A 57,671-nucleotide genomic window follows, 5' to 3' on the forward strand; every position below is an offset into this window, starting at 1 on the left:
ACCGGCGGCGTTTGCGAAATGCTTGACCACCCGGATGAAACAGACGAAAACGGCGCATGGGTTTTTAACTCGAACGTGCGGTATTATAAATCATATAAACACTTTATTGGCCGCCAGGAACAAACACAGCGTACCATATTAGGTACCAATGTTATTAATCATGCTTTTACGCAGGATCTGGCGCTAACCCGTGTGTTTAACAGTCGGTGGTCATTCTCTTTTGATATGCCGGTTATATCAAATACCCGGTCATCCTTATATGAGCATGGCGGCAACGAAAGGCATACCACATCATCATTTGGTATTGGCGATATACGCTTAACAGGCTATGCCTGGCTATTGGATCCGCATAAATATAAGAAGGGAAATATTCAGTTTGGCTTAGGTGTAAAGCTGCCTACCGGCGATTATAAATACACCGATTATTTTTATAACACAGGCCCCAGCGGCACAAAACTATTAGGCCCGGTAGATCAGTCTATCCAATTGGGTGATGGCGGAACAGGTATTACCACTGAGATCAACGCTTATTACAATGTATCAAAAGCCTTTAATTTGTACGGTAATTTTTATTATCTGATCAGTCCGCGCGAACAAAACGGTGTTTCATCGGCACGTGGTGGTACGCCGAGTGCCGCTACTATAGCTAATGGCAGCGATGTAATGAGCGTTCCAGATCAAATGATGATAAGGGCCGGTGTAAGTTACTCAGTAAATAAATTTATATTCTCTGCAGGTTTGCGCGACGAATGTTTGCCCACTAAAGACCTTATTGGCGGCAGCAATGGTTTCAGGCGCCCCGGCGATATTATTTCGGCAGAACCGGGCATAATATATTCCTTTAAAAAAGTTAGCATAAATGCTTTTGTCCCTATTGCATTAATTCGTGACAGAATGCAAAGTGTACCGGATAAAATTAAGACAGATCTGACCGGTGTATACACTCAGGGTGATGCTGCATTTGCAGATTACGCTATAAATATTGGTATCAGCTTTAAATTATAATTACGATAGAAGAGCTTCTTAAAATATTGTGTTTAGCAATATGATCTTTAATTTGCCTAAATTGGATGTAGAATTGCTGAAATAGGATTAAAAGAGACGGATATAGGCGATATTTTTGTCAGTCACCATTAGGATGACCTAAAATAATTCTTTTGAAGTAGGTGCATGCTTAATACTAATAAAATTAGTAATTACCTTTATGGAGCAACGATTTAAGAGCTTATCATTATTTGAATTTCAGGCGCGATATCCCGATGATGATAGCTGTATAAAGTGTTTAGCTGAGTTGAAGTGGTCCGGTGTTTATAATTGTAAGAAGTGAGGCCACGGTCATTATTGTAAAGTAATAGCACCAAAGACCGGCAATACACGCGGTGCAGGTATATAAAGTCCGCTAAATCGGGAACATTGTTCCAGGGCTGTAAAACTTTGCTGAACTACACCGATGTATTATGATGTTAAAAGCATGGTTAAAAGGTGTCCATCATTCAGTCAAACACCTCCAATCCTATCTCGATGAATATACTTATCGCTTTAACAGGCATACAACGAAAGAGGGCATTTTGAAAACCTGATGACCAAAATGATCGAAAGCCTACCGTATACTTATAAGATGATTATTAACTAAATGCTTATTTCAAAATATATAACAAACACTATTCAATTTAAAACCAATAATATATATGGGAACTTCATACACCAAATTAACTGGAGTATTTGCCTTACTGTTTTTAACTGTTAATCTGGCTTCAGCACAGGCTCCGGTTTACAATGTGAAAAAATATGGTGCCAAAGGCGACGGCAAAAATTTAGATACCAAAGCCATTGATAAAACCATTGATGCGGCTGCTGCAGCAGGCGGGGGTACCGTATATTTCCCTGCCGGCGATTATCTGTCGGTAACCATACACCTGAAAAGCAACGTAGCGCTGTATATCGATCAGGGAGCTACCATTGTGGCGGCAACTAACGATGATAACATCAAATACGATATGCCTGAAAAAGGTGAAAATGAAATTTACCAGGATTACGGCCATAGTCATTTTCATAACAGCCTTATTGTAGGCGAAAACCTGCACGATATTTCTATCGTGGGGCCTGGAAAGATCTGGGGGAAAGGCTTGATAAAAGATGAAAGGAAAGCAGGACAAAACGAAGGCTACGGTAACAAAGCGCTGGCCCTTAAACTTTGTAAAAACGTCACTTTAAAAGACTTTACCATTTATCATGGTGGCTGGTTTTGCTTTTTGCTAACGGCGGTTGATAATACCACTATCGATAATATCAAGATGGATACCGGCCGGGATGGTATTGATTTAATATCGAGCAGAAACGTGCATATATCCAACACCACTATCAATGCCCCCGGCGATGATGCTTTGTGTTTAAAATGTGATTATTCTTTAAACTATCCGCGGGCTTTAGAGAATGTAACGATCACCAACTGCATGGTTTCAGGATACAATGAGGGAACTTTTTTAGATGGAACCTTTAAAAAAGACGGCCGAAATCACCCACAGGGCCGTATTAAATTTGGCACCGAGTCTAACGGCGGCTATAAAAACATTACCATAACCAACTGTATTTTTGACCATTGCAAAGGCCTGGCGCTTGAAACGGTTGACGGTGCCGCGTTAGAGGATATTACTATCAGCAATATCACTATGCGCGATATTAACAACTCGCCTATATTTGTAAGGTTAGGTGCCCGTATGCGCGCACCTAAAGATTTTCCATACAGCACCCTACGCAGGGTAATCATTAGCAATGTGGTGGCTTATGATGTTGATGGCACACAAGGGGCCGTCATCAGCGGGATACCGGGCCATGATATTGAGGACCTTACCTTAAATAACATTCGTATTTATTATAAAGGCGGTGGGACTAAAGAACAAATTACACGAGAAGTACCGGCCTTAATAAAAGGTTATCCTGAACCAGAGTCGTTTGGTATCACACCCGCTTACGGCTTTTTTATCAGAAATGTAAAAGATCTTAAAATGAGCGATGTGGAAGTAAGCTATATGAAAGAAGACCTTCGCCCTGGTTTCTATTTAGATAATGTTGATGGTGCTGATTTTCAGCACGTACGTGCGCAGAAGGCCGAAGGGGCATCAACGTTTATCTTAAACCAGGTTAAAAATTTTAGTGTGTATAACAGCAGTCAACTACCAAGCATCAAATTAGCTTCGGTAGATAAAAAAGAATTTTAAAGTTATTACATAAAAGGCTTTAATGGGTTCATTATAAATATTTTTGCAAGCTGCGTTTGACTTGCCTGAATTGGTTATAAAATGGCCAAAATTGGATTAAATATAGCGGGTCTTGATAATACCTTTGACAGAATTTTATTAGACTAACGTAATTTAAACCAATGTCCTATTATAAATCATTCCAAGAGTTAAAGCGATTAGCTGAAACCGAACTGTTTACTGCGCTGGTAGGCGATGTGTTAGATAAGATGGGCTATCTGCATCAATTTCTTCCAGCTTCGATCAAACCACTTGATCTTAGCATGGTGGTTTTTGGCAAAGCCATGCCTGTAGTAGAGGCAGACGTATTTGGCGAGCAACTATCCGTATCTGCCAACCCATTTTTAAATAAACCTTTTGGGCTTATGTTTGAAGCGCTGGATAGCCTGCTGGAAGATGAAGTATATATCTGCACAGGATCTTCCCTACGCTATGCACTATGGGGCGGATTAATGAGTACCAGGGCGATGAAATTAAAAGCATCAGGCGCCGTGTTACATGGTTACTCCAGAGATACCAATGAGGTGATAAGACTGGGGTTTCCCGCATTTAGCATGGGCACCTACGCGCAGGACCAAGGCCCAAGAGGGAAAGTTATTGACTACCGGGTGCCGATAGAAATAGAAAAAGTATTGATAAAACCTGGAGATATTGTTTACGGCGACCGCGATGGCGTTGTAATTATTCCGCAATTAATACAGGATGAGGTTTTTGAAAAAGCTCTTGAAAAAGCCCGAGGGGAGAAAGAGGTGCTGAAAGCGTTACAGGCAGGAATGAGTACTGTAGACGCATTTAAAAAGTTCGGAATAATGTAAATTTTTGAAAGATAGCTATGGATAAATTTAGTTTAAAAGGTAAAAGGGCGGTAATTACAGGCGGAGGGAGCGGTTTAGGTTTTGGAATTGCAAAGGCCTATATAGAAGCTGGTGCAACAGTAATTATTGTAGGGAAAAATCTTCAAAAATTAATTAATGCGAAAGAAGAACTAGGAGAAAGTTGCGAGTACATTCAATTTGATGTTACCAATTTAAGTAAGATTCCAGAACTTGTTAACAATATAGAAGTCAAAATAGGCCCAACGGATATCTTGGTAAATTGTGCTGGTACACACCTAAAAAAAAATGCATTAGATACGACAGATGCTGATTTCTTAGAAATATTAAACGTCCATTTACTAAGCGTTTTTGCGTTAACAAGAGAATTTGCAAAAAGGATGGCTGAGAGAAAAAAAGGCTGTGTTATCCTCATCAGTTCCATGAGTGCAGTTATGGGTATGAAACAAGTTGTTGCTTATTCTACCGGTAAAACGGCTATTGTAGGAATGATGCGAAGTATGGTGGCGGAGTTGGCGATTGATAATGTCAGAATAAATACCATTGCACCAGGTTGGATTGATACGCCTATGCTTCACAAAGCCATAGATCAGGATGAACCTCGTAAGCAAAAAATATTAAACAGGATACCCAATAACACCTTCGGTACACCAGAAGATATTGGTTATGCAGCCCTATACCTTGCCTCGGACGCAAGCAAATATGTTAATGGTGTTTTTCTGCCGGTAGATGGTGGTGCTGCCGAAGCATTTTAATGGTTTTTACAATATTTAAGATAAAATGATAGTGGGCCAATCCAAAGTAAGATGGACGATTGTAGTATTGCTGTTTTTTGCAACTACTATTAATTATATAGACCGCCAGGTTATAGGCCTTTTGAAGCCGTTCATAGAAAAAGATATCCATTTAGATGATGCCGATTATGGTTATATAGTAACTGCCTTCCAAATTGCCTACGCAATTGGACTACTACTTAGCGGCAAATTGCTTGATAAATTTGGTACGCGTTTAGGTTATGCTACAGCGGTTACAGTGTGGAGTTTTGGAGCATTAATACATGCTGCTGTAAGTACAGTTATGGGTTTTGGCTTTGCCCGCGCAATACTTGGAATTGGTGAAGCCGCTAATTTTCCTGCTGCTGTAAAAACCGTTGCCGAGTGGTTCCCCAAAAAGCAAAGGGCATTGGCTACCGGTATATTTAATTCGGGTTCAAACATTGGGGCTATAGTTGCACCTATAATTGTTGCCGAAATTACTATAAACTTAGGTTGGAAATGGGCATTCATTATCACCGGGCTATTGGGTTTTATATGGATAATTGTTTGGCTTTGTTTGTATCAACCTCCCGAAAAGCACAAAAGAGTATCTCCATCAGAATTAGCTTATATTTTATCAGATAATAATTTAGAGGATGTTAAATCTGTTAGCAATGTAACCTGGAAAAGTTTATTTAGCTATAAACAAACCTATGCCATATGCCTGTCGCGTTTTTTAACCGATTGGGTTTGGTGGTTCTTCCTGTTCTGGGCGCCCGACTTTTTACGCAAAACCCAAAATATCGATCTTAAACAATCCATTTTACCGCTTATCATTATTTATACAATGGCTAGTATTGGCGGCGTTTTTGGCGGCTTCCTATCATCCAATTTTATTAAAAAGGGCAGGTCGATAGACTTTTCCAGAAAGACCGCCATATTCATCTGCGCAATGTTGGTTCTGCCGCTGGTATTTGCTACACAAGTTCAAAATATTTGGCTGGTGGTTATAATTATAGGTATGGCAACAGCAGCACACCAAGGGTGGGCCTCAAACATTTTCACAGTTATATCAGATATTTATCCTAAACAGGCAGTAGGAACAATGGCGGGTCTATCGGGTTTTACCGGGGCAATAGGCGGGGCTTTAGCAGCGTCATTTGTTGGATTGATACTCAAATTTACGGGTAGCTACATGCCGATATTCTTAATTGCCAGCACCATGTATATATTGGCGTGGTTAATTCTAAAACTAATGATTCCGAAAATTAGCCCTATAAAATAGTTATGCAAAGTTTTATCCATTTACATGAGCGGGATAATGTGGTTATTGCCTTGAAAAATTTTAATGCTGGAGAAACTATCCTGTTAAATGGAGAATCGATACAATTGCCGTCGGCTATATTTTTTGGGCATAAAATAGCCGTCAAGGCAATTTCTGCAAATGAAAAGGTCTTAAAATACGGGCTTCCCATAGGGCGAGCAACGCAAGAAGTAAAGCCGGGCGAGCATGTTCATAGTCATAACCTAAAAACAGATTATAAAAGCATTAACGAATAAGTTTCTGTCACTAACCGTTAAAAGATGAAAGGATATTTAAGAAAAGACGGAAGAAAAGGAATACGCAATATTGTACTTGTGGCCTACCTGGTGGAATGCGCGCACCATGTTGCCAGGCAAATTGCAGCTTCTTTTCCGAACGATGTTCATTTAATAGGATTTAGCGGCTGTGCACCAAATGATTACGCTAACAGAATGATGCAGAAACTATGCACGCATCCCAATGTTGGAGGCGTGTTGCTAGTGTCTTTAGGTTGTGAAAATTTTGATAGAAACGGGTTAAATACAGTTATAACCGATAGTGGGCGCGATGTAGAACAATTGACCATACAAGAAAGCGGGGGCACACTTTCATCCATAGAAGCGGGAATAGCTGCCGTAAAAAAGATTATACTCGAATCAGAAAAATGTATCAAAGTGGATTTTGCTATTAATGATCTCATAGTTGGAACGGTTTGCGGTGGCTCCGACTCAGCCAGTGGATTTACAGCAAATCCTTCAATTGGAAATGCCTTTGATAAATTGATCCCATTAGGTGCTAAATGTATTTTTGAAGAACCCGGCGAACTTTTGGGTTGCGAGTATTTAATGGCAGAGCGCGCTGAAAATGAAGAGTTGGGGCGCGAGTTAATAGTATGTATCAGGAAAGCCGATGTGTATTATAAAAAAATGGGCCATGACAGTTTTTCGGCGGGGAATGCTACGGGCGGCTTAACAACAATCGAAGAAAAATCACTAGGTTCTTATTCTAAAAGTGGAAGTTTAACTATTAATGCTTTGATAAAACCCGGCGACACCCCTCAAAAACCTGGGTTATATTTTATGGATGTTGTCCCCGATGGTGAAGCACTATGGGGATTTCCTAATATTAACGATAACTCAGAAATTACCGAAATGATTGCCAGTGGCTGTCATATAATTTTATTCTCTACCGGGCGAGGTTCTGTCGTCGGATCTGCAATTGCGCCTGTCATCAAGGTTTGCTCAAATCCCATAACTTACCAAAATTTAGCTGGAGATATGGATGTTAACGCAGGGAAAATTATCGAATCTGGCGCTACATTAGATGAGATGGGCGATGAGATTATACAATTGATTCAACAGGTTATTAATGGAGAAAAGACCAAATCCGAAGAATTAGGTCATAGGGAATTTAGCTTGGGTTATAAATATTTCGAGTTCGGACCAAAGAATTGTGACTAATGTAGTGTTTGCCTTGCGATCGCAAAAAAAATCATAAAATCATTTCGCTTTCCATTTAACAGGCGACATTCCTTCTATGGAAGAAAACCACCTGCTTACATGACTTATATCGTTAAAACCAAGGCTAAAAGCAGCTTCCTTTACCGATAGTTTCTGATTCTTAAGTAAATCTTTAAATTTTTTAAGTTTAGCTAGTTGGATTTCATCATTAATTGAATGGCCTGTAATTTGTTTAAACCGGCTATATAGGGTCCTTCTGCTCACGTTGGTCGCCTTCACAACATCTTCTACCGTTATTGGATTATTGATATTGTCTCTAATGAATTGCATCGCCTTAATAACTTCAAAATCATTGGACGCAATAGTGTCTGTAGAACTACGAACAATTACCTCAACAGGCTCGGTAGGGATAATGGTTTCTGCTACTACTTCGCCATTCATTAAACGGTCTAATATTTCGCAGGCATTGTAAGCAGCTTTGGTATGATTTCTTGAAATACTGGATAAATTAGGAAAGGTTATATTACATAACAATTCATCGTTATCAACACCCAATATAGCTACTTCATGGGGTACTTTTAGTTCGCCCATAGAACATGCATTAATTAACATTTGCCCAAAATCATCGTTACAGGATAGTATGCCAATTGGTTTTGGGAGTGATTTTAACCACCTAATAAGATGGTCAAAATTGTGGCGAAGGCCTGCTTTAGTATTAGTGTTAAACATATACCTAATTACTTGTACGCCATTTTGTGATGCATGTTTTTCATAACTTGAAAATCTGCCATCAGACCATTCTATCTTATTAACGCCAAAAAACGCTAATTTTCTAAAGCCTAGGTTCAGGAAGTATTCAGCGGCCATCTTTCCATCGGCCTCATAGTTACCCTTTAAGCAAGGGGTGTTTTTTTGGTGCTCAACCCAACTGGCCTGAATGATTGGAATGTTTAATTTTTTAATTTCGTTTATTTTTTCACTATGCTCAATAATGCACCCATCTGGTTTTAGCAATTGAATGAGCTTAACAAGGTCCCTGCTTTCTGTAGTTTTCAAGTAATACGCTGGTTCGAAAATTATTTCCCATTTTGAAAAGCGATTGTTGTAATCATAAATTCCTTTCAATAAATCGCGCCCGTAACCTCTTCCTGACTCTAATTGCACAAATACCTTTTTCATATTAACATCTTTAATTATACCGGACACTTTTGGGTTGTTTAGTAAGCCTAAAGTAATGATTTAAATTACTTTATTAAAAGTATTTTGCACAAATTGGCGACAAAATGGCTTAAATAGGTTTATCTAAACTATGAGTATATCATAATTTTGATTATACTGCTTTTACACAGTAATACGGTATACCAATCGCCAAAAAAAACTAATAGTTTAAAACTATTATAAACACACATCATGAAAATTAAATCGATATTATCAATCGCCTGTGTTTTTGTTTGCTCATATGCGGGTGCGCAGACTAGCATAGTTAAAGATTACAAATTGCCCGGCAAGGGCGCTAAACAACATGACTTTTTATATGCCGGCGAATGGGACTTGCGCAAACCTACGGAGCAATCTATGTTTTTAGTACGGGGCGGTAAGGTAGTTTGGAAGTATTCTATCCCCATGAAAACGGCTACAGGTATGATACAGGAGTTTGATGACGCGACGCTGTTATCGAATGGCAATATTGTTTATGCCTGCATGTCGGGCGCGGGACTTATCACTCCCGAAAAAAATATACTATGGCAATATATATGTGCCCCCGGAACTGAAACTCACTCTTGCCAGCCTATAGGTAAAGACAGTGTGCTGATGGTGCTGAACGGCTTGAAAGGGGTAGGCAAGGTGCTTATATTTAATACAGCCACCAATAAATTGCTTAAAGAGATTGCCATATCCACAACAGGTAGTGGATCGCATTACCAATTTCGCCATGTGCGGATAACGCCGGGCCATAAAACATTTATGATTGGCTTATTGAATGAACATAAAGTGGTCGAGATGGATTTCGATGGAAAGGAAGTATGGTCTATTGCAGCAAAATCGGCATGGTCGGCTATCCGTTTGCATAATGGCAATACCCTTATATCCGGTGATACCGAAGGCTCTACTCGCGAGGTAAACCCTAAAGGCGAAACCGTTTGGGAATTTAAACCTGCTGATGCACCTTTCAAAATTGGCCATTCACCAACAGCGCAGCGTTTAGCTAACGGCAATACTGTAATAACTAACTGGATGGCCGACGACACCAATACCGCTAACTGGGCAGGCACCGTTCAATTATTTGAAGTAACACCTGACAAGAAAATTGTTTGGGCGCTATCAGCATGGAAAAACCCTGATCTGGGCCCCGCCACATCTATCCAGATATTGGATGAAAAAGGCAATCCCGATAACGGCGAATTACAGCGTTAATAAACGCGTGAAGTGTTTGGTGAAAAAGGCCCAACCTAATCCAGGTTGAGCCTTTTTTTGTGCTGCGCAACTATCAAACTTTAATTTTTTTACCGCTGGTTTCGTCATAGCATTGGTCCATACTGGATAGAGACAGGCGGAAACCCTATACTACTGTTTTAGGCGCCGGCCTTGGAAATCGGGCGGGCGTTACCTGCCGCAACACTCGGATATTGTATTGGTAGCTTTTTTGGTGTCAGGCAGACGTTCATGAGCCATATCCTAAGTTACCATCTAAAGATGAGTTAGAAATCATCTAATTCGACAGCTTCCCGTTTGGAGATTTATGCTGATTAAAAACTAATTTACCATATAAAACATAAATTTACGGTAATCAATAAACGATTTAGTTGTATGAGCAACAGACATGGTTTTATAAAAACCGGAGTTATAGGGGCAGGGGGCCTTAATTCATTGCCAGCTCTCCATTCATTCGCTAACGAGGCAGAACCTAAGCTTGCAGGTGCTGCCGAAAAATTTAAGTTGCGTTTTGCAATTGCTTCTGATGGGCATTATGCCCAAACCTATACCAAATCAGATGTGTTTTATGCTGACTAAGTACCAAAATGCTAGTTTTCTGAAGCCTAGGTTCAGAAAATATTCAGCAGCCATTTTTCGATCAGCTTCATAGTTACCTTTAAGCATGGTGTGTCTTTTTGATGCTCAACCCAACTGGCCTGAATAATGGGGATATATAATCTTTTTCGTTTATTTTTTCACTGTGCTCAATAATGCAACCATCAGGTTTAAGCAGCTGGATAAGCTTAACTAGATCCCTGCTTTCGGTAGTTTTTAAGTAATAAGCAGGTTCGAAAATAATTTTCCATTTAGAAAATCGGTTATTATAATCATAAATTCCTTTTAACAAATCTCGTCCATAGCCTCTTCCCGATTCTAATTGTACAAATACCTTTTTCATAATAAATACCTTTAATTATACCAGATAAATTCCGATTTGGTTGTTAACGCTAAAGTAATGTTTTATATCACTTTATTAAAAGCATTTTGCACAAATAGGCTATAAAATAGCTTAAATAGGTTAATGTAAATTAAGGGTATAACATAATTTTGATCATCCTACTTTTATATAGTAGTACGGTATACCAATCAAAAATCTAATAATAATAACCATGAGAAATAACACTAGAGCACCTGCTAATCCTGCGGATTAGCGGGTTTTAAATTCCTGAAAATAGTTTTAAAATGTCTGTCGGTAAGGTACAAACCGATAGGTAAACAACACCTGAAAGGTGTTGAACGGGCTTGTATTGCCCAATATTTTGATACCATTATATAAACCTAAAATTATAAACCATGTTAGTGAAAATTTTTACCATTCCGCTTTTTAAGCGGCTCGTTTTGCTTTGGCTTGCAGTATGCTGCTACTCGGCCGTTTATTCACAAACGCCAATAAAAGGTATTGTGGTCGACTCCGGAAACTCCCAACCCTTGCCGGGAGTAATAGTGTTGATTAAAGGTTCATCCCAGGGGGCCACCCAAACAGATATTGACGGAAGATATTCCATTAATGCGCCATCAAATTCTGTATTGATATTTAAATACCTTGGATTTAAAGAAACTGAGATAAACGTTGAGAGCCGTACCATGATTGATGTGAAACTTGAATCCTCGAGTACAACATTAGATCAGGTTGTGGTAGTAGGTTACGGAACTACTACCAAAAGAGATTTAACCGGCGCTATTGCCAGGATTGACAATACTAAGTTGGAAACATTGCCAAACACCAATGTGACCCAGGCGTTAAGAGGAGGCACAGCAGGAGTAACCATTACTGCTACCGGTAGAGCTGGCTCTGGTAGCGCAGTTCAAATAAGGGGCGGTTCAAGATCTATAGCCGCAAATAATAATGCCTTAATTGTTGTTGATGGAATTATATTTAGGGGTGCTTTAAACGACTTAAACCCCAATGATATATCGTCTTTTGAAATTTTGAAGGATGCCAGTTCTGCTGCCATATTTGGTTCGCAGGCGGCTAATGGTGTAGTGCTTATCACCACAAAAAAGGGAAAAGGCGAAAAGCCGGTTGTTCAGTTTAACAGCTATGCGGGCACACAATCTTTTGTAAAGAACCAGGAGTTGGAAAACGCAGGCCAGTATCGTCAAAAAATGTTTAATTCCGCAAAAACGATCTATTACCGAACCACAACCGGGCAAATTCCTGGAGTGGCCCGCCAACCTGTTTTTGAGGATGTATCTACTTATTTTTTAAACCCGGTCGAGATAAGCCAGTTTAATAAAGGTATTTCGCGGGATGCGATAGATGAAATCTCTCAGCCTGCACCGCTTTCCAGCTACAATATGAGTGTGTCGGCAGCTACTGATAAAACTAAATATTTTATTAGCGGAGAATACACTTCGCAAAAAGGCGTAGTTATAGGCGACCAGTTTAAAAGAGCATCCGGCAGGGTAAATTTAGAAACTACTATAACCGATTGGTTGAAGATAGGCACCAATTCATTTTTTGCTTACACCAACAATTCGGGCAACCCGGCAGATATGGAGATTGCTTCCTTATTAAGCCCGTATTCGAAATATTATTTAGACAACTATCCAACAGCATTAAAACCTAACCCTATGGATGATGGATACTTATCTAATCCATTATTCCCTACGCTTAACCGCAGCAAGATAGACCGTTATAACCTTTTTGCTATAGCTTATGCTGATGTGAAAATCCCTTTTATTGAAGGTCTTACCTATCGTTTCAATTATTCTAATAACATAAGGTGGGATCGGGATTTTAACTTTGTGCCATCTTATAAAATTCTGGGTGCAGGCTTATTCAGGGAGGCAAGTGCAAGCCAAACATTGGGTACTACTACAGATATGTACCTGGAAAACCTGGTTAAATATAACCGGAGCTTTGGCAAACACAACTTTGATGTTACTTTATTATATAATTATAACGCAGCAACCAGTAATTCAACTAAAGCATCGGCCAATACATTTCCTAATGATGCGCTTACATACTATAGTTTAGAATTAGGGCGTGCCCAAACCGCCTCGGCTTCATATAATGATTACCATTCTATATCAAGCATGGCCAGGTTAGCTTATAAATTTAATAACCGTTACCTCATCACCGGAACTTTCAGGCGAGATGGAGCTTCTGTTTTTGGAGCCAATAATAAATATGCAACCTTCCCTTCGGTAGCGGTTTCCTGGATCGCATCCGAAGATGCGTTCTTTAAAAAACTGTCCTTTATCAACTTCTTGAAATTACGGGCATCTTACGGTGCCAACGGTAACCAGATAGGCCGGTATTCAACGCTGAGTCCTATCTCTCCGTCGTCGGCCTATAATTATATTTTTGGCGATGCTACCGCCGGAGCTATCGGTATAGGTACAACGACATTAGGCAATGATAACCTTCGGTGGGAGCTTACATATAGTACCAATATTGGTTTAGACTTTGAAATTCTGCAAGGAAGGGTAACCGGTGCGTTAGAGTATTACAATTCCAACTCAAGTGATCTGCTGCTGCCGCGAACTATCCCTGCATTGAACGGCTTTCCATCACAGTTGCAAAACATTGGTAAGGTAAATAATAACGGCATTGAGATAACCTTAAACAGCACCAATATCAAAAGCGGTAATGTATTATGGACCACCGGGTTCAATTTTTCCGCTAATAAAAACAAGATCGTTGCTTTACAAGGGATAGACAATAACCATGATGGTATTGAAGATGATGACATTGCCAGCACCAGGTTTATAGGAAAGCCTTTATCTGCCATTTATGGCTACGAGATTTACGGTGTTTGGCAAAAAGATGAAGTTGCCGCAGCCAAGGTTTTCAACGCGCGTCCGGGTGATGTGAAAATCAGGGATGTTAACGGTGATGGTAAAATTACACCTGCAGACGATAGAAAAATACTCGGTTATGACAGGCCAGATTTTTTGTATGGATTTAACACTACAATCAGCTACAAAGGGCTTTCGTTATACACATTACTAACCGGTTCTGTTGGTGGCGAACGAAGCAATAATTCCATATTAGATCCAAGCTCCAAATTTACCTACAAGGTAAGAGGAACCAATATAGATTGGTGGACGCCCGACAATCCAAGTACCACACATCCGTCTATTGACTATGGTAACGCGCTTGGCGTAACGTTCATAGAAAATACCTCTTTTTTAAGGGTTCAGGACATTTCTCTATCATATAATTTTAACAAAAAGCTACTGGACAAGTGGAAGTTAGGCTCATTAAGAGTTTACGTGAGTGCTAAAAATCCGGTAATGTTTACAAAATGGAGTGGCTGGGATCCAGAGGTCTCTTCCGGCTACGGTCAATTCCCACTAATGCGCTCTGTAATAGCCGGATTAAGTGTTTCACTTTAACAAAAAAAAACTAAGATCATGAAATTAAGATATCAAATAAATTTAATCGCGCTTGCGCTTACGTGCAGCTGCCTTATAGGTGCTTGTAAAAAAAGCATTTTGAATGAGGTGCCTGAGGATTTTTACAGTCCGGATAATTTAAAGGACGCGGCAACTTTTCAAACAGCTACCAACACGCTGTATGCCGACTTGCGTAATTTTACCATGGGGAACACGTCATCCCTGGGCTTTTGGATGCGTGACTATTTAAGGATTGGTACCGATGTAGCTTTTGCCGGTGTAAAATCGCGGCCTTTTCAATTAGTCGACTTTAGCTTGTTCAATCCTCAGCACGAAGCTGTTAGTTATTATTGGAACACTGCTTACCAAGGTATGGTGCCCAGGGCTAACCTGATCATCAAAAGAGCGAACCTTCCACAAGCCATATGGGCAAATCAGGCAGAAAAGAATAGCATTATTGCACAGGCAAGATTCTTCAGAGCTTATGCTTATAATACCTTGGTCGGGGTTTATGGCGATGTGCCGCTGATCACCGAGGAAATTCAAAAGCCACGCTACGATTTTACCCGTACCCCAATCGCTGTGGTACTGGATACGATTCGTAGGGACTTGGAGTTTGCATCGCAATGGTTACCTAAAGATCCTGACGCGATATCCAGCGCGGGATTAGACGGAAGGCTGACTAGCGCGGCAGCAGATCATCTCCTAACTGACGTTTATCTACACCTCAATATGCCCGACAGCGCTATCAGCAGCGCTACCCGTATCATTGCATCAGGCAAATATAACCTGATGACCACTTTATTTGGCGATGCCAACCCTAGAGGACGCGATGTTTATTCAAACCTGTTTTGGGAAGACAACCCTAACCGGCGCAAAGGTAACCGTGAAAGTATATTGGTGCTTCAGTTTAAAAATAACGTATCGGGAGGTGCCCCTAGTGTAGGTCATCATGGGCTATCCAGAAGCTGGGGACCGTCCTATTTTAACCTGATTGCACCTAATGGAAAAAAGGGCATGGTATTGCAGGATTCATTAATGAGGCCAAGTGCTTTCGTTCGCCCTACCAACTATTATTTTTATAATATATGGGGCGCCGCTAATGGCAATGACATGCGTAATTCTGTACTCAATATTAAAAGAGACTGGTACTATAACGACCCGGCTAATACAGAATACTTTGGTAAAAAAGTAGATATGAAAGACCCAAGGCTGATAGATACTATTGAATTTTTATATCCTCAAATCAGAAAGGTAGAAGGCATCATCACCAGTATTGGCCAAAGCACTATGCCTGATAAAGACTGGGCACTATTCCGTTTATCAGAAACATACTTGTACCGGGCTGAAGCCTATTTGCAAAAAGGAGATCTGGCCAGCGCGGCCAAAGATATTAACGTGGTGAGGGCCAGGGTTAACGCACTGCCAGTTAAACCTGCTGATGTTACTATTGAATACATTCTGGACGAAAGAGCGAGGGAACTAATTATTGAAGAACCGCGTCGCCTTACTTTGAACAGGCTAGGTCTATGGTACGAACGCACCTTAAAGTATGCTCTGTTTGATGTTACCAAACAAACCGTGAAGCCATTCCATAAATACTTCCCTATTCCGCAATCGGCAATTGATGCCAATTCGGGTGCTGTATTGAAACAAAACCCTGGATACTAATGCTAGTGTAAATAAGCAAAAAATAATTCACGAATATAAATCGAAATTAAAAAAACCCTCCTCACTAATCTCATTCGAGAAAGTAATTGGTCAGACCCTGGCGTGGTTGCCAGGGTTTTTTTTTACTAATATTTGAGTGAAGCTGACGATTTTTTTTGCACAAATTGGCTATAGAATAGCTTAAATAGGTTGATTTTGACCTATTAGGATTGTTAATTTTGCTCGCAACCAATTTAGAGACATAGAAATCGTTTAAATTTCTAAGATGAATTTACAATTAAAACAGAAAACGATCTTTGATGATAATTTTCTTTTGCTGTCTGATACTGCTATAGGTCTTTATCACGACTATGCAAAGAATTTGCCCATTATAGATTACCATAACCATTTGTCTCCTATAGAGATTGCCAGCAATAGAAAATTTAATACGCTTACAGAAATCTGGCTAAAGGGCGACCATTACAAATGGAGAGCGATGCGGGCTTATGGAATTGAAGAAAAATACATTACCGGAGATGCCACAGATGAAGCTAAATTTCATGCCTGGGCAAAGGTAGTGCCCTACACGTTAAGAAATCCATTGTTCCACTGGACACATATGGAATTAAAAAACCCTTTTAGAATAGATGCCTACCTTAACACAAATTCGGCATCTTACATCTATAGCTTTTGTAATGATTTGTTGCAGCAAGAAGACTTTTCATCTAGATCGCTGTTAAAAAAATTTAATGTAGAGATGCTGGGAACAACAGACGATCCTTGTGATCTTTTACTGGAACATCAGCAATTAAAAGCCGAACAAAAAGAGATCGTTGTATTACCTTCATTTAGGCCTGATAAAATTTTTAATATTACCGATCAGACTTCCTGGCTAAATTATATCAGTAAATTATCCGAAGTATCGGGCATTAATATTTCGGATGTTTCCTCATTATTAGCAGCGCTAAAACAAAGGATACAGTATTTCCATGAGCATGACTGTCGCGTTTCAGACCATGGTTTAAATGAAATGCCCTCTATTAATCAATTGAGTGTTTCACAGGAAGCAGAAATAAAATCTATTATTAACGGAAGGTCCTCTGCGGCATTTTCCGATCCCGAAGCTCTGACAGGGTTTCTGCTATTTGAACTATGTAAAATGTATCATGAAAAAGGATGGGTACAGCAGTTTCATTTGGGAGCTATAAGAAGTGTCAATACCCGGATGTTGAAATTAACCGGGCCTGAAACTGGCTTTGATTCAATTGGTGATTTCAAACACGCTAAAAGATTGGTTTTTTTTCTGGACGAATTAGATAAAACAGATCAGCTGTCTAAAACTATTATTTATAATCTTAACCCTGCTGACAACGAAGTTTTCGCAACTATGATTGGTAATTACAATACTGGTGGAATAAAGGGAAAAATTCAGTTTGGTTCTGCCTGGTGGTTTCTTGATCAAAAAGACGGGATCGAAAAGCAATTAAATGCCCTATCAAATTTTGGTTTACTGAGTACTTCTATTGGGATGCTTACTGATTCGCGCAGTTTTTTATCCTATTCAAGGCATGAATATTTTAGAAGAATTTTGTGTAACCTTTTTGCCGAAGAAATAGAAAGCGGACAATTACCCAACGATAGAAATTGGATCGGCGGAATAATCAGAGATATATGCTATTTCAATGTTAAAAACTACCTCGGTTTCGATAAAGAAAACTTTTAGATCAAATTTAAACAAATAATGACCCTATAATTAAACAGACACAATGATAAAGATTTGCTTAACTACACTTTGCCTTTTATTTATTATCGAATTGAAAGCTCAAAATACGCCAACCAAATGGGTAAATGATCAGAGTTTTTGTTTGAGCGACGATAATTTTGTGAACATTTGGGGTGGAGGAAAAAAAATTCCCGGAGCCTTTTTTGATGAGTATCTACCGGCCTTTTTTGAGCGAAAACTTGCTTTTAAAACTTTTGATCTGAAAGGGTCAACTTTTCAATGGATTCTTACAGGCAATAATGGAGGGATTACCCTGACCATTGACAAAGACTCTATAGAATTAGTTCAGCGATATTACGACTCTTTTGGTTTTAATAAAATGCAAAATCAAAAAATATCCGCCGGCCCTTATCCTCAAAGCAAATTCAGTTCTTTTAAAATATCTGTGACGGGTAAAAATATCAACTCAGTTTCGCTCGCTATAACTCACAACCTGAGCCTTAAATTATATATTAACGATGTGCTATCTAATGAGCAAATCACCCAAATTGATGTTTCCAGACATCAATTGCAAATAATTGGATCAAAAGCCGGTGTTTGTGGTGAGTTGCAAACTCCAGCAACTTCGCATGTTGAAATTAGCGTTAACTCCGCTAAAAAATACCAGGAAATATTAGGATTCGGCGGCATTACTACCCCCACTGCTTTTAACCTGTTAAGTAACCAGGGGAAATCACAATGGTGGGATTTGTTAAAAAAATATAATCTATTACTGCAAAGAGAATATCCGGTTGGCCAAAGGTTAAAGCCCGATTTTAGTAACTGGGATAATTTAAAAGATGCGGTGCCACATTATTATGGTGATAATTTCCCCAATGGAGAGGCATCTGATTTTGCTTATAATAAGAAAATTCAGCAAATGGGAGGGGAGGTAATATTTGAATTCTGGCAATTGCCGACATGGATGGTTAGCAAAGAGGGCGGAAAAAATACGGTAGTTTACGATAAATATGCAGCAGCCATTGTAAATTATTGCAAAACAGCGCGAGTTAAAACAGGCAAGGCCCCATTAATTGTAGGTATTCAAAATGAAGTTACTCAGGCTGCAGAAGTTTGGCAGGAAATGACCAAACATTTACGCAAAGCTTTGGATGATAATAATTTCAAAGACGTAAAAATACACATGCATAATGCCAGTAATTTCAACGCGGGCATTAAAGCACTAAAGGCTTTTTCATCAAATGATACAACCTGGCGTAAAATAGATTATACAGCTTCTAATTTATATGATTACCAGGAATATTTCACCAATCCGGATGGATTTGATATGCTTACCAAAAGCTGGAACAATCTCTTGAAAAGTCCGCTGGAAAAGAAATTTCTCTCAACAGAAATATGCATTAACAGGCCTCAATATCAGTCAGGAAGCTATCGTGTAGCTTTTTTAATGGGTGAACTATACCATAAAAACATAGTCGATCTTAATGCAACTGCACTAATGTATTGCTGGTTATTGGTCAACAACGTTCAACCCAGCTACACCGCATCAAGAAGCCTGTTTACAATAGATGAATCCAGAAATAATACCCCCAAAGCGTCATCTTTTCAATTAAGGGTTTTTGGTGCCTTTAGTAAGAATTTGCTAAAGGGCTTCCAGCGTGTGAAAATTTCATCATCAGATCAAGATTTGTTGATTTCCGCTTACGCTAAAGGGAAGAAAAATGTAGTGATTATACTTAACCGAGGCACAAATTCAAAGGAGATCAAATTAACGGACCTTCCTGAAGTAACTACAATGGAAATTGCAAGCCCTTACCTTGAAAACACTAAGCAAGCGCTTAAACAGAACAATAAGAGCTTGCAAATTGAACCTGGAAGCATAGTTACTTTATTTTAATGGCAGGAGTGCGTCAATGGTGTTTTGTTAAAGTAACAGGTTTAGGCTCGCTTAATTTGGAGGATAAGATTTATGAATTACAAGAAAGATGGGTTTAATGGGCAGCGGGCAATTGTATTACCCAAGTCCATTATTCATAAGTTTTGTTTATTCAATCAAGTTATCAATAAGTCATATATCACCGACATTGGTTATTATCCTAAGGCTAAATTCCATTATCGTAAACGGCCTATCGGAAGTGAACAGAATATTTTAATTTATTGTGTAGAAGGAACAGGAAAAGTAACGATAAAAGCCAACAGTTTTAGTATAGAGCCTGGTGATTACTTCATCATTCCGACTCATATTCCTCATCATTATAAAAGCGATGAAAAGTCGCCGTGGACGATTTACTGGTGCCATTTTAAGGGAGAGCAGGCCGATGCCCTGGTTCAGGCAATTATCAGCAAAGGATGCTCATTCAAGTCGAAAGTTGAATTCACTCAGGAACGCATCGACATATTTAGTAATTTATATTCTAATCTCGAAAAAGGCTATAGCCAGGAAAATTTGATGTATGTTAATATTTTATTTCTTCAATACCTATCCAGTTTTCTGTTTAGTGAAAGGCATTCAGTTTCTCTGAAAGATGACACCGATGATTTCCTTGAAAAATCGATCAGTTATATGCAGGATCATATTGATAAGAACTTAACGCTTGCTGATTTTGCTACGCATGTAAACTATTCGGCGAGTCATTTTAGCTACAGGTTCAGACATAAAACAGGATTTTCACCGATCGAATATTTTAATCAATTGAAAATTCAAAAAGCGTGTCAGTACTTGCAATTCACAGATTTTCGTATTAATGAAATCGCCAATAAAATAGGAATGAATGACGCCTATTATTTTGCCAGGCTCTTTAGGAAAACCATGGGTTTTTCGCCGAAGGGCTACCGGCAGTCATTAACCATTGGAAAGTAAAGGTTCGCAATTGCGAGACAGCTAAACACTTATTTAGGATCCAACGACAGTCTTCGTCTGATCAGTAAATTCGACCCAAGGGAAGGTGAAATCCAATATAATGCCAAAATCGAACCATAACTTCCGCCGCGTTCAATCCATTCAAAAATTTCCAAACGAGGATAAAATAGCTCCGTCCCCATTTTCCAAAAAAAAAGCAAAAGTAATAACGGACGAACGGGTCGGATGAGTACGATGTTTGCCGCAAAAAATTCAACGACCCCGACGATATGCGCCGCTCGAATAGGGTTGGAGAAACCAAGTGATTGAAACTGATCAACCAATGCTTTTTTTTCTAAAATATTTAGCCAACCGTGCCCAGCTAATAATAGAAAAACGATGATTCTTAATGTTTTTTCTGCTTGGAATAATCTTTTTTCTGGTATGACCATATCCGGATCGACTCCTGTAAACCAGTACAATAACGTATTTTTCCCAAGACGGTATAAAATCAACATGACAAGCGGCGCACCATAATTACCTGCACGTTCGATTGCTTCTGCGAAAGGTTCACCAGACAAAGGACGCAATAATGCGGTTATGCTCCCCCAAATTACCAACCAAAGTAAAAAAGCCCTTGTTGGATAAAACAATAAAAAGACACCGATAAGAATATCAAATGTTCCCAACCAGGGCATGAGTTGAAAAGCCTGGGAATGCGCTATTCCAAATACACCAAAGTAGTTTAACCATATTTTTTTTGTTATTACTCCAAACGCTCCATGCCCAACCAAACACATCGAGGAGGCGATACGTAAGGTGTAATGTATTTTTTGTTCTTTCTTTAAGATGTTCATGTAAGCACAAATCGATTATCAAATGAATGGCTTTTGTAATTGAAAAAAGTAAGTGCCCTGCTCCTGTACGTAGGCTTTCATTATTGCTGAATGATGAATAATTGACGGTGTGCTTGACATCCCAAGTGAGCTGTATTGATTTTCAAAACTTGTTGGAAAAGTAGGTCTGCCTGTTCCAAATGACCTAATCCCAAATGACCTAAACCCTGTAGGTAAAGACAATGTAGCCTGTTTCGAAGATTCAGGTCATCATCAAAAGTTAGCAGGTCGGGAAGGGATACGGCAAAGTAATCGATTTTAATATCATCGTTCATGTGTTTAATGCCATGTTCAATGAGTTTGTTAAACACCAAAAAGGCCCTCTCTTCTTGCCCCAGTTTTAACAAAGCTAACCCATTATAGAACATTTTATCAGGTTTTTGGTCATTGTAAAAAACAGCCGCTCTGAGATTTTCCATGCCAACAGTAGCCATTTGGAAATAACGGTCTGCGTTAGATTCGTCCTGTAGTCCCTTATAAGCACACCCCAGCCAATAAAAAATATCATTTTCCTGTGTCCCAAAAAGCTTTCCTTCCCCTAGGTTGGGCGGATAGTTTTGTGCAGCCTCTAGCAAGTTTATCGCTTCCAGATAATTGCTGTCATAATAGTTTTTAATGGCCAAGCCGAGCAAGCTGTATACGTATTGTTCTATTACCTTGCCTTCGCCACCCTCCCAGGGATGAAACCTTCTATCCATGGTCAATTGGTATGCCACTTCGTATTTCCCCGATAAATTATAAAGTGAAATAAGTTCGACATATAAATCGTCCCTGTCGGTGACAACTGACAGACTGTCTTCTAAAAAAGCCAGGCGTTCTTCCAGCGATCTGTTTAACCGTTTATATAATTGGTCAAGTTCCATCAGCACGCGTGCATCAGTTTGATTTAAAGCAAACGCCTTTTCATAACACAAGAGTGCTTTTTTTTGATCTTGTTGTTTATTAAAATAGGCAATACCGAGATTACGCCATACGGTTGGAAAAGTTTCGTTGATATCTACCGACTGTTCCCAAAAATTGATGGCTTTTTCATATTGCCTTTTATCATAAAATAAGTTCCCTAAATAGTATGCCGACATATGATCTGAAGGATTAGCATCCATAGCAAATTTGAGCAAAGCAATTTCGCTTAGCCTGTTTGGAAAACATAAATAAGAATCTGCGTCTGCGGCTTTACGAAGATATTCGATTAGATGTTTGGCCGTTCCTTTCTTCATAGAAAATTGTGTCAACCAAGCTAAAGCATAGTATGTTATTGGTGTCACCGCACCCTGTACAACCGCGATAGCTAACAAATCAGCGCCTTCATTATACAAGCCTGTCGCAGCATAATCCAAGGCATATTCTAGGAAATTATGCGCATCACCCCGGGATAACCGAAGCCAGGTATTTAAATTTTTCTCAGCCTCCTGAACCTGGCCGTTTGTGAGGCAGATATATCTTAATTCAAATAGGGCGCCAAGATTAAAGTTATCACGTCTTAAAGCCTCATTTACGGTTGCTAAAGCTTCCTCATAGCAGCCGAGTTTTCTTAATGCTGCCGCTTTGATTAAATAGGCTTTGTTGTTATTTGCATTAGTATCTATAGAAGCATTGATATGCTCAAGTGCTGACAAAAAATTTCCTCGCATAACGTCTATTTGCGCAAGTGAAAAGTAACTGTTTGTCTTCCATTCACTGCTCCAGGTAGCCTTATAAAACATTGGATATGCTTCATCAAATTTACCAAGATATTTAAGACAAAGCCCCAGATTATAATAAGGCTCACTATCGTATGGGTTTGGGTTATGGCTAATACTTGTTGCGATAGCCTTTCTGAAAAATAATTCGCTTTTTTCGAAATCGCCCCTGCGCAAATACCAGACTCCCAGCGCGTTATTACTCCTAATATCACCCGGATCGCGGTTTATAGCCTCTTCATAATATGGCACAGGACTATAAGTAGCGTGGCGGTATTGTTCGAGATGTTGTCCTGTTAAAAACAATTGCTCATTGCTTTTGATCTCATGAGGCTTCAAGGCCGGTTTAGCCGGTTCGGGCATCGTATTCTTTTTATTCAACGCCGGTTCGTAGCGTAGCAATTCGACATTTGCCGAGGAGATGGTAACTAATAATAAACTTTCGTCATAAGGTATGTGGATAGCAATGTCTTTTTCAAAAACTAGTTCAGGAGAAAGATCCGACACTGTCGTTAATAATTGTTCCCCATTATAAAATAATTTGATGGTTGTTTTTGGGTGGAGAGATGTTGCAAATACTTTTAATGTAATGATCGAATTTGTTTCCAATGTGGAAAGCATCAGATCTTTAGTAGCGTTTTTGACCACGCCAAGTTCACGATAGGGCATGAAGTACTGTGTAAATGTTTTTTGTTCATGTGGCATGATCCAGCTAAAATCTGGTTGATTATCGGTAAAAACACCTGTCATCAATTCGATATAAGGGCCGTCTTCGTCCGTAAGATTCCGGTCCCAGGCGCGCCCAAAATCACTATGTCCCCAGGTCCATTGTTTTTTACCGGGGGAAACATGATGGTCAGCCACGTGAAGCAGGCCGGCACAAGTGTCGTGCTCATAGCCACCGATAAAATCATATTCAGAATTTATAGCCATATAGGAAGTTGGAACCGGTATGTTCTTGTAGCGAGATATATCTGTGCCAGGTGAATAATCTACTTTGTAATACGTTCCGGTAGCTATAGGGAATGTAGATACATCGCGTTTACCGTGGTCAAAAACAGCGTTTACATCAGGTGGGAAAACAGACTGATATTCATCGTTTACTTTAACCGCAGGGTTTGCCCACCACAAAAACGTTTGTGGTAGGTCGGTACCATTATATAATTTAGCTTTTATTTCAATAAATGCTTTGTCAGGATAAAGCGTAAAACCAGCTACAGCTTTTGTATGGAACATTTTCTCAATTTCGTTAACCCATACAGTTTTGCTACCATCCGCATTTTCTTCAATTTTATAGTCAATCGGCTCGAAAGTACTTGGGCGGTGGTGCTGCGGCCAATTAAACTCTATTCCGCCCGATATCCATGGCCCTGTAAGTCCTACCAGCGCGGGTTTTATTACCTGGTTGTAGTAAATAAAGTGTCGCTGTTTGATCTTGTCATATGCCATTTGTATACGGCCGCCAAGCTCGGGCAAAATCATTACCTTGATATATTTATTTTCCAGAAATAAGCCGACATACTCTTTATCTATTTGCTCGTCAAATATTTTTTCAATAACCGGATTAGGATAAACGACCCCGCTGCTGCCCTGGTACACCCGTTTTTCAAAGAACATCGGGTTTTTATCAGGCTTACCAATGCCGTAAGTCGGGATACTAATTTTTTCTTCCCAGGCATTTACAATTAAACTATTCATATTAGTGTCTTATTAAATTCTCTTCAAGTTGTTCTAGCGTTTGGCCCTTGGTTTCGCGTACTTTGGTTTTAACAAATACATAGCCTGCCAGGCAAATAGCTGCATAAAAATAAAACGGGGCGAATGTTCCCAACGCTTTTGCCAGCATTGGGAAGGTAAATACGAGTATGAAATACGCGCCCCAAAGCGATACAATAGCCACCGTTGATGCACGGGTACGTATTTTGTTCGGGAATATTTCTGCTATTAACACCCAGGTTACCGGAGCCAGTGAGAGGGCATAGGTACTAATGGCCAAAAGAACAAAGACAGATACCAACTTGGCCGGAAAATGCTGCTGTAGTAAAACTGCCAGTATAATGTAAATAATGCTCAAACCGAGTGAACCAATCAGCATGAGCGGGCGGCGGCCAAGTTTATCAACCAGCCACATTGCCAGCAATGTGAACAGCAGGTTTACTATCCCGATTGAGATTGTCTCGAATAGCTGCTGATTTAAGTTTGAACCTACCGATTCAAAAATGGTAGAGGTATAATTGAATACTACATTAATGCCGCAAAACTGCTGAAAAACCGCAAGCGTTATGCCTACAAATACCGCCCCGCGCGTGCTTTTGTCCCACAAGGATATTTTGGTTGATTTTACTGTTACCTTTAATGAGGCTTTAATAGCAGAATAGGTTTCATTTGCGAAATCAGATGTGCCAATCTTTTGAAGTACAGAAAGGGCTTGGGTATCCTGGCCGGATTTTACCAGCCAGCGCGGACTTTCGGGTAACCAAAATACACCTAATAAAAATATTAAACCCGGAATGGTACCCAATCCGAACATTAACCGCCAGGCATCATTGCCCAAATCAGCCAAAAAATAATTGATAAGGTTCGTTACCAATATACCGATGACCACCGTAAGTTGATTTATGGCCACGTTTCGCCCTCTTACGTTTGCTGGTGATATTTCTGCAATATACATCGGGCAGAGCATTGATGCCATACCAACACCAATGCCGGCGATAAACCGTAACGCGATAAAAAAAACGATATTTTGAGAAAAGGCGATAATTAATGATGATGCTGCAAAAACTAAGGCAGCTATCATAAGTCCGGGCCGCCTGCCGTACCTTTCGGCTATTTTTCCGGCAATGATACAGCCCACAATACATCCTAAGGCTAGTGATCCCGTAAGGAAGCCTTCACTGGCGGCGGACAATCCAAATTGTCCGCGTAAAAAAGGTAGAGCGCCAGATATCACAGCGAAATCGAAACCGAATAGGTAGCCACCAAGTGCTGAAATAAATGATAATCCGGTAATATAAAGACTGTTATACGGTTTTGGCGTAATGGTCATAATATAAGATTAAGGTGATATTTATGTTGTTTTTCAGTTATGCTTTCTCATTTAACCAAAGCATTTAGTCTATTAATATCTACAGGCTGCGTCGGTGCAAATGCAGGTTGTCCCATATAATTTTCAAGACTAAAAAGCAATTGTCTCGCTTCAGGTCTTTCTTTCGCTTCAGAAAGTAAATCAATACTTGAAACCAATAGTTTGCCATTACCTACCCTGCATTCAAAAACAAGCCCCAATGAACGTGCCGTAACCCAATCATCAATAACCCGAACAATAGGCTTTAACCCTTTAGCGACAGAATCAAGCTTGATAGCATTTGAATGTGACATGGCATCCCACCATTGCCAATCGCTATATTTTTCGGTCGGAAATTTACGCAGGGCCGGGTGTGTAGGGTCGCACAAAATACCAAGCGTGTAGGGTACGTTTCCTTTTACCCATGCTGTGTTCCAAAAAATACTGGAGAAAGCGATATTGATGTCGCCACCCAATTCTTTTTTTAGCGTTCCTTTTTTTAATGTTAACAGCACTTTACCGCCTTTCTGAAGTATGTCCGACGCTTTTGCATCCAATACCTGGGTCACTAATATTCCCGGATCTGATTCCGGATTTTTACGAGGATAGACAAATAGACTCCAGTTATTTTTATACCCTGCAACATTAACCGTTAAAATAAGGCGCGATGCACTTTTAATATTAGCTAATGATGAACGGATATGCCCTAAAATAATTCCATTTCCAACAGGGATGTTTTGCTTAGACAGTTTTCCCTGAAACAAGACTTTTCCGGCGGTATTACGGATATCCCAGGAAGGCGTAATGTTTTTTAATGCACCTTCACTAAATTGAGCTACCTCTACCGGTATATCTAAAGCTTCGTCATTATTGTAAATCATCTTAGGCATCCGCACCAATGGTACAACCTTATTGCAAAACGCGCTAAACTGTGGTGCATTTACATAGCCCTTATCTTCCCAAAATGCATTTATAACGCCTACCAATGCGGTGCCTTGGCCGGGAAAATCAGACAATCCCAATAGTTGGAAGCCGCCAAAATCTTTAGTCCGCAAAGCTGCTTCAATCTCTGCCTTGTAACATAGCGTTTGTAATTTTCCTGAAGCGTAAAGAAAATCGGGTGCCAGCGCACCTAATCCATTTGCTTGCAATGTATCCCGGAAAATTTCGAAGTTCTTGGCTTTTAATACACCCGTGTATTTAGAGATCTCTGTAAAGTCAGGATAAACACACCATTGACCAATTTCGTGACTAACCGTAGGGTTTTTAAAACGAGAAATCGCCTTAGACCAATCATAATCTGAAGAGGGAGGCTTACTATTGATAACAGTTTTAAGAATAGGGGCACCATGAGCAATACGGGGAGCATCTGTACTGTTATAGTTGCTTTCCTCGATAATTGGCCAACCAGCACCGGACGTGTATACTCTGCGAGAATCTTTTTCCTTCCAGTAAGTTACAAATTTTCGAAGATAATCAACCAAGTGTTTGCCCGATGGTTCATTTCCATAGGCAAGCAAGCAAAAGGAGGGATGGTTGCCATAAGCTTTTGCAATATTTCTACTTTCTTCATATAAATAATTATCCAATGGGCCACCGTCGCCAATGGTTGTTGTCCAGCCGCCCCATGATGAGCATTCAATTTGTAAGTATATCCCTAAGCGGTCAGCCGCTTCAAAAGCCGCCTCGGGCGGGCACCAGGAATGAAAGCGCAAATGGTTTAATCCATAGTCTTTACATTTTTTTAATTCTTTCATCCAATAAGCTAAATCCGTTGGCGGAAAGCCTGTTATAGGAAAAGCTGCACATTCCAAAGTGCCACGTAACATGGTATGTACACCGTTAATCGTAAAATAGCTACCTTCGGCTTTAAATTCCCGCATACCAAAGGTTGTTTTTTTCTGATCGATAACATTTTGGCCATTTGAAACCGAGATGTTCATTTGGTATAGGTTTGGATGCGCTTCACTCCATAACAAAGGCGAAGTTTTAAAAGGACAAACCAATTCAATAACAGAATCTTTACTGCTCACCAGTATTTTTTTGGTGATCGTATTTAATGTATTGGTTAAATTATTGCTTGCTGAGGCTCGTAGCTTGATCTCCACAGATTTAGTGCCTGAATTGACATTATTCAGCCTAATATTCACCCTTACTATTTTATGCTTCACATCAGGATATAGCTGCACATCGTTGATTGAAATAGCTGGAATGGCTTTTAATAACAATTGACCAACGATCCCATTCCAGTTGGTTTGGGTATGATCGGAAATACTATGAGAGTTCTGGCCAACATCCAGATCCCTTACGGCATTATCAACCCGTATAGTGATCCTATGAGTACCGGCAGCCGATATTGCTCCCAAATCAAATACATGAGCAGTTCCTAAACTGTTTTGTGAGCCAACTTGTTGGTTGTCAATCCAAACGGTGGTTTGCCAATGTGGGCGCTCAAGGAAAAGTTGCACATGCTTCCCTTTCCACGAAGCCGGAACGTTTATGTTTTTTTGATACCAAGCAGCCCCTTTATAATATTTTTCAGGCTGCAGCCAAAAAGGAATTTTTATGTGCCCGGGTACGCGGTATTTAGCATAAGCTGGTTTTGAGAAATAGCTGGAATCCAGAATGCTTCCCGTCCACAAAGTATGTATACTAATTTCATCGCCCAGATGATTGCTTGTCATAGAACCAGGTAGGTTGATTGTACCGGGGAGTGAAGCATTGAACCATTGTTTATCAAGCCCTTCGTTTTTTGGATCCATTTTAAAATTCCATTTCCCAGCTAAATTGAGTGAAAAGGGCTGGTTTGATTGGGCTTGAACGATTGATACTCCGTAAAGAAATATCCCAAAAATCAATAGATAGGATTTGTTTTTTAACATAAACTTTAATTTATATTTTAACTGGCAAAAAGCCTCTTTTTTCTATTTACAATATTATCTAACTAATACAAATGGCGGATGATTAAAAACTGGACATTCTAACGGAATTAATAGATAAAATAACTATTCCGAGTAATGATGGCCATATAAAGTTACGCAATCGTTGCCGTTAAAAACTTTGTAGGTAACTTGCTTTCAGATCATTACAATTTCTTTACTTTGGCAATTCAATGTAACTTAATAAACTCTTTATCGTTTTTGATCTAAATGTAACTATGAAAACTTGTTTAATCTTTTTTGTTTTAACCATCCGTTTAGCTGCTTACTCCGCTTCTCCAAAACCAGAACAAAAACTAATAGTATCCCGCCTGTTTTCTGACCATATCGTTTTGCAGCAAAAAACAAAAGTGAATATCTGGGGCTGGGCAAATCCGGGGCAAAAAGTTCAGGTAGCAGGTACCTGGGGCAAACAGGCTGCCGTTGTTGCCGGTGAGGATGGTAAATGGAAACTTAAACTGCAAACACCTGTAGCGGGTGGGCCTTACCAAATCAGTATCCGAACAATAGAAAGCGCTATTGAAATTAAAGATGTGCTGATCGGCGAGGTTTGGATGGCATCCGGGCAATCAAATATGGATATACCGTTAAAAGGATGGCCTCCGGGTGACACCATCTTTAATTCGGCACAGGAAATAAAAAACGCGGATTATCAGGCGATTCGTTTCATGAAAGTGCCTTTCGGAGTTTCCGCTACGCCCCTGGATTCTACTGGTGGTAAGTGGGTAGCCTCATCACCTGCAACCGCAGGCGGTTTTAGTGCTGCCGCTTATTTCTTCGCAGTACAGCTTCACAGAAAGCTAAAAGTACCCATTGGCATCATACAATCCTCTATAGGCGGAACACCGGCGGAGGCTTGGACAAGCAAGGGTTACCTAACCAAAATAGGAGATTTTAATAAAAAAATAGCACAGCAGGATACTGACCGCCGCACTCCCCCTAAAATTAACAGCAATTCGCCAACCGTTCTTTTCAACGCGATGATCAATCCTTTGATACCGTACACGATCAAGGGCATTATCTGGTATCAGGGAGAATCAAATGTTGGCCGGGCAGAGCAATATAAACGCCTGTTCCCGAATTTAATTGAAGACTGGCGAGATAAGTGGGGTGAGGTGTTGCCGTTTTATTATGTGCAGTTAGCACCCAATAATTATAAAGCTGCTGATCAGCATGAACAAGGCCAGAAAATTAGAGCTGCGCAAAACTATGGTTTAAAATTGCCTAAAACCGGGATGGTGAGCACACTGGATATCGGCTATTTCGTAACATCTCATCCGCCTCATAAACAAGAAGTTGGCGAACGATTAGCCAGGTTTGCGTTCAAAAATGAATATGGTTATAAAGATATGGTCGCCTCGGGCCCGATATTCAAAAAGGTTAGTGTGTCAGGCAGTAATTTGATTGTCGAGTTTAATGGGACTGGAAGTGGTTTAACGGCCTCAGCTCAAGGTCTGGATAATTTCGAGATCGCTGGAAAGGATTCTGTTTACATCACTGCGAATGCAAAAATAGAAAACAATAAAGTCATTATTAGCAGCCCTGAGGTAAATAAGCCTTTATTTGTCAGATATGCCTGGGGCGATACCAAAATTGCCACTTTGTTTAATAAAGAAGGGCTCCCTGCTGCAACGTTCACATCAGAAAAGTAACATGTTTAATATGATTAAGATCAGTTGTGATCTTTCGGTACATACCTAACTTGTCTTCGATCAAGCGGATCAGCCCGTCTTTGAGTTTAATTAGGAAGATCGGGATGACTTTCTTTCGTTTGCTGATGTCGAGTAATTAGTGGTAGGATTCTTTGATCTCCATTTGGAAGACAAATTCAAAGATGCCGACCATTTCGCTTACGTTGATATTGCCGTTATTGATTGATCCGGAGGCTTTCAGGGAATAGATGAGTTCTATGGCATCGGTCGGGCTGGGGATCCAGTTGGGATGGGCAAAAGGGAATATCTTTTGGCCTTCCAGTGGGAGGATAGGTTCCTGGCCGATCACGGCGTTTGCTAACTTGAGGTAATGCTGGAATTTTTCGTTGGCGATGATTTTAGACAATTTATAGTCATGTTAATGGTGACATAAAGTTACGTTTCGAAACTTCAGTGAGCTGGAAGAATAATTGTTAAACTTGACGGGAAATATAATTCTACAAACTCAATAAACTTTTCGGGCTGATTTATGCGAACAGTTATTAAGTTATAGTTGGTTTTCAGCATTTCATTAGTTAAAAGTTTGTCGAAATTCCAAGGGTGAAAGGTTGGTTTTTGTCTTAAAAAACTTGCTAAAAGATTGTGGATGTTCAAACCCCAATTCGTAGGCAACCTCACTTACAGTTGATTTGGTGGTTGATAACTTTTCTTTTGCTTTGTCTATTAATCTATTGTGGAGGTGTTGTTGCGCATTTTGCCCGGTTAAGGAACGCAAGAGGTCACTTAAATAGCTTGAGGAAATATTTAATTGTTCGGCGAGATATTGAACATTAGGCAGTCCTTGCGTTAGTGCTTTTTCATGGTCGAAATAATTGTTTAAAATTTCTTCCAGGTTTTGCAGCAAATCGTTGTTCACAACTGTGCGAGTTATAAATTGTCGTTTGTAAAAACGATTGCTGTAGTTTAAAAATAATTCTATCTGCGAAATAATCACATCTTGACTAAAATCGTCAATTCTACTTTGTAATTCATCATGAATTATTTTGAAAATTGAAAATATTGTCTCCTTTTCTTTGTCGGAAATATGCAATGCTTCATTTGCCGAATAGGAGAAAAACCCGTACTGCTTTATTTTTTTTGCCAATGGATAGGATAACAAAAAGTCGGGGTGGATTAGCAACATATAGCCTGTACTCTCAGTTTTATGTACCTCAAAAATTTGATGGGGTGCAGTATAAACCAATCCGCCTTCTCCAAAATCATAATAGTGCTGCCCATATTTTGCTTGTCCGCAAAGATTCGACTTATAAGAAATTTTATAAAAATTGAGTATAAATGAATTACCCAATTCTTCCGACCGAATTTTTACTTCTTCAATGTCAACAAAACTTATCAACGGGTGCAAAGGCTTTGGTAAGCCCAGCACCCGATGTAATTCGGTTAATGAATCGACCTTTCGCGAAGTATTTTCTACTTTTTTCATAGTTCAAAATTATAAAAATGTTTTTTACATTGTCACCAAGGACATTCACCCGTATTTGGGTTGTATTCTTCTGCAAAAAATTTACCTGTTGGCCCATCGTTACCAATCATGGCATATTTGGATATACGGGCGGACGCTTCCTCCACAGTTCCTGACCCACGGTGGCCATTAAAATCAGTCGCAACAAAGCCTGGACAAACCGCGTTTACTTTAAAACTTTCATCCTTCAATTCATAAGCCAATGCGATGGTGTACATATTCATAGCTGCTTTTGACGGCGCATATACTGCTGATTTATGATCGTAATACTTCCAAGAAGGGTCACTATGCAGCGTTAAGGAACAGCCACTTGATGATACGTTTACGATACGGGGTTGCTCTGATCGACGTAATAAATCTACAAATGCCTGGGTAACTCTCACTACGCCCAATAAATTAGTGTTAATTACATTTTGAAGTTGTTCTATACTTGAATTTAGTGCGCCTTGTGGCAAACCCCCGTTAATACCTGCGTTGTTTATAAGTATGTCCAATATATCTGTTCTCCTGCCCAATTCAATTCGTGCAGCTCTTACAGATTCGTCATCGCCAACATCTATTTGTATGACTTCTACATGATTTAATCCGTCAGCTTTTAACTTTTCAATTGCTGCAAATCCATTTGCTAAACTGCGGCTACCTAAATATACGTAATATCCTCGTTGTAGTAGTAGTCGAGCTGTTGCAAAGCCAATGCTCTTGTTAGCTCCTGCGATCAATACCTTTTTCATTGTTTTATAATTTATTGATTGTAAACTAAAGCGAATTCATTAGCAAAATCAGTCATTTTAACTTTACCCAACAACGGTTTATTTTTATAGAAATCTTCGTATAAAATACCGCTTTCTTGTGCTGCTTGCATTTCAATAAATCCGTTAGCGATCCAATCATTCATTCCTGAAGTAACCACATCGCCAAGCAATTTTTCTGGAGCTACAATTGACCATTTTAACTCTCGTATCCCTATTGCTTCGCCTAAAATTGATGCCACTTCGTTTGGTGAAACTTCATCACTTGCGATATAGCGAACAGTTCTGCTTTCAAAAGGCAATTCAATCTCGTCTACAATAACATCTGCAATATCTAATGGTGAAACCCAAGGTTCTTTTTGTTCACCTCCATAACTTTGCAAAATCTCTCTGTCAGTTTTTATACTTTGCATAAATCTGAAAATATTAGTGTAAAAAGCGACCGGTCGCATAAATTTGATAGATACATCATTTGGAAGCTGATTCATGCTATTTTCAACGATGTTATAAACAGAAAGACTGCCAACACCTTTGCTTGTGTGCGCTCCAACACTACTTAAATATACAACTTTTTTTATGCCTACCTGCTCAATGGCTTGCTTGTAATTGTTGGCGATTTGGTCAAATTCGGCAGGAAAATCGATGGTGTTATCAAAGATGTTACCAATTGCATCCCAGGAAATCATTAGGTAAACAACGTCAGCGTCCTTGAACGTGAGGGTTAAAAAATCCAGATCCTTCATACTGCCAATAGCAGCTTTTGCTCCGATAGCTTCAATGTCTTTTTGTCTTTCGGATTGACTGCTGATAACAATTACCGAATGTCCTCTTTTTACTAAACTTTGTGTGAGAGGTTTCCCAATACGACCCAACGATCCTGTAAGTACGATTTTCATGTTTCTTTTTTTAAATTTAAAACACAAAGGACGACTGATGGCTTTTCTTGAACGTAGCTAAATTGAGGATTGTTGTAGTTAAAATGAGAATATCGTCAAAGAAACGGTTAGTTTAGTGTTTCGTAAATTACTGCAAAGGATTTGGCAAAGTGACTACATATGTCGAGCTGCTTATTTTGTTTTCCCGCTATTTCCACTATAGCTACTAATACCAATACTTATTTTTCTAATACAAACTTCGTCGTTGCTTTTGGTGTTACAGGGATAAAAGTTAACAAGGTTACGTCAGGATCACGTAATAATAGGAATTTCTGCGTCTTTGAACAAGATATTATTTATACTAAATATCCTTCGTGAATCCAGGATAATAATAACTGCAGTTTTATTTCTTTTGGTTCGCTGAAGCAGTCGGAAATCTTTAATCAGCCATTTTTTAAGCGAGTTATTTCCAATGATCTCTTTCCGAAAATGCATGCCCCAGCCCAAGATCTCATCGATAAGCTTGTGCATGGAACTGACTAATGCCCGAGAGGTTAATCCTTAAACCGAAAGGGGAGAAGTTTCTTAAAGCCTGGGCCTTTATCAAACGTTACCGGCACACTACGCAACTGCAACAGCAAAACTTTTGTCTGCAAACTAATAACTCGCCAATGAAGCCGAACTTAGGAGTAATGGTAATCAGCTATGAGAATTATTTCAACTAGGCGATCCTATTGTGCTATACGCTGATATGACAAGATCGTTCGGTGATCATTAACCTGGTCAGTAACGCTGTAAGTACGCACAACAGGTAACAGCGATAAACCTCAAAGGTTAAATTAGGAAGAAATCAGCTGCTTTGATGTACTACCGACATCCACCCGCTTTATCCGCAAATTATTTACGACATCACCTTACTGAAACGAATCATGTCCATGCGTCCTAATTTGGCATGGGTGTTTACATGGGTGCAGAAATAGTCTGCCATTGTAATGCTGCATAATAACTTTTACCACATTCTTAATCCAATAGCGGTAAATCAAAATAAAAGGTAGATCCGTCATCGCCGGTACTGCTTACATTGATCTGGCCATCATGGGCCTTAATAATTTCAGCGGCAATATATAGCCCCATTCCGAAACCTTCGATCTTTCGTGCCTTTTCATGGCCGGTTCTGGAAAATCTTTTAAATAAACTAGCTTGGTTTTCCTTTGGTACGCCAATGCCGCTGTCAGTCACTGAGGTTCGTACTGTCTTTGCCGCTTCATCTACAACGACGTTCACGATGATCTGGCTCGCCGCGGGAGAATATTTTATGGCATTGCTAAGCAAGTTGGTCACCACTTGGCTGATGCGCTGCCGGTCTGCTGAAACGCGTGCATCAGACATTTCTTTAACCACAATATGGTGCTTTGTATTTGCGTGATCGACTTCATGAACCAGGTCAATGATCAATTCCAATAAAACGAAAGGCTCTTTTTTAAGCTGTATTGTGCCAGTTTTAAAAGCAGAGGCGTCCAGTAGGAAAGAGGTTAGGCGGCTCAGCTTTTCTGATTGCACCATAATCCGCTCAATGGTCGTATTGACCCGGTCACTCCCTTTACCTTTAAGTTCCAGATTTAGAATCTGTGTATAAGAGCGGATAACCGAAATTGGCGTTTTCAGCTCGTGACTGGCTACACTGATAAAATCCTCTTTAGCTTGTTCCAGCTTGCGCTGAAGCGTGACATCCTGAAACGTCAGTAAATGCTGTCCAATCGACTTAAAAGTCTGAAATACTTTCCGGCAGGATACCAGCAAAATGCGTTCTGGCACGTCGCCTGACCCATTGAGAAATAGTTCGAAATTCTCGAAACTGTCATAATGCTGCATCTCTACTTCCAGGGGTTTGCTATCCAGCATTGGCGACATAACCTCAAAAATATTCTTCCCTTCTGCGTGCAACTTATCGACCGAAAAAAGTTTAAAAAATGCTTTACTGCCGGAATTTACCGTTAGGTCCGCATTTAAGATCAACATCGGCTCTTTCGAGGTTTCCACAATACTCTGTGCATACTTTCTGGCTTCCAAAGCCTCGTCTTCAGCTTCTTTACGGCGACTTAGATTTCTTAAGATCTTGGTAAAACCGATATGCTGGTCTTCACTGTCATAAAGTGGGAAGACCAAGCCGCTGGCCCAAAACAACGAGCCGTCTTTACGTTGATGGTAACGTTCGTCTAAGCCACGGCCTTTTTTCAGTGCCTCGGCAAATTCGTGTGCCGGCACACCATTTTTGCAATCCTCTTTTGTAAAGATCACATCGGCTGATTGCCCGCATATATCTGCCTCGCTATAACCAAGAATATGTTCTGCACCCCGGTTCCAGGAGGTGACTACGGCCTGTTTGTCCGTAGTAAATACACCGTAATCTTCCAGACTTTCCAATATGTTTTTATAGAAATCTTCCCCAAACGGGGCTTGCTTTTTGTTTTTCATAAACTACTTCAGATTATTGGTTTTTAATTCCAATGCCGAATTGATCACTGATTCCAGATCCGCCAGATCGAAAGGTTTGGCAAGGTAATTATCCGCGCCGGCCAGATCGGCAATGATTTTAATATCGCTGTTGGCCGAAAAGTAAATAACCGGGATTTGTTTAAGCTCATCGGATGCTTTTAGTTTCTGTGTGGCGACTACACCACCTTCATCCGGTATCCAGTTATCCATTAAAATAACAGCAGGCTTAACCTCCGTAATTTTTTGAATGATATCGTTGCAATCTGCTGAAGTATACACTATCCAGCCCTTCTCTTCCAGAATATAGGAACAAATCGAAAGAATGTCTTCGTCGTCATCAAAAATAAAAATACTTTTAATAGGGGGTTTCATAAGCGGTGGGTACGATTTGAGCAGATTTCAAAATTAAGCTAAAACCATATCATAACCTAATCTCGCAAATTTACCCGTCGCAGATGAAAAGAAAGTGAAATTATATTTAGGAAATCCGATTAGGCAGCTAATTGACGTTTGATAATCCTTAATAAATAGTCGATGTCAAAAGGTTTTGCTACAAAATCATTTGGTGCGCCTTGTTGACTTAAGGAACTAGCCAAATCATGGGTTCCGGAAATGAGTACCACCGGGATTGCTTTTGTATCATTATTAGCTTTGAGCTGACGGCAAATCGTGCGCCCATCCATATTAGCTAACATCACATCCATTAAAACCAGGTCAGGGTGAAAGCTGCCTATGGCCTCAAAAACCTTTTCGCCGCTGGCTAAAGTTTGTATTTCATAGCCATCGTCCCGTAACAACAGGGTCAGGATATCTAATATATCCGCATCATCATCCAATATTAAAATCCGCTTACCCATGTTATTAATTTAATTTCTTTCAACGAAAATTATGCCAAAGGTCCGAACAGTGCTATTGGGCTAAAATGTCTGGCTTAAAACTGGCATACTTATCGCGATGTGATTTATACACTGCTATTTATCCGATTCGGAATGCCTCAAATTTTTACTGATCCCACTGAACTGTTATAGCTTATACGGCTAAAGACCAGGCCAGGTGTTGAGGCATTATATGACCAATACGCAGCTGTTTTGAGTTTAGCTATATTTCGCATCGTCAAAGAAAGAAAATTGACCGACAAGCTGCTCGAGAAAACAATTTGTAAAATATGGGACACCGCTGACCAATATAATGAGCATGAAAAGCCGTTGCTTACCTGGATGTTGGCCATCGCAAAAAAATTTGCTAATGAATATCGCGGTGAAATAGCCGAGCCAATGAGTGCCTGACGGGTTAAGCTATTGGTAATTTATCAGGTCCACTTCCCGATTGGTTTCTTAATGAATACTTTCTAAGTGACCCATCTGGTCATTTTCATTATTTTTCGAGCCAGTTTTTAAACTGCCTGAATGTAGCATCCGCTGCCAGGATTACGATTTCGGCTTCGGCATTACTAGTTGCCTGGCGATTCAAGGTCATTTTGAAGGTAGCCCACATAGTTTCCAAATGCTCTCCATAACTGCTGAAAAACAATAAACCCTTATCCTGCAATCTCAATTGTTTGGTTAGCATCTGAGTAATGATCTGCCCGCCGAGCGTAGAACCTTCCATAACATACAACGCGCCGAAGGCTTGTAAATAATTTTCAATCATGGGAATATTATCAACGCCAGCTTTATCGGGTACTTTACCACCGAGGGATATAATATCCTTTGCCAGGCTTTCGGACTTCCGCCGCAGCAAATAGTCAGGTAACTCTGCGCGGCCAATAAAAAAATTGATCCTATCCTCCAGCGCACCGAAGTAACCATAGAATGATTGCAGCAATTGTATATAATCTTCCAGGCCTCGCATGGCACGCATACGTCGGACCAGAACTTTCTCCAGTTCCTGGTGGGCACCAGATGTTCGCCCCTTCAGTTGGTCAGCTAACAATTCATTTTTCATCAGGCGATAAAGATATTAACTTTAAAATGCGATATGGTTTAATTATACTTAACTTCAAAGAATTCTTATCTGCCTTAACTTATTAATTATCAACAATTTCATGAAACGACTCGCCGTCATCCCATAAGGGAACAAACAAAAAGGTAATTATCCGTCTGAGGTTTTCAGCTGTTCGGCAAATGTTAACATTGCCGCTACTTTGTGCCGATCCTTTTTGTATTGAAGAATTCAGCTTTGAATTTTTAATTATTTAAAAAGCACAAATGACAGACATCGACTTAACCAACTGTGACCGGGAACCCATTCATATTCCCGGTAAGATACAGGAACACGGCTTTCTTATCGCCATCAGCAAAGAGCTGAAGATCACCTATTGTAGTGAAAATATAATAACCTATACAGACGTTGCAGCGGTTACCCTGCTGGGTACCCCGGTCTGTTTTCTCGAAACGGTGATTCTGAAAAAAGTTGGCGGCTTTATCGAAAAGCTGATTAATATCGCCCAAGTAAATGAAGGCTTTCGGCCCGTAAACCCTTATCCAGTGATGATTGGCGATCGTGAATTCAACCTCGTGATCTCTGATTCGGACGAACAATATCTTCTGGAATTCGAACCGTTCGCATCCGACCTGGACTTGGACCTGCAACAGGTAATCGGCAGCTCACTTTCTGAAATACTTGCCAACGCCAATTTATCCCGGCTGCTCGATAACACTGCTGCACAAATAAAAAATGTTATCAGATATGATCGGGTAATGGTCTATCAGTTCCACGACGACGGCCATGGCGAGGTGGTAGCCGAAGCTAAAAACGAGGACCTCGCTCCCTGGCTAGGACTGCATTACCCAGCATCAGATATACCACAGCAGGCACGAGAGTTATACAAGCATAACCTGGTCCGGCTGATCGCTGATGTGGCAGGTATACCCTCGGCTATCCTGACCTATACGGAACTGAATGACGTTCCACTTGATTTAACGAACTCCACCTTAAGAGCCGTTTCGCCAATTCATATTCAGTACCTCAAAAATATGGGTGTCGCGTCCAGCTTTAGCGTTTCGCTGATCCACCAGGGTGAATTACGGGGGCTGGTCGCTTGTCATAATTACACGCCTCGATTTATCCATTATAAGCAACGGGAGGCTGCTAAACTCATTGGACAGGTACTTTCTTCCGCCCTTAGCTTTCGCCAGCAGGAAGAAGACCAGCATAAAAATAACCGTTTAAAAAATGCGGTTGACGACCTTACACGGCATTTACTACGTTATAATAACATGGAGGAGGCCTTGTTCAAACACGAAGTGACGCTGCTCGATGCAGTAGACGCTGAAGGAGCAGTCCTGGCTTATGATAACCATTTTTATCATGCGGGAAAAACGCCCGATGACAATTTTCTGACGGGCTTTAGTTCCTGGCTCCAGGATAACATGCAGGAAGCGCTTTACGCAACGGATAGGCTTCCGCAGGAATATCCGCGCGCTTTCCTGATTAAAGATGTAGCCTGCGGCGTGCTGGTTTGTCGACTGTCCAAAGAACTTAAGGAATATTTGATCTGGTTTCGGCCCGAAATTGCGGTTAACGTCACTTGGGCGGGTAATCCGGAGAAGGCAGTGGTTGTCGGCGAAAACGGTTTGTCACAGATCTCACCACGCGAATCATTCGAAACCTGGACACAGCAGGTAAAGCTGACGGCTGCTTCGTGGAAAAGCGAAGATTTCAGATCCGCACTTCAGTTAAAGGAGGAAGTAGCTTTTGCCATCAGTCGGAAGGGTACCGAGATCAGGATATTGAATGACAAGCTTAAAGAGGCGTATGACGAGCTGGATGCTTTCAGCTATACCATATCACATGATCTTAAAAATCCCTTAACTACGATTAAAGGGTATTCGCAATTACTGAAGCGCAACCTCAAATTGGACACCCGTGATGCAAGGATGCTGGACGGCATCCTTGCAGGTGCCAACCGGATGCAGGCCATGATCGAAGAAGTGCTTCATTATTCAAGATCAGGACAAATCAAAGCCAAACTCCGTTTCGTAGATATGACCCGACTGCTTGCTGATCTTAAAGAACAATTAATAATTGCGCATGAACATTTACCTTTAACGATTGCTATCGGGGATACGCCACCTATTTACGGTGATGAAACCATGATCCAACAGGTTTTTTCCAATCTATTAGGCAACGCTGTCAAGTATTCCAGTAAAACCGGTGCTCCAATGGTGACCGTTATTGGCGAACATTTGGAAGATCAGGTGCGTTATCGGGTAAGTGATAATGGCATAGGTGTTAAATTGAAGGACCTGGAAAAAATATTTGATCTTTTTACCCGCTCCGATGAGGTGGACGCATATGAAGGCTCAGGTGTGGGACTGGCAATCGTAAAAAAGATCATGGAGAAACATCAGGGCCATATCTGGGTAGAAAGTGAACCCGGTTTAGGCGCGACTTTTCATATATCCTTCCAAACCGCGCTTAAGGAGATAGCTTAATAATCAATTAGACGTAAAGTGTGATTGACGAGGTGACGTCGGCTATTTTTATAATAATCGTAATTATTATAAAAAAGCATCAAAATCAGCTAAAGTTAACCATTACTTTAAGGGAAAAAGTCTTCCGCGTAAGATACGTTTCAGTCCGTATCGTCAGTTTGAAGCGGCAAATGAAATGCAAAAAAACTTCCTTTTCCGAGCTTACTGCTTATGGTAAAATGGCCACGGTGCCTTTTGATGATTTCCGCGGCGATATACAGGCCAAGTCCCACGCCCTGGAATTTCATGGCTGTTTTACTGACGCGGAAGAACCGGTTAAACAGCTGATCGATATCTTCTTTAGCGATCCCGATTCCGAAATCCTGAACACTCACAGTCACCTCCACCAGATCGGCAGTTGCTTTGACGATGACGAGATCGGCATCCGGTGAAAATTTAATGGCATTGTTGAGTAAATTGATCAGCACTCGTTCTATTCTGAACTGGTCACCGCTATAAATAATACCTATATTATTTTCTAACAGGATAACATGTTTAGGCGATATTTGCTGAACTGTAGCAATACTTTGGGTTAGCGCTTCAGAGAGATCGAATGATGTAATGTTAAGGTCGATGTCCCCGGCATTGATCTTGGTAACATCCAGCAGATCCTCGATTAGCCGTTCCAATCGCTTGATGCTGTTACCGGCACTATTAATAAAAGGATAATTTTTCTCAGACTTGTCCAAGGCTTTTTCCATGACCTGGTTGATCGCTTTAATATTAGTTAAAGGGGTCTTTAACTCGTGACTTACCATGTTGAAGAACTCATCCTTTTTTGCCTCGGCTTCGGCTCGTTTTTCCTTTTCGACTTCCTGAAAGTCTAGTTCGATATTAGCGATGACCAGTTCGGCGGCGCGTTTGCCCTTTTCCTTATTCTGATAGATCAGCTCCTTATTAGCCAGCACCAATTCGTTGGCCCTTTTTTCTTTTTCCTCGTTTTGGAACAGAAGTTCTGTATTGGCGATAACCAATTCATCGGCTCTTTTTTCTTTTTCCTGGTTTTGAAAGACAAGTTCCGTATTAGCAATAATCAATTCAGCGGCACGTTTTTCTTTTTCCAGATTTTGGAATAGCAGTTCTTTATTAGCAATGAGTAGTTCAGTCGCTCTTTTATCCTTCTCCAGGTTTTGGAAGTCCAGCTCAATATTGGCCAGCTTTAATTCGGCGGCCCTTTTTTCTTTTTCCAGGTTCTGAAAATCCAGTTCAATATTAGCGATAGCTAACTCCGCGGCACGTTTCCGTTTTTCATCATTTTGGAAGTCAAGCTCAATATTGGCGAGGATGAGTTCAGCAGCACGGGCGCCTTTTTCCTTATTCTGAAAATCCAGTTCAATGTTGGCGACGATGAGTTCCGCCGCCCTCTGGCTCTTTTCTTCCAATTGAAAAAGTAGTTCCGTATTGGCCAGGCTTAATGCTTTAGCCAGCGCGGCCTTTTCCTGCTGTAGTATCAATAATTGTTCAGAAAGGTTTTTACTGCTCATGGGAGGGGTGCCAAATGTCTTGTGAATCGTGGATTGTATAAACGTATGCAATTTATCGGTAGTGTCGTCCTTTTTCTGATACGATAGGTATAATAAAATGAAGTCATCTTTGTTTAATGGTTTTTGCCACAGATCCTTAACAAAAGGATAAAGCTGTGCCCGGAACCGATCAGCCGGGTCCGTCCAATCAGCGATCATACAGAAATCTATTGTTTTACTAAGGGAAAAGTAAAGCTGCTCGAAGGCTTCCAGGAATTTCCAGCTGCTTTCCTGTTGTATGTTAAGATCACACAGCACAAGGTCGGGAAGGTTTTCAGGTTTTGAACTATTTGATTTTAATAGCGCAATTGCGGATGGCCAATTCAAAAAGCATACGGCATCTTTAAACAAATTATAACGATCGAATAGTTGTTGCGTGAGTTGCTGCTCTTTTGGATCATTACTAATAAAAATCACTTTACACATATCGTTTGGATTTATGAAAGTCTGTAAATTAATTATTTGGTAAATTAATTAATTAATAATAGAACGCCAATATAGTTAATGTATTGTTTATAATACGAAACGTAGTTTACGTTTATAAATAGTAATTATAAAGCTTTAGATCAGAATAGGACTAACCTAAAATGATGGTAATGAAAAAATGATGGTCAGCATAACGATCAATTAGAAGTATTGGGTAATATTAAAAAAGGGTCGCTGTAGATGACAATATTTACTGATAGGCTCACAACCAAAAGGCAAGAAAGAATATGAGCTAGTCGAAAAGAAAAAAGAGGCTTCGGATACATTTGTAACTGAATGGGGGGAAGATGATTGGTATAAATAATGGCCAAGCCTGTATTCTATAAAGTCAATAATTGAAAAGACCCATGAGCTTAACGTTATAGGTAGCGGTAGACCTTGTTTTAAAGAACTATAAATCCAGTTGTTAGGTCAAACAAATTACAGGAATAATCCTTAACCATTAACACTAAAACGAATAAAATATGAAAAGATTTAATCACCCGTTATTGATCTTGTTGCTGGCAGCATCGACAGTAGTTGCACAGACTAAACAGGATGGGTCTAAGGATAGGCGCTACAAAGCGAACCAAACAACAAGCTCAACAAAGAAATCTACGACGACGACACATACGAAAGCCGATGGCTCAGCTGATATGCGTTACAAAACCAACCAGACTACTATAAAAGCGACTACTAATAAATCATCGGGTCACGTCAAAGCCGACGGTACGCTCGATATGCGTTACCGCGGTAACCAGTCATCTACGCGAAAAACAACCACCACTCCAACCCATACTAAAGCTGACGGTACTGCCGACAAGCGTTATAACGATAATCAGAAAGCGTCTGTTACTGAAAAGCCAGTTAGGTCATCAATACCGAGTTATCAATCTACAACAACAACCCGAAGTAATAATACAACGGTAAATAGTTCTGCTGTACATCTAAAGAAAGATGGTACACCGGATATGCGTTATAAAGAAAATAGGCGTTCCGGCTATAATAAAGACGGCTCGATAGACAAGCGTTATCATCGGAACTAAAACAACCTATTTGTAACTATCAATTTATCTATATAGCTTTAATAAAAAAACGATTATGAGAAAACTAATCACCATGCTAGCCATTGTTGCTTTAGCCTTTACGACAACCTTTACCAATGTCCAGGCTAAAGCATTAACTTATGCCGTGTCGCAGCAGCCTATGAAGAAAAACGGCACACCTGACAAACGTTTCAATGCCAATAAACATTTAAAGAAAGATGGCACCATGGATATGCGGTATAAGACCAGCAAGAAAGCCGTATCTAAGACAACCATCAAGAAAAAGAGCTAAAGTAAAACGCCGACCCAAACAGCCGGCGTTTTTATTATATGTGATTGTTATAGATTAATTGCCCGTGTCGCGTTTCGTTTCCAATGCCGTCCGAACCGAAGCCGGAAGATTAGAAAGTAACGTATAACCGGTCGCGTTTTCAATATCCTTTACCGTAGTGATATATTGCGTCCAATCTGTACTGATAGCATTAATGTTAGGTGTGTTCACGGCAATCACCCGGGTTGCAGTAGTAATACGGCTCAGGTCGTTATTTCCATTGGGTATCACCACGATCACTTTCCAGACATTGGATGGAACAACCACACGCCCGTTGTCTATTGTTGTTGCCGTACCGCTCGAACCAGTGCCACCAGATCCATAACTTCCCATGATCACATAGATCTCGTTGCCAGCGCTCACCAGGGAACGTCCGTAACTTTCCAGGTTGGCCCAGGTATGCTCGTTATTGTTCGGTGCCTGCGGGATCATATTGTCCATTAAAAATGTTGCTTGGTTAGCGGTCAGGGTGGAAGTACGGTCCGCGCTCGGACAGTTATGACCACGGTCGAAGCCCGAACCTGAATAGCTGGTCGCGCCAACTTCATACCAGCCTGAAGGCAAGTTCGTATCCGCACGGAAATCATTTGCCCGACTGGCAGAACCCAGCGTGCTGCTGCCCACGTACCAACTTACCCAATTTGGCTCGCCCTTATCACGGTTATAGCTTTCCGTATAATAAGTCTGGTCGTATAGATAATTATTAGGGTTGGAAGTACTGTTGGTCGCGCCGCTGGGATTGCCTAACAGCAGGTTAGTATTGTCTGCGGTCGAGCCACCGGTACCGTTATCATAGCTGTTAACCACGAAATTATCAATGTTGATCCGATTGGTGCCACCGGTCGTTTTGCGCAACTGGAACCGTAAGGAGCCGGTTTGGCTAATCGTGAAGGTAGCGGTGCTTAACGTCGTGCTGGAAGCGGTAACCGTCGCACCGGCCTGGGTATAACTGCTACCGCCATCTGCGGAAACAAACAGTTGAAAATTGGATGCGCCATCAGTTCCGTAAACGCCGTAGCTTAAAGTTACCGTTGAGGCGCCGCCAGCGACATCGAAGTTCATGCCTATCGTACCTGTATTGCGGACCCGGACAGCTTGATTCCCCGTTTTCCGGTCTGAAGTGGTGTTACCGATTAGTGCGTCATTCAGATCCCATGAGCCGCTGTCAAAGGTAACATTCCCGTCAGCATAAGCTGTTTTAGACCCCGATTCAAAGCCTTCGTTAAAAGTCTGCGTGATCGCCAGCGACTGTGAAAAATTACCCGTGCTAATCGCCGGCGCAGTCGTTAAAGCCGGCGCTACGACCGACTTTTGGCAGGAAAGCAGCAGTAATGCCGCCATTACTGGTGTAAATAAATGTTTGAATTTCATAAGAATGTTTTTAGTTATTTAAACGCACAAGCTAACTGGTTGGTTGTTATCCCTTTGTTATCTAATTCTTGTGAAATTGTTACCTGATTTATTTAAAACGCCTCCTTTAAGACAAGCGCGCTTTGCTTGCTGATCTTTCGCTAACGCTATTAGTGGCGCTATAATAAGCTTAGCCGGTTCATCAGCCCAAGTGAACGTCATTAACTGCCGGTCGTAAGCTTGAATTTTAAGTTAATTTAGTTTTTTGGATTGTCTTTCCTGTTCTTATTCAGCCCGATCTTTACCTTGCCGGTTTCATCCGCTTTAGCTAATAAGTGCAACACAATACCTTTGAAACGTTTCTTTTGCAATTCCGCTTTGTCGGTGATGGTACTATCCCCCATAGGGTTACGCAAGGGTACGTCGATAGTGATATTGGTACCCTTAGTCATGCCATAAGTTCTTCAGCGCGCTATTAGCCGCTTAATCGCCTGGGCCTGATTAAACCGTATGAAATTTCTTACCTGTCATCCAGCGTTTCATGCCCTCATAAAAAGTGTCCAGCAACGGATAGTAGCTGGATTTGAAGATGTCTTCACTTTCAATATCCAATTCTTCCCAGTCGCTGATAAACTGATCTAAAACCGTAAATAGCAGCGGGTCGAGGTTATCTAACGCGTCAAAGCACGGTTCGTAATCAAAATTTTCGTTAAAGTCGGCGCACATGGCCACGAATTTGCCAATGAACAGGTTGACCGCCTCGCTGTTATAGCTGCCGTTTTGTTTGTAGTAGCGTTTGAGGTCAGCTAGGTCTGAAGGTGTGCATTTGTGCTGTTGATAATCCAAAATGAATTTCTCCGGCCGGAAACCCATCTGGTCGTATTTTTCGAACATTTTGATATGGTCGAGACAATTGCCTACATGCTCGATCAAGCGGTCATTAAGTAAATTTTTTAAAATTGCACTGCTACTGATGGTATTAATAAAAGCCGCCCCAATGAACACCTTTTTGTAACGCAGATAAACATGCAGCAGTTCATGCGTAAAGGAATCTGCGCATAGGTCATTTTCCGGCACATAAAACGTAGCTTGGTCGTTGATAGAGTAGACCCGGTATTCCTTGTTGGCGGACGGTTCGAAATCTATTTGAAAATGGTTGCTCAGGGTGTCCCAAAGGACTTTATTGCGCTCATCGACGAGTTGATTTAAATCAATCATTTTTAGTGCTTATGGTAAATATCAGGTCATAACCCTCCGTAATGTTACCCTAGGTCGATTTTTCGAGTGTTATAAAATAAATGCCTTGCCTGAATCGAAGGTTTTTTTTATTGACGATGGCGTTCATTAGCTTCAAAGGCGTCTCAGTACCCGTCGCTATCTGGTAAAGGGAAGCTACTCGGTCTTTAAATATGGTGCATAATTCCTGTAGATTTTTTGGCTCATAGGCGGCCAGGCGTAATTCTAATTGATCTGCTGCAAGCTGGGTGCCGATAACACTGTATTTGATCCCATTGCCCGACCAATCTTTGTCCAATTTTAATTCGCCTGATCTTGCCGACCATTTTTCCTCATAGACCGGGTCATAAAACGCTGGTTTTAATTTTTCGTCCGGCAGCCACTCTTTTGCGATATAAGGTGACCAGCCTTGTTGCTGCAATACGACGGGCGGTACTTTTTCCAGTTGCTGTTGCGCTTTAAAGGCATGGATAGTGGCCAGGATTTCTTCCCGCGTTTGCGGATGTAATAAATTCCAGCGGTTTACCCAGCGCTTGAGTCCGTGCAAATCGGTGTTAAATTTCCATAGCGCCTGGCGTTTAGCAAACAGCAGCAATTTTTTATCCCGAAGTTTAAAACTCAGCAAAATAAATTGCTCTTCGTAAACCATACGGAGGGATAATATATACAGAAATGGAATAAAGACCAAAGTCAAATTTGGGACCAACAGGATTTGACGAAGGACAGCTTTCGAGAGCAAGTCGCCAAAATGTTGAATAACCGAATTAACTAAGTGATAAATAACAGCTGCGCCGGTAATCATCCAAATACTATTGATCAGTTTGTTAACCGCCGCATATTTGGTATCATTGCCAGCAATAGCCTGCATACCCGCCAATAAAACGGCTAAGGGCACGATCAACAGTTCGATCCACCATTCAAATGTGTACTGACCGATCAAAAATTCCATCAGGATGCCCAACTTCAGGTTATCCTTTAACATTTCCAGAAAGAAATGTTTATCCTCGCTGATCTTATTTGCCTTGAACATACTGACCGTCGCCGAGAACAAGACATAAAACACCGTATCCTTCAAAAGATCAGGAGTCCAAAGCCCGATCCTGTAGAACAGATAAATAAACGCCGAAATATAAACCGCCATCGCCAGCAACCAACTCATCAAATTCCAAACGAATAACGACTTTAAAACACCACCCAAACCATCACGCAAATTTTTGCTGCAAAGCATCAAGACCAACCCAATAATCAGCCACATACCTAAAGCGATCTCTCTTGTATTAAAGACTTCAACTAACATGGATCATGTTGGAATGCGGTTATCAAAACGGTTCAATAGCAACCCCTTTTCCTTGGTAAATATCCCGAAATCAATTTGGTGCGGTATCCAGGTCAAATCACTATATATGGGACGCACAAAATAGAACACGCCCTCATTACGCTGTAAGTAGCGCTCCATCGACCTGAACAATTTACCCTGCGGAGAAAGCCCACGGTTAAGTTCTTTCAACTGTGGGTACAAATTCTGGTCGATCTGCCCGTCATTACAATGCGCAATAAAATGCCCCTTATCATACCCCACATACTCCGGCTGGTTCCTGAATGCCCCTAAAAATTGCCGCATCCTCTTACTGTCCCGCTCCGCAGTCCCTGCCACAGATCGGCCGTAAACAAAAACCACTCTCGCCGCCCGCGCATAAATATCATCACTCTCATAATCCTGCGTACAATCAAAAAAGATGGTATACAAACGCTTCACCGTATCATTAAAATGCCGCACCTCCGCATCCGCAAATTCCTGCTCATAAGCCGCCGTTAACTCATAACGCAACTCCTTCTCCAAAAAAGCCACACAACTCTCATAGTCCCCATCCGGAACCTCCCCGAATAATTTATAGTAAGCGATCATGCCCTTAAGTTAATTATTTTTACATAAATGACTATCTTTAAACCTCTTAAAGAAGCAAATTATTATGAGCGATCGTGATATCATCAGGGGCAAGCTGGTCACCAGGAAAGGCGAATTTATCTATGAATATTTCCGTTTTTATAATAAGACGCATCATTTCGATACCTATGCGTTTATGATCTGGGATGAAAAGGATGCTTCGGAAAAGGATAAGGCCGATTTTAGTTTGCTCATCATGGACGACGGCATCCGTTTAAAAGTGATCGACCTGATAATGAAGGACTACGAGGGCAACGGCATTGCGCCCGCGATCATCATGAAAGCCAGAGAGATCTTTGGCAAACCTATCGTATCTTCCTCGAACCAAAAGAGCTCGAAAAGCTTCAATAGTGAAACCAACTGGCCCGAGGCCATCGAACGGGTCTGGAAACCGCTGGCTGAACGAGGCTGCGCGGTGTATGACCAGCTGAGTGATCATTATATCATCAACTAATGGCCAAATCATTTAAGTCATCATTGATAACTACGCTTGAGGCGCAGTTAAGCCAGCAGATACCCCTGAATATGACCTGGGACTGTACCTATTGCGGGGGACAGCATAGCGGGAATTTGTTTAAAAAAGTACGCGCTGTCTTAGCAGCTGAACAGGACATTCATTTACTGGATAGTGCCGGACTGCTTTTCGCTGCGATCCATATATCCAACAACAAAAAGCCAAAAACGGAGCTGGCGGAAAGTTACCACAGGCAAGGCGTTATTTCTATACAGGTCGCCCCGGGAGAGGATATCGAACGGCCGCGCTTTGTCAATACTTGCCTAAATCCTAAATGCAAAAAATGCGCTGGTTTTATGCAGGACAAATCAATGCTGATCATCGACTCTAAATGCTGGAAATGCAGCAGCACTATGAAAGTTGCCATGCTGGATGGACATGGGTACCATCCGGGTCCTGAAGTATTTACACCCGAAGAATTGACCTTCGCCCGGGAGCATGGTGTATTAATCAAAAGTAATTATAGTTCCGTTCGAAGAGAATCCTATCTATCCAATACCTGCCCGGCATGTGGCAAACTGACAGGCGACCATTACCTGTTTACCGAACATTACACCTCGGCGATGTATGGCGATTATGCTTATACCAGCCATCCAATGGGTTATTATTGTGAACATTGTACAAATGAGTAGTAGCAAACAAAAAGCGAAAGATAAATTCCCTGATGAGCTTATGCGCGAATGGGAAAACTCAGGCGGAGTTAACTTCGCGGTTGCGCTGGCCAGGGCGACCGGCTGGCTGCTGCATGTGGATTGGTGGACCCCAAGTCAGGGTGCGCCCTTAGAACAAATGAAAGCCTTACGGGTCTACATAGGTACCGATGGTGACGCGATCTACGACCATAATGGTAAAAAGAGGATACAGGCATATAACCAGTATGTCATCCAGCCGATCCTCCATAAACTAAAAATCAGCGGCGGCGGTGTCGCCACGCGTTATTACAGCGAAGAAAAATTCTGGCAGCTTCCATTGCGTATCAAGCCTTCCGAAACTGGTATCGCCAGGGCCGAAAAAGCATTAAGTAAATACCCGGCGTTCTTGGCAAAAATGCCGGTCCGCATTAACCCCAGGTGCCCGCTCACCTCGCTGCTGAATTTACCTTTGGCAAGTGCGCCGTCTTTGCTGCGGTAAAACAGGAACTCTCCGGCCTGCCTGCCACAGCGATCTCCGTCAATCGCTATTTAAAGGCATTCTCGCTCAGTAAACTGGGTTTTTGCCATAGTGTCCTTGTACATCCGGATGGCGATTGGGAAGATGCCTGGGGTAAACAAGCCCCCTGCTATATATTGGCGCGACACGGAATCGAAGCTTATACGCTTAGCGAACAGGTCCAACTGGATGTAGCTGCCCGCCTCCGACAAAATTCACCGGACGAATATGCGCTGTATGACCAGCTTGCCAGAACTTTATTGAATTATGCATAAGGCAGAAAAGGATATGCGGGATTTCTATCGTTCCCACAGCCCGGATGAGTTAGAGGCAGAGATCGCCAGGGACGAACGCAGCCTGAAACGGCATTTTTATTCCATCCGGCAAAAACAGCTGCAGGAGCAGATCGAGTCCCGGATTAATATATTAAAAGCGATGTTACACGAGAAACTCACTGCAGGAACCAATTCCTGATCTTGTTGATCTCCGCCAAATCTTCAAAAACATTCACTCCAGCATCGTAGGTACTTGTATCGAAAATGACCGAATTATTAGCATCACACTGCCCATCTATTAGCGCGCCAAAATCTTCCATGGTCGTATTCGGGTGATGTAAAAACCCGCCGATGATTGTTTCTGAATATCCGGTTTTTAGTCGGAATACGTTTAGAATGGATTTTATGTCTTCATTCAAGACATAATAGGTGCCAATATTAGCTGCTGTGAACGGGTTTTTAACAAATGGATTCCAGGGATAGATCACTTGACCGGGGTGACGCAATTGGTTCCTGATATCCTGGTACCGCGGGTTAAGCAGAAAGATATAGCCGAATTTGGCAAAAGTGATGATATAATTCGTTTTCACTAATGCGTAATTGATCCGTTCTTGAATAAACCTTTTTACCGGTGGTTCAAAATTAAGGGCAGGCCCGATCGTTTTATTTTTTAAACCATAGATGAATTTTTCCAGCAAGCCTGGATCATTGTGTTTTATCCGGTGATAGGCCGTCAAATTACCATCGCCCAGCGCTGTCAATTCTGTAGTGATCTTTTGCCCCTCAAATACTGTCGTTACCGTTCTTTTACTGCCCTTGTAAAAAAAACTGTCGTCTACAGCCTTGATTGCTTCAATTAAATGCCAGTCGATTTCCTGTCCACAGCGGTTGTTGCATTCCCTGCAAGTAAGCGCGATCTTGGTCCCGCCCAATGCATCGGGAGGAGCATCCTCAGCGGTCAGGAAATTTTGATGTTTGCTTTCGTCTAAGTGGTCTTCCGAAAACTCCCGTAAGCATATCGGGCATAAATAAGGAGCTGCATACTTAAAATCAATGTCAATAAGGCCATTTGCTTTCAATAGCAACAATTGCCCGGAAAATTTCCTGAACAATCTCCTGCGTCTTTCTAGGCTTTTACCCATTGGCTAAAATTAAGATTTTGTTTTAATATCTTAGTGGTTCAGAACTTAACATGTCCATCGAACGTACCGGCCCCAGGGCTTATGAATATCAATATCTGGCAACCGCCTGCGCCGCAGTCAGCGCAATCGCCGCGTTCGATAAAGTGCTGGAGATATTCCCTGAAAAGCCCGGTGGCGAGGATGCGGAGATATCGGTCTCGGACGGTTTTAATACTTTAAAATTCGAAATTCAAGTTAAAAGTCATGCGGGTAGTTTTGACCTAGCATCATTCGCCGATGTTTTATGCCATTTTCCTGCACGTAAAGCGACAGCTAACCTTTTACAAAGACTGCTCGATCAGCCACAAACCCGGCTGATTATCATTACCTCCGGCCGTTGTAACGTAACGACCCAGTCTTATGTCAACAAAATCGGGGATTTTAACAAAGTGGCTGGTTACCTATTACCACCCTTGCTTCCAGCAATCGCGGCGTTCAACGCGGCAGAAACCACGAAACTTAAAAAACAACGTGCCCGGTATTGCCAGGACCAATCGGCCAGGTTGAACAATACTCCTGGTGCGGCAATGTTTTTAGCAAAGGTAGCGATTTGGGAAAATTTGGATAAAAATTCCCTGATCGCCACTTGTCAGGATTTATTGTATCGCAGTCTGGGTATTCCCGTACTGCAAACCGGTACGGTACTGGAGTTGCTCCTTAAATTGATCAAAGATGGACGTGACAGTCAAAGCGAGATCGGCCCGCAAGTTAAGCTACTACTGGAGCGCTACCAGGCCGCACACCCGGCTTTTAATTATCCCTATATCAACCGGAATAATGACCCGCAGTTAATTGCTCAACTGGAGAAAGAGCGCGCAATCTTCCTGTCCGGGCGTTCCTGGTGCGGTAAGTCTACTGCTGCTAAAGCGCTGGCCAAGCATTTTACTACTAAACTTTATGACTACCGGATCACTTCCAACGTGGAAACCGCGGAACGTTTCCTGATTGACACGAACGTTGTTGACCGTTTGTGTATACTTGATGACCCATTCGGGCATTTTTACGCCCCGCTTGTCAGCGAAGAAACTTTCCTCAAAGTGCAGCAACTGGTCAATAACCTGCCAAGCGGTAAAAAGCTGATCGTTACTGCAAATAATGATATCCTTAACCGGCTACAACTGCACAACTCATTTTCCTGGATAGATTTAACGAATACGGACAGGGATTTTATGCGCCAATTGCTCGACATATACGTACAAGCCAGGCCACTATCCGGCGATGCTGTCCAATGTATACATACCTATTTAGCTCAGGCTCCAGACCAGCGTTTACCGCAGCCTGGTCAGCTGGACTATTTGGTTAACAACTGGTCAAATGAATATCTTACAGCGGGCACCGATTTATACCAAATAGCCGCCATAGATGCTGAACGTATTGTCGCGGCGGTCCGGCAGCGCGGTCCGGCAGCCATCGCGATGTACAGGCTGCTTGGATTATGCAGTGACGTGAACACTGCGGTAAATCTCCGGGAACTGGAATATATCTTGTCTGATCTGGAAAGTTATCCGGGAATTTTTAAACGGGAGATCAAAACCATCTCTTTTGCCGATCTGCTACAGGACGAAGTAAATGGTTTTCCGGTCTATCCAACGCTGCTTCGCCTGTCAGCTCATTGGCTGGATGAATTAGATTTCCTCGTCAAATGCGGCTTCATCCGGTACGAAGCTAATGCGTATCAGTTCCGGCACCCGCTTTATTATGAAGCCGCCCGCCTGCTGCAACGGGAAATCCCAATGGGTCAAATGGATGAAGTGGTCAGACGGATTAAAAAAGCTGTCGCCACCTTATGCGCCCAGACTTCATTGCTTGCTGCACGCCAACTGGATTACCTGTTTAGCCATAACCTCACGGAATTTTTTCGGCAGGGCTGTATCGATCTGGCGATATTTGCAGCGGAATCTATCTTTCCGGCAGTGCAGGATATCACCTTGATTTTTTTGTCATCCATCACTCAATTACTTACCGAAGAACAGGCGGATGAAGTTCAGCGTGACCTGTTAAATTACAACTACAGTAACTCATCTCTTAGCTGGCAGCATGGCGGACCTTTTCGTCCGAAGGACCATACCTTCCAGCAATCACCTGACGTACTTTTTAAAATGTTGAGCGAAGAAGAGTTTGCGGCTTCGAAATTAAAATTTTTAGATAGGAACCAGGAATTGCCCACAGCCGAAGAAGGGTGGTGGTTTGCCCAGTATATCCGCAAAAACAGTAAGCAAAAGCCGGTGATCGTGCCGGAATTTGTGCTCAACCGCTTATTCAACTACGACGAAGCATTTATACGCGCTATTGCAGCCTTCCAGGTCTTTTATCAATTCGACGACCCGCCGGCAGCATTGGTAGAACGAGCCATGGGCGACCCGCACCCTTTCGTTATTTACCAGGGGATAAAAGGTTTTGTGCGCGGCTGGCCTTTTTACCAGCAAGGTGCCAAAGACCAGCTATTTCCCCTTGCCCTGGGTAAACTCGCCGATCCGCAAATCTTGGTGGCTGCAACTCATTTTTTAACCCAGTTCGGGATCGGCTACGCCAGCTATTCGTTTGACTGGAAATATGATGTCCCTAAAGAACATCACCCAGCCATGTGGCAGCTTTGGCCTAAACTCATGCAGGTATTTTTCGAAAATGCCCCGGCTAATCTGCGCTTTAATGCCCACCGGTTTTTATCGACCATGGATACGGCTATCGGGTACTTAAGAACACCGGATCTGGCGAGCTTCCTGCTGAGTTGGATCAAATGGATGCGCCGGTCAAAAGTATATATGACCTATGACACCACGCTTTTTGCAGTCATCAATTATTACTTCAATGTTTTTCAGCAATTAGATGAGGCGCAACGGGTAGGCTTTGCAGATGAGTTATTAGCAAGCGGTTCTAAGCCCTTCGTCGGCCAAAGCATGCGTTATTATTTGGCATATTGGGATGAATTGTTACCCGTCGAGCAAACTAAAATAGTTGACTTGTTGAAAGTCAACGACAGTGATAATTTATATAAAGCCATCGCTCTCACCGGCAGCGCCCGACCAGCCGTAGTTAATGGATTAATAATTGGTCAGACGGACTGGGAAAAATTATCAGCCGCCGAAATCGTGGCGCTTTTCCCGGCGGAGTTATTGCTGCAATGTATATCTATCAATTATTTATCCTACCGCTATATGGATATCTCAAACCGCGACAGGAAAACCTGGAATCCTGTCTTGGGCTATTTTATAGACAAACCTGAAAATTTACTATGCAAGCTTGCGGTAAAAGTGCTTTTAGAAGACCTCGCACACGGATTTTACGAATTGCAAGGAATTTGGGGAGACCCGAAGACCCTGGTGGATAACCTGCTCGGGCATTTGGAAATGAAGGACTACATATTTTATTTACTGTTGGAAGATCTGACGGAAACAACCTGTTCTAACACCATCAAACGCTGGGAGCTGTTATTGGAACGGTCGGATGAAGACAGTAAGGCACGTATTCGAAAAGAGATCGTTAACGTGATAGAACGGATTGAAATGCATGATAATTTCGAGGAGGTCGTTTATCAATTGTTCGGGGATAATATTTTCCAGGAAATGCCCCTTGATGGCAGTATCAGATTAATGGTCAATGCTTATCTGGACTATGGTCACGATGACCCAGAGATGCTGGGCAGTTTGGAAAAAACCTTCCTCCAAATACTGGACAAGAAACTACGCCTAAGTAGTACTTACGATCTCATGATGCGTTTCCTAACAGATAAATCGCCTGAAAACCGGGAACTCTATAAACAAATTGAAACAGCCAGGCATGAATATTTTAATAAAATAAAAATTGAGCCAATCGCCACGATCAGGGAAAAGGTCGAAGGGCCATTTACCGGTATTTATATCGAGTAGTCAAAAATTTCCGGATATAGTTCCTTGACCGCTTCATCGATTACATAAAGCTGCTCCGGTTTTTCATTTTCCAGTTCCGTGACTTTCCGCTGAAAAGTGCCTTTTTTATCAGCTGCCATGATGATTTCCCACAGGCCGTAATGTTTTAAAGCCGGCTCAATGTAGGACCAGAACTTCCTGTTTCCGCCGCCAGTGGCATAGACCCCGAAACTGATCCAGTTCTTGTAATTTGGGCCGATGATGCGTTGTAGCCGGGCACTTTCAATAATATTAAAAACCGCGGAGTTTTTTAGTACATCAGCTACAAGGCTTTTATCTCTCAGTCGCTCAAAAAGGCCGTATAAGAAAGTTTCCGCTTCGGTTAAAAAAGACTTGTCGGAATCGGCTATCTGATAGCCACGCATGAAAATATATTTGCCCAAGCGCAACTTATAGTCCAGCGCAGGATTAAGATAAATTTCCTGAAGAACGGTTTTACCGTCCTCACCTTGTGCGTTAATATCCCGCTGGTCCCTTAACAAGAAGGCGATCATGCTTTCCTGTATAGAAACGGCGGTAGCCACATAGTGAAGCAACAATGGCTTTCCCTGGTAGCGCCGCGTTGCCAAACCCAGTTTCTCATTGAACTTTTCCAGTGCTGAATAGTTCAGCCCATCCAGTTCCAGATCAAACTTGTAAAAATTATAGCTTTTTTTTTTATAAAAAACCAGTTTATTAAAAACGGCTGTGGCTTTTTTTTCGGCCAGTGTCTGTGCTTTCTCCAGCCTTTCCTTCAACTCTTGCTCACGATCCTGTTCTAAGAGTGCGTTAAGTTTTCGTTGTGCTGCCAGCAGCGCATATTCGTAATGCAGGTAATAAACCTGGCAATTGCCTTGATCGAACTTCAATTCTGTTAATGATACCGATTTTTTTTGCCAGGGGCTGATTACCGTACGTTCCTCTGTTACAAAGGGCGACTTATAGGTACACAACAGCCTGAAATCCGTGTCCGCTTTTTCATCCAGCCGAAAAAAGTTCTGGGATTTAGATAGGTATTTAATATCCCGTTCCATTTGCGATTGCCCATGCACATCAAAATTGTCCAGTATCCAGATGAGGTACATGCCCTTATCCAGATAGAATTTATGCCGCCCCAAAATATACCGCTGGGATAACTGGCTTAACTGGATCTCGAAGACCATTTCCTTACCAGCATATTTACAATACACATCTGGTCGTCTTTTTTCGGTAGGCCCAAAGAAAAAACGGGTATCAGCAATAACGGATTTCGCTACAACATTCGGCGTTAGCTTGAGTAGTTCCGCCATCCGGTTCTTTAAATACTTATGTCTGTCGCTTTCCTTACTCCTCAAAACGTCCGTATAGAGTTGCGATTCCAGAGGGGATAACTTGCCGTCTTTTAGGTCACAATAGCCGGCGTTTGGAAAGTGCTTGAAGTGCAGACGGTCATTCTTGCTGTCTGAGACGATCAGGCCCTGATCACACTCGGGACAATATAGATCCAGTTCACCGGAATTGTATTGCCTCCTGACCTCATAGCCAGCTTTAGCGATCTTAAAAATTTCATTGGCATCAAGTTGCACGTTAGCTTTACGGTCAAAAGCCAATTCTATGGAACGTTGGTATGCCATAGGTTAAAACATCCGGCTCAAGATCTGACTTAATGTTTGCGGTTCCCTGGCATTTCCAAACAGGCTATAGGCATTATAACCCTGGCGGTTTTTATACTTAATCATATCCAAGTCACGCATCCTGTATTCCAAAATAGTACGGCTAACGCCAAATTTATAGGCCAGCAGAGTAA

Annotated in this window: 47 protein-coding genes and 1 pseudogene (1 of these 48 running past the window's edge); 25 read left to right on the plus strand and 23 right to left on the minus strand. The window is 41.3% G+C overall.

Annotated elements, in window-relative coordinates; genetic code table 11:
- The 8 genes and pseudogenes from ABIB50_RS00005 to ABIB50_RS00040 all read left to right on the plus strand — a co-directional run.
- The coding region (locus ABIB50_RS00005) for a hypothetical protein (protein ID WP_429376157.1) at nucleotides 1-1,005 on the plus strand (1,005 nt) is incomplete at its 5' end.
- Nucleotides 1,006-1,430: 425 nt separating this feature from the next.
- Nucleotides 1,431-1,547, plus strand: a pseudogene (locus tag ABIB50_RS00010) (transposase); the annotation flags it as partial.
- 141 nt (nucleotides 1,548-1,688) lie between these two features.
- Nucleotides 1,689-3,218 carry a rhamnogalacturonidase gene (locus tag ABIB50_RS00015; protein WP_429376159.1) on the plus strand — a complete coding sequence of 510 codons (1,530 nt, stop codon included), beginning with the start codon at nucleotides 1,689-1,691 and terminating at the stop codon, nucleotides 3,216-3,218.
- A 161-nt stretch (nucleotides 3,219-3,379) separates the two neighbouring features.
- The gene (locus ABIB50_RS00020) at nucleotides 3,380-4,072 is read left to right on the plus strand and encodes an RraA family protein (protein ID WP_429376160.1); all 693 of its coding nucleotides are present in this window, start codon (nucleotides 3,380-3,382) and stop codon (nucleotides 4,070-4,072) included.
- A 17-nt stretch (nucleotides 4,073-4,089) separates the two neighbouring features.
- Nucleotides 4,090-4,845, plus strand: coding sequence for an SDR family NAD(P)-dependent oxidoreductase (locus ABIB50_RS00025; protein WP_429376162.1), 756 nt, complete (start codon nucleotides 4,090-4,092; stop codon nucleotides 4,843-4,845).
- Between the two features lie 25 nt (nucleotides 4,846-4,870).
- Nucleotides 4,871-6,130 carry an MFS transporter gene (locus ABIB50_RS00030; RefSeq protein WP_429376164.1) on the plus strand — a complete coding sequence of 420 codons (1,260 nt, stop codon included), beginning with the start codon at nucleotides 4,871-4,873 and terminating at the stop codon, nucleotides 6,128-6,130.
- A 2-nt stretch (nucleotides 6,131-6,132) separates the two neighbouring features.
- Nucleotides 6,133-6,405, plus strand: a complete 273-nt coding sequence (locus ABIB50_RS00035) for a UxaA family hydrolase (RefSeq protein WP_429376166.1) — start codon at nucleotides 6,133-6,135, stop codon at nucleotides 6,403-6,405.
- Between the two features lie 24 nt (nucleotides 6,406-6,429).
- The gene (locus ABIB50_RS00040) at nucleotides 6,430-7,608 is read left to right on the plus strand and encodes a UxaA family hydrolase (protein WP_429376167.1); all 1,179 of its coding nucleotides are present in this window, start codon (nucleotides 6,430-6,432) and stop codon (nucleotides 7,606-7,608) included.
- A 39-nt stretch (nucleotides 7,609-7,647) separates the two neighbouring features.
- Here ABIB50_RS00040 and ABIB50_RS00045 read toward each other — a convergent pair whose 3' ends face one another.
- Nucleotides 7,648-8,787 (minus strand): XylR family transcriptional regulator, encoded by a 1,140-nt coding sequence (locus tag ABIB50_RS00045; protein ID WP_429376169.1) that lies wholly within the window; start codon nucleotides 8,785-8,787, stop codon nucleotides 7,648-7,650.
- Between the two features lie 231 nt (nucleotides 8,788-9,018).
- Here ABIB50_RS00045 and ABIB50_RS00050 point away from each other — a divergent pair, with 231 nt between their 5' ends.
- Together ABIB50_RS00050 and ABIB50_RS00055 are read left to right on the plus strand one after the other, a co-directional pair.
- Nucleotides 9,019-10,023, plus strand: a complete 1,005-nt coding sequence (locus ABIB50_RS00050; protein ID WP_429376170.1) for a hypothetical protein — start codon at nucleotides 9,019-9,021, stop codon at nucleotides 10,021-10,023.
- Between the two features lie 393 nt (nucleotides 10,024-10,416).
- A complete protein-coding gene (locus tag ABIB50_RS00055) occupies nucleotides 10,417-10,620 on the plus strand; it encodes a hypothetical protein (RefSeq protein ID WP_429376171.1) in 204 nt (67 codons plus the stop codon).
- Nucleotides 10,621-10,699: 79 nt separating this feature from the next.
- On the opposite strand, the gene ABIB50_RS00060 is transcribed toward ABIB50_RS00055, so the two are convergent.
- On the minus strand, nucleotides 10,700-10,981 hold the full coding sequence (locus ABIB50_RS00060; protein WP_429376172.1) for a hypothetical protein: 282 nt from the start codon (nucleotides 10,979-10,981) through the stop codon (nucleotides 10,700-10,702).
- Nucleotides 10,982-11,376: 395 nt separating this feature from the next.
- On the opposite strand from ABIB50_RS00060, the gene ABIB50_RS00065 reads away from it, so the two are divergent.
- The 5 genes from ABIB50_RS00065 (at nucleotide 11,377) to ABIB50_RS00085 (ending at nucleotide 20,660) form a co-directional block, all read left to right on the plus strand.
- Nucleotides 11,377-14,427: a SusC/RagA family TonB-linked outer membrane protein gene (locus ABIB50_RS00065; RefSeq protein WP_429376174.1), complete on the plus strand. Its 3,051-nt coding sequence runs from the start codon at nucleotides 11,377-11,379 to the stop codon at nucleotides 14,425-14,427.
- Nucleotides 14,428-14,445: 18 nt separating this feature from the next.
- The gene (locus tag ABIB50_RS00070; RefSeq protein WP_429376175.1) at nucleotides 14,446-16,098 is read left to right on the plus strand and encodes a RagB/SusD family nutrient uptake outer membrane protein; all 1,653 of its coding nucleotides are present in this window, start codon (nucleotides 14,446-14,448) and stop codon (nucleotides 16,096-16,098) included.
- Nucleotides 16,099-16,363: 265 nt separating this feature from the next.
- Complete coding sequence (uxaC, locus tag ABIB50_RS00075; RefSeq protein ID WP_429376177.1) at nucleotides 16,364-17,800, plus strand: glucuronate isomerase; 1,437 nt, start codon at nucleotides 16,364-16,366, stop codon at nucleotides 17,798-17,800.
- Between the two features lie 43 nt (nucleotides 17,801-17,843).
- A complete protein-coding gene (locus ABIB50_RS00080; RefSeq protein WP_429376178.1) occupies nucleotides 17,844-19,697 on the plus strand; it encodes a hypothetical protein in 1,854 nt (617 codons plus the stop codon).
- Nucleotides 19,698-19,769: 72 nt separating this feature from the next.
- A complete protein-coding gene (locus tag ABIB50_RS00085; protein WP_429376180.1) occupies nucleotides 19,770-20,660 on the plus strand; it encodes an AraC family transcriptional regulator in 891 nt (296 codons plus the stop codon).
- Between the two features lie 29 nt (nucleotides 20,661-20,689).
- On the opposite strand, the gene ABIB50_RS00090 is transcribed toward ABIB50_RS00085, so the two are convergent.
- The 4 genes from ABIB50_RS00090 to ABIB50_RS00105 form a co-directional block, all read right to left on the minus strand.
- Nucleotides 20,690-21,496, minus strand: coding sequence for a hypothetical protein (locus ABIB50_RS00090; RefSeq protein ID WP_429376182.1), 807 nt, complete (start codon nucleotides 21,494-21,496; stop codon nucleotides 20,690-20,692).
- Between the two features lie 80 nt (nucleotides 21,497-21,576).
- Entirely contained in the window at nucleotides 21,577-24,912 is a 3,336-nt protein-coding gene (locus ABIB50_RS00095; protein ID WP_429376183.1) for a DUF5107 domain-containing protein, read from the minus strand.
- A gap of 1 nt (nucleotide 24,913) precedes the next feature.
- Nucleotides 24,914-26,260 (minus strand): sugar porter family MFS transporter, encoded by a 1,347-nt coding sequence (locus ABIB50_RS00100; protein WP_429376184.1) that lies wholly within the window; start codon nucleotides 26,258-26,260, stop codon nucleotides 24,914-24,916.
- Nucleotides 26,261-26,307: 47 nt separating this feature from the next.
- The gene (locus ABIB50_RS00105; RefSeq protein WP_429376185.1) at nucleotides 26,308-29,160 is read right to left on the minus strand and encodes a sugar-binding domain-containing protein; all 2,853 of its coding nucleotides are present in this window, start codon (nucleotides 29,158-29,160) and stop codon (nucleotides 26,308-26,310) included.
- Nucleotides 29,161-29,435: 275 nt separating this feature from the next.
- Here ABIB50_RS00105 and ABIB50_RS00110 point away from each other — a divergent pair, with 275 nt between their 5' ends.
- Nucleotides 29,436-30,869, plus strand: coding sequence for a sialate O-acetylesterase (locus ABIB50_RS00110; RefSeq protein WP_429376187.1), 1,434 nt, complete (start codon nucleotides 29,436-29,438; stop codon nucleotides 30,867-30,869).
- A 136-nt stretch (nucleotides 30,870-31,005) separates the two neighbouring features.
- Here ABIB50_RS00110 and ABIB50_RS00115 read toward each other — a convergent pair whose 3' ends face one another.
- The 7 genes from ABIB50_RS00115 to ABIB50_RS00145 form a co-directional block, all read right to left on the minus strand.
- Nucleotides 31,006-31,275 carry an RteC domain-containing protein gene (locus ABIB50_RS00115; RefSeq protein ID WP_429376189.1) on the minus strand — a complete coding sequence of 90 codons (270 nt, stop codon included), beginning with the start codon at nucleotides 31,273-31,275 and terminating at the stop codon, nucleotides 31,006-31,008.
- A 165-nt stretch (nucleotides 31,276-31,440) separates the two neighbouring features.
- Entirely contained in the window at nucleotides 31,441-32,352 is a 912-nt protein-coding gene (locus ABIB50_RS00120) for a helix-turn-helix domain-containing protein (protein WP_429376191.1), read from the minus strand.
- Between the two features lie 32 nt (nucleotides 32,353-32,384).
- The gene (locus ABIB50_RS00125) at nucleotides 32,385-33,122 is read right to left on the minus strand and encodes an SDR family NAD(P)-dependent oxidoreductase (protein WP_429376193.1); all 738 of its coding nucleotides are present in this window, start codon (nucleotides 33,120-33,122) and stop codon (nucleotides 32,385-32,387) included.
- A gap of 11 nt (nucleotides 33,123-33,133) precedes the next feature.
- Complete coding sequence (locus ABIB50_RS00130; protein ID WP_429376195.1) at nucleotides 33,134-34,036, minus strand: NAD(P)H-binding protein; 903 nt, start codon at nucleotides 34,034-34,036, stop codon at nucleotides 33,134-33,136.
- Between the two features lie 999 nt (nucleotides 34,037-35,035).
- A complete protein-coding gene (locus tag ABIB50_RS00135; protein WP_429376197.1) occupies nucleotides 35,036-36,490 on the minus strand; it encodes a PAS domain-containing sensor histidine kinase in 1,455 nt (484 codons plus the stop codon).
- A 3-nt stretch (nucleotides 36,491-36,493) separates the two neighbouring features.
- The gene (locus tag ABIB50_RS00140; protein WP_429376199.1) at nucleotides 36,494-36,883 is read right to left on the minus strand and encodes a response regulator; all 390 of its coding nucleotides are present in this window, start codon (nucleotides 36,881-36,883) and stop codon (nucleotides 36,494-36,496) included.
- A gap of 119 nt (nucleotides 36,884-37,002) precedes the next feature.
- Nucleotides 37,003-37,368, minus strand: coding sequence for a response regulator (locus ABIB50_RS00145; protein WP_429376201.1), 366 nt, complete (start codon nucleotides 37,366-37,368; stop codon nucleotides 37,003-37,005).
- Between the two features lie 231 nt (nucleotides 37,369-37,599).
- Between ABIB50_RS00145 and ABIB50_RS00150 the strand changes: the two genes are divergently transcribed.
- Nucleotides 37,600-37,797, plus strand: coding sequence for a hypothetical protein (locus tag ABIB50_RS00150; RefSeq protein ID WP_429376203.1), 198 nt, complete (start codon nucleotides 37,600-37,602; stop codon nucleotides 37,795-37,797).
- 88 nt (nucleotides 37,798-37,885) lie between these two features.
- On the opposite strand, the gene ABIB50_RS00155 is transcribed toward ABIB50_RS00150, so the two are convergent.
- The gene (locus tag ABIB50_RS00155; RefSeq protein ID WP_429376205.1) at nucleotides 37,886-38,455 is read right to left on the minus strand and encodes a biliverdin-producing heme oxygenase; all 570 of its coding nucleotides are present in this window, start codon (nucleotides 38,453-38,455) and stop codon (nucleotides 37,886-37,888) included.
- A gap of 263 nt (nucleotides 38,456-38,718) precedes the next feature.
- Between ABIB50_RS00155 and ABIB50_RS00160 the strand changes: the two genes are divergently transcribed.
- Complete coding sequence (locus tag ABIB50_RS00160) at nucleotides 38,719-40,947, plus strand: ATP-binding protein (protein ID WP_429376207.1); 2,229 nt, start codon at nucleotides 38,719-38,721, stop codon at nucleotides 40,945-40,947.
- Nucleotides 40,948-41,087: 140 nt separating this feature from the next.
- Here the strand turns inward: ABIB50_RS00160 and ABIB50_RS00165 are convergent, their stop codons facing one another.
- Nucleotides 41,088-42,935, minus strand: coding sequence for an ATP-binding protein (locus ABIB50_RS00165; RefSeq protein ID WP_429376208.1), 1,848 nt, complete (start codon nucleotides 42,933-42,935; stop codon nucleotides 41,088-41,090).
- Between the two features lie 524 nt (nucleotides 42,936-43,459).
- On the opposite strand from ABIB50_RS00165, the gene ABIB50_RS00170 reads away from it, so the two are divergent.
- Nucleotides 43,460-44,020 (plus strand): hypothetical protein, encoded by a 561-nt coding sequence (locus ABIB50_RS00170; RefSeq protein ID WP_429376210.1) that lies wholly within the window; start codon nucleotides 43,460-43,462, stop codon nucleotides 44,018-44,020.
- 55 nt (nucleotides 44,021-44,075) lie between these two features.
- Nucleotides 44,076-44,312, plus strand: a complete 237-nt coding sequence (locus ABIB50_RS00175) for a hypothetical protein (protein WP_429376211.1) — start codon at nucleotides 44,076-44,078, stop codon at nucleotides 44,310-44,312.
- 54 nt (nucleotides 44,313-44,366) lie between these two features.
- Here ABIB50_RS00175 and ABIB50_RS00180 read toward each other — a convergent pair whose 3' ends face one another.
- From ABIB50_RS00180 to ABIB50_RS00200, 5 genes are all read right to left on the minus strand, one after another.
- On the minus strand, nucleotides 44,367-45,722 hold the full coding sequence (locus tag ABIB50_RS00180; protein ID WP_429376213.1) for a DNA/RNA non-specific endonuclease: 1,356 nt from the start codon (nucleotides 45,720-45,722) through the stop codon (nucleotides 44,367-44,369).
- Nucleotides 45,723-45,958: 236 nt separating this feature from the next.
- Nucleotides 45,959-46,153 carry a hypothetical protein gene (locus tag ABIB50_RS00185; protein WP_429376214.1) on the minus strand — a complete coding sequence of 65 codons (195 nt, stop codon included), beginning with the start codon at nucleotides 46,151-46,153 and terminating at the stop codon, nucleotides 45,959-45,961.
- A 49-nt stretch (nucleotides 46,154-46,202) separates the two neighbouring features.
- Nucleotides 46,203-46,919 carry a hypothetical protein gene (locus ABIB50_RS00190; protein WP_429376216.1) on the minus strand — a complete coding sequence of 239 codons (717 nt, stop codon included), beginning with the start codon at nucleotides 46,917-46,919 and terminating at the stop codon, nucleotides 46,203-46,205.
- 49 nt (nucleotides 46,920-46,968) lie between these two features.
- Complete coding sequence (locus tag ABIB50_RS00195; RefSeq protein WP_429376218.1) at nucleotides 46,969-48,234, minus strand: hypothetical protein; 1,266 nt, start codon at nucleotides 48,232-48,234, stop codon at nucleotides 46,969-46,971.
- A gap of 3 nt (nucleotides 48,235-48,237) precedes the next feature.
- Nucleotides 48,238-48,843 (minus strand): DNA/RNA non-specific endonuclease, encoded by a 606-nt coding sequence (locus tag ABIB50_RS00200; protein WP_429376220.1) that lies wholly within the window; start codon nucleotides 48,841-48,843, stop codon nucleotides 48,238-48,240.
- A gap of 64 nt (nucleotides 48,844-48,907) precedes the next feature.
- Here ABIB50_RS00200 and ABIB50_RS00205 point away from each other — a divergent pair, with 64 nt between their 5' ends.
- From ABIB50_RS00205 to ABIB50_RS00220, 4 genes are all read left to right on the plus strand, one after another.
- The gene (locus ABIB50_RS00205) at nucleotides 48,908-49,336 is read left to right on the plus strand and encodes a hypothetical protein (protein WP_429376222.1); all 429 of its coding nucleotides are present in this window, start codon (nucleotides 48,908-48,910) and stop codon (nucleotides 49,334-49,336) included.
- Nucleotides 49,336-50,028, plus strand: coding sequence for a hypothetical protein (locus ABIB50_RS00210; protein ID WP_429376224.1), 693 nt, complete (start codon nucleotides 49,336-49,338; stop codon nucleotides 50,026-50,028). The genes ABIB50_RS00205 and ABIB50_RS00210 overlap by 1 nt, the downstream gene beginning before the upstream one ends.
- Nucleotides 50,021-50,527: a hypothetical protein gene (locus ABIB50_RS00215; RefSeq protein WP_429376226.1), complete on the plus strand. Its 507-nt coding sequence runs from the start codon at nucleotides 50,021-50,023 to the stop codon at nucleotides 50,525-50,527. The genes ABIB50_RS00210 and ABIB50_RS00215 overlap by 8 nt, the downstream gene beginning before the upstream one ends.
- A 285-nt stretch (nucleotides 50,528-50,812) precedes the next feature.
- Nucleotides 50,813-51,019 (plus strand): hypothetical protein, encoded by a 207-nt coding sequence (locus ABIB50_RS00220; protein ID WP_429376227.1) that lies wholly within the window; start codon nucleotides 50,813-50,815, stop codon nucleotides 51,017-51,019.
- Here ABIB50_RS00220 and ABIB50_RS00225 read toward each other — a convergent pair.
- Nucleotides 50,997-51,962, minus strand: a complete 966-nt coding sequence (locus tag ABIB50_RS00225; RefSeq protein WP_429376229.1) for a hypothetical protein — start codon at nucleotides 51,960-51,962, stop codon at nucleotides 50,997-50,999. The genes ABIB50_RS00220 and ABIB50_RS00225 overlap by 23 nt on opposite strands.
- Before the next feature lie 50 nt (nucleotides 51,963-52,012).
- Here ABIB50_RS00225 and ABIB50_RS00230 point away from each other — a divergent pair, with 50 nt between their 5' ends.
- Complete coding sequence (locus ABIB50_RS00230; protein WP_429376231.1) at nucleotides 52,013-55,867, plus strand: hypothetical protein; 3,855 nt, start codon at nucleotides 52,013-52,015, stop codon at nucleotides 55,865-55,867.
- On the opposite strand, the gene ABIB50_RS00235 is transcribed toward ABIB50_RS00230, so the two are convergent.
- Nucleotides 55,855-57,498, minus strand: a complete 1,644-nt coding sequence (locus tag ABIB50_RS00235; protein ID WP_429376233.1) for a DUF6035 family protein — start codon at nucleotides 57,496-57,498, stop codon at nucleotides 55,855-55,857. The genes ABIB50_RS00230 and ABIB50_RS00235 overlap by 13 nt on opposite strands.
- Nucleotides 57,499-57,501: 3 nt before the next feature.
- Nucleotides 57,502-57,671, minus strand: the end of a protein-coding gene (locus tag ABIB50_RS00240) for an ImmA/IrrE family metallo-endopeptidase (RefSeq protein ID WP_429376235.1). 1,183 nt of this gene lie beyond the right edge of the window; only the last 170 of its 1,353 coding nucleotides appear in the window; its start codon lies off the right edge, out of view — the gene reads right to left on this strand; the stop codon is at nucleotides 57,502-57,504.

This window comes from Mucilaginibacter sp. UYCu711 (assembly GCF_050433825.1).
Classification (GTDB): domain Bacteria; phylum Bacteroidota; class Bacteroidia; order Sphingobacteriales; family Sphingobacteriaceae; genus Mucilaginibacter.

What these genes read in the sequence shown, in the direction of transcription:
- ABIB50_RS00015 (WP_429376159.1), top strand. Translation starts at nt 1,689, where the DNA reads ATGGGAACTTCATACACCAAATTAACTGGAGTATTTGCCTTACTGTTT.
- ABIB50_RS00020 (WP_429376160.1), top strand. Translation starts at nt 3,380, where the DNA reads ATGTCCTATTATAAATCATTCCAAGAGTTAAAGCGATTAGCTGAAACC.
- ABIB50_RS00025 (WP_429376162.1), top strand. Translation starts at nt 4,090, where the DNA reads ATGGATAAATTTAGTTTAAAAGGTAAAAGGGCGGTAATTACAGGCGGA.
- ABIB50_RS00030 (WP_429376164.1), top strand. Translation starts at nt 4,871, where the DNA reads ATGATAGTGGGCCAATCCAAAGTAAGATGGACGATTGTAGTATTGCTG.
- ABIB50_RS00035 (WP_429376166.1), top strand. Translation starts at nt 6,133, where the DNA reads ATGCAAAGTTTTATCCATTTACATGAGCGGGATAATGTGGTTATTGCC.
- ABIB50_RS00040 (WP_429376167.1), top strand. Translation starts at nt 6,430, where the DNA reads ATGAAAGGATATTTAAGAAAAGACGGAAGAAAAGGAATACGCAATATT.
- ABIB50_RS00045 (WP_429376169.1), bottom strand. Translation starts at nt 8,787, where the DNA reads ATGAAAAAGGTATTTGTGCAATTAGAGTCAGGAAGAGGTTACGGGCGC.
- ABIB50_RS00050 (WP_429376170.1), top strand. Translation starts at nt 9,019, where the DNA reads ATGAAAATTAAATCGATATTATCAATCGCCTGTGTTTTTGTTTGCTCA.
- ABIB50_RS00055 (WP_429376171.1), top strand. Translation starts at nt 10,417, where the DNA reads ATGAGCAACAGACATGGTTTTATAAAAACCGGAGTTATAGGGGCAGGG.
- ABIB50_RS00060 (WP_429376172.1), bottom strand. Translation starts at nt 10,981, where the DNA reads ATGAAAAAGGTATTTGTACAATTAGAATCGGGAAGAGGCTATGGACGA.
- ABIB50_RS00065 (WP_429376174.1), top strand. Translation starts at nt 11,377, where the DNA reads ATGTTAGTGAAAATTTTTACCATTCCGCTTTTTAAGCGGCTCGTTTTG.
- ABIB50_RS00070 (WP_429376175.1), top strand. Translation starts at nt 14,446, where the DNA reads ATGAAATTAAGATATCAAATAAATTTAATCGCGCTTGCGCTTACGTGC.
- uxaC (WP_429376177.1), top strand. Translation starts at nt 16,364, where the DNA reads ATGAATTTACAATTAAAACAGAAAACGATCTTTGATGATAATTTTCTT.
- ABIB50_RS00080 (WP_429376178.1), top strand. Translation starts at nt 17,844, where the DNA reads ATGATAAAGATTTGCTTAACTACACTTTGCCTTTTATTTATTATCGAA.
- ABIB50_RS00085 (WP_429376180.1), top strand. Translation starts at nt 19,770, where the DNA reads ATGAATTACAAGAAAGATGGGTTTAATGGGCAGCGGGCAATTGTATTA.
- ABIB50_RS00090 (WP_429376182.1), bottom strand. Translation starts at nt 21,496, where the DNA reads ATGAACATCTTAAAGAAAGAACAAAAAATACATTACACCTTACGTATC.
- ABIB50_RS00095 (WP_429376183.1), bottom strand. Translation starts at nt 24,912, where the DNA reads ATGAATAGTTTAATTGTAAATGCCTGGGAAGAAAAAATTAGTATCCCG.
- ABIB50_RS00100 (WP_429376184.1), bottom strand. Translation starts at nt 26,260, where the DNA reads ATGACCATTACGCCAAAACCGTATAACAGTCTTTATATTACCGGATTA.
- ABIB50_RS00105 (WP_429376185.1), bottom strand. Translation starts at nt 29,160, where the DNA reads ATGTTAAAAAACAAATCCTATCTATTGATTTTTGGGATATTTCTTTAC.
- ABIB50_RS00110 (WP_429376187.1), top strand. Translation starts at nt 29,436, where the DNA reads ATGAAAACTTGTTTAATCTTTTTTGTTTTAACCATCCGTTTAGCTGCT.
- ABIB50_RS00120 (WP_429376191.1), bottom strand. Translation starts at nt 32,352, where the DNA reads ATGAAAAAAGTAGAAAATACTTCGCGAAAGGTCGATTCATTAACCGAA.
- ABIB50_RS00125 (WP_429376193.1), bottom strand. Translation starts at nt 33,122, where the DNA reads ATGAAAAAGGTATTGATCGCAGGAGCTAACAAGAGCATTGGCTTTGCA.
- ABIB50_RS00130 (WP_429376195.1), bottom strand. Translation starts at nt 34,036, where the DNA reads ATGAAAATCGTACTTACAGGATCGTTGGGTCGTATTGGGAAACCTCTC.
- ABIB50_RS00135 (WP_429376197.1), bottom strand. Translation starts at nt 36,490, where the DNA reads ATGAAAAACAAAAAGCAAGCCCCGTTTGGGGAAGATTTCTATAAAAAC.
- ABIB50_RS00140 (WP_429376199.1), bottom strand. Translation starts at nt 36,883, where the DNA reads ATGAAACCCCCTATTAAAAGTATTTTTATTTTTGATGACGACGAAGAC.
- ABIB50_RS00145 (WP_429376201.1), bottom strand. Translation starts at nt 37,368, where the DNA reads ATGGGTAAGCGGATTTTAATATTGGATGATGATGCGGATATATTAGAT.
- ABIB50_RS00155 (WP_429376205.1), bottom strand. Translation starts at nt 38,455, where the DNA reads ATGAAAAATGAATTGTTAGCTGACCAACTGAAGGGGCGAACATCTGGT.
- ABIB50_RS00160 (WP_429376207.1), top strand. Translation starts at nt 38,719, where the DNA reads ATGACAGACATCGACTTAACCAACTGTGACCGGGAACCCATTCATATT.
- ABIB50_RS00165 (WP_429376208.1), bottom strand. Translation starts at nt 42,935, where the DNA reads ATGTGTAAAGTGATTTTTATTAGTAATGATCCAAAAGAGCAGCAACTC.
- ABIB50_RS00170 (WP_429376210.1), top strand. Translation starts at nt 43,460, where the DNA reads ATGAAAAGATTTAATCACCCGTTATTGATCTTGTTGCTGGCAGCATCG.
- ABIB50_RS00175 (WP_429376211.1), top strand. Translation starts at nt 44,076, where the DNA reads ATGAGAAAACTAATCACCATGCTAGCCATTGTTGCTTTAGCCTTTACG.
- ABIB50_RS00180 (WP_429376213.1), bottom strand. Translation starts at nt 45,722, where the DNA reads ATGAAATTCAAACATTTATTTACACCAGTAATGGCGGCATTACTGCTG.
- ABIB50_RS00185 (WP_429376214.1), bottom strand. Translation starts at nt 46,153, where the DNA reads ATGACTAAGGGTACCAATATCACTATCGACGTACCCTTGCGTAACCCT.
- ABIB50_RS00190 (WP_429376216.1), bottom strand. Translation starts at nt 46,919, where the DNA reads ATGATTGATTTAAATCAACTCGTCGATGAGCGCAATAAAGTCCTTTGG.
- ABIB50_RS00195 (WP_429376218.1), bottom strand. Translation starts at nt 48,234, where the DNA reads ATGTTAGTTGAAGTCTTTAATACAAGAGAGATCGCTTTAGGTATGTGG.
- ABIB50_RS00200 (WP_429376220.1), bottom strand. Translation starts at nt 48,843, where the DNA reads ATGATCGCTTACTATAAATTATTCGGGGAGGTTCCGGATGGGGACTAT.
- ABIB50_RS00205 (WP_429376222.1), top strand. Translation starts at nt 48,908, where the DNA reads ATGAGCGATCGTGATATCATCAGGGGCAAGCTGGTCACCAGGAAAGGC.
- ABIB50_RS00210 (WP_429376224.1), top strand. Translation starts at nt 49,336, where the DNA reads ATGGCCAAATCATTTAAGTCATCATTGATAACTACGCTTGAGGCGCAG.
- ABIB50_RS00215 (WP_429376226.1), top strand. Translation starts at nt 50,021, where the DNA reads ATGAGTAGTAGCAAACAAAAAGCGAAAGATAAATTCCCTGATGAGCTT.
- ABIB50_RS00220 (WP_429376227.1), top strand. Translation starts at nt 50,813, where the DNA reads ATGCATAAGGCAGAAAAGGATATGCGGGATTTCTATCGTTCCCACAGC.
- ABIB50_RS00225 (WP_429376229.1), bottom strand. Translation starts at nt 51,962, where the DNA reads ATGGGTAAAAGCCTAGAAAGACGCAGGAGATTGTTCAGGAAATTTTCC.
- ABIB50_RS00230 (WP_429376231.1), top strand. Translation starts at nt 52,013, where the DNA reads ATGTCCATCGAACGTACCGGCCCCAGGGCTTATGAATATCAATATCTG.
- ABIB50_RS00235 (WP_429376233.1), bottom strand. Translation starts at nt 57,498, where the DNA reads ATGGCATACCAACGTTCCATAGAATTGGCTTTTGACCGTAAAGCTAAC.